This window comes from Modestobacter sp. KNN46-3 (assembly GCF_011039295.1).
In genome coordinates this window covers 1-42,211 of sequence record NZ_JAAKGN010000028.1, presented here as the reverse complement: position 1 = coordinate 42,211, position 42,211 = coordinate 1, and the positions used below count along the sequence as shown (strand labels likewise).

Here is a 42,211-nt window from a genome sequence, read left to right as displayed (position 1 = left end):
CCCGGCCAGCCCGTTGGCGCCGTACTCGCCCTCGAAGTAGATGTGGCCGACGGTGTCGCCCTCCTTCAGCAGGCCCTCCTGGAACAGGTAGTCGTAGCCGTTGGCGATCTCGACGTCGTACGTGGCACCGACGACGCCGGTGCCGGGGATCTCGGTGAGGGTCTTGGACCAGGCGGAGGGGAAGTTGACGATCTGGTCGGACTCGTACTCCGGCGCCAGTGCGGTGTTGATCGGCGACCCGATCGTCTGCTGCATCGCCAGGATGCTGTCCTGCATGCCGCTGTACAGCTGGACGCCCTGCTGCGGGACGTAGCCGGTGTCCTGGACGTCGAGCTCGACGTCGTAGGTGTCGCAGACCTGGTTGTTCTCCCAGAACAGCGAGTTGGCGTTGGTGATGTCCTGGCCGAGCGCGGCGAAGACGCCGGTCAGGTCGGTGAGGACGCCGAGGGTGATGGTGTTCCCCTCGATGCCGACGTCGGTGATGACGTCACTGGCCGCCGCCCCGCCTTCGCCGCTCCCGCCGCCACCGGAGCTCTCCGGGGCCTTGGTGCTGCAGCCGCTGGCCGCCACCGCCAGGGCGGCGGCGAGCATCGTGGCACCGGTCGAACGATTGCTCAGTCTCACGTCGTGCTCCCTTGGGCTGGTTTCTCTGACGGGACAGGGCTGGTGGAACGGCTGGAGGTGTCGGGCGCGCTCTCGGTGACGCGGCCGCCGGGACGGCGACGGCCACGGCCGGTCACGCGTCTGGCGATCCCGGCGAGGCCGGCGGGTTCGAAGAGGATGACCAGGACGATCGCCGTGCCGAAGAGGAAGCGCGCTGCCTCGCCGGCGGCGAGCCCGCCCTCGCCTCGCCCGCCCACGAACGGGATGACGTCGGCGTAGCGCTGGAAGACCAGCGGCAGCGCGCTGACGAACAGCGCCCCGAGTACCGCGCCGTTCACCGAGCCCAGCCCGCCGAGCACGATCATGGCGAGGTAGAGGATCGACACCTCGAGGCCGAAGGACTCCGGTGCGATGCTGCCGATGGACAACGCGTACATCACGCCCGCCAGCCCGGCGTACATCGAGCTGACCAGGAAGATGCGCGCCTTGTAGCCCTGGACGTTGACGCCCATCACCGAGGCCGCCACCTCGCTGTCCCGCAGGGTCTGCAGTGCTCGGCCGGGCCGGCTGCGCAGCAGGTTGCGGGCGAAGAGGTAGGCGGCGATGGCCAGCACGAGCCCGAGGTACCACAGCCGCTCGGACTCCCGGAACGGGACACCGAGGACGTAGAGCTCCGGGTCCCGGCTCGCGAACGTGAAGCCGAACAGGGCGAACTCCGGCGCCGCACGGCCGTTGAAGCCGCCCGTGACCGAGGTCCACGCGTTCAGGACGTGGACGCCGATGAACACCAGGGCCAGCGATGCGACACCGAGGTAGATGCCGCGCAGCCGGGCCGCGAGCGGGCTGAAGACCAGCCCGGCGAGTCCGGCCAGGAGGACCCCCACGATCATCCCGACGACCGGCGGCAGCCCGAGCCCGCTCAACTCCGCGACCCCGAGCCCACCCGGTTCGCCGGACACGTAGACGTAGCTGACCGCACCGACGGCGAGGAAGAAGGCATGGGCCAGCGAGAGCTGACCGGTGTTCCCGACCAGCAGGTTCAGGCCGATGGCACCGACGATCGCGCCGAACGCCGCGAACCCGGTCCGCAGCCAGAACTCCTCGACGTACAGCGGGAGCAGCAGCAGCACGACCAGCAGCGCGACCAGCAGCAGCGGCCGCAGCAGCCTGCGGCCCTGCGACGGCCCCGCCGCAGCAGGCCTGGCCGTGCTGGCGGTCGATCCGCGCGCGGCCGTGGCGGTCGATTCAGACACGGGTCAGCTCCCTGGTCCCGAAGAGCCCGGACGGCCGGAAGAGCAGCACCGCGATCATCACGATGAAGGGGACGACGGCGCTGAAGCCGCGGCCGAGGAACAGCAGCTGGTCCTGGTACCCGGCGGCCAGCGCCTCGGCGATCCCGATCAGCAGCCCGCCGACCAGCGCACCGCCGACGGAGTCCAGCCCGCCGAGGATGGCAGCCGGGAAGGCCCGCAGCGCCACCGCGTACGCCGCGGGGGTGACGCCGGGGGTGGGTGATCCGACGAGGAACAACGCCGCGACGGCGGCCAGCACACCGGCGACGACCCACGCCAGCGCGGACACCTGACCCTGCCGGATCCCCATCAGCGCCGCGGTCTCGCCGTCCTCCGCCGACGCGCGCATCGCGATGCCCCAGTTGGAGTACTTGAAGGCCGCGAAGAACAGTGCGATGAGCACCGCCGCGACGAGGATCGCGATCAGCCGGTTCTGACTGAGGCCGACGTTGCCGATCCGGAAGGACTCCCCGCCCCACGGGTGCGGGACGTTGAGGATGTCCGAGCCCAGCCGCCGGATCAGCTCGGTGAGCAGGATGATGTCGACGCCGATGGTGACGATGGCCAGGCTGATCACCGGCGCTCCCCGCAACCGGTTGATGATCAGCCGCTCCACGATGAACGCCGCGGTCGCGGTGATCAGCATCCCGACGAGGATGGCGGGGAAGAAGCCGAGCGGCCCGGACAGCCTCGCGATGGAGTAGGCCCCCAGGAGCAGCAGGGAGCCGTGCATGAAGCTCACGACCTCGCTGGCCTTGAAGATGATCACGAACCCCATGGCGATGAGGGCGTACAGCACGCCCAACGAGATGCCGTTGAGCAGCAGCGACAGGAATTGGGTCACGAGCGGGTCCCTGACGTGTCGGAGGGGTGGCTGCTGGCACCGTGGGCGGCAGCGGCGTCGGAGGGGTCGATCTCGTCGCCGGAGCCCAGGTACGCCCGGATGACCTCCGGGTTGGCCTGTACCTCGGCCGGTGTGCCGTCGGCGATCCGGCGGCCGAAGTCGAGCACGGTGATCCGGTCGGCCAAGGACATGACCATGCCCATGTCGTGTTCGACGAGGATGATCGAGATGCCCAGCGCTGTCCGGATCTCGCGGATCGACTCGGCCATGCGGCCGGTCTCCTCCGCGTTCATGCCGGCCACCGGCTCGTCGAGCAGCAGCAACCGCGGCTCGGTGCACAGCGCCCGGGCCACCTCCACCCGCTTCTGGTCGCCGTAGGACAGCACCCCGACCGGCGTGTGCAGCTTGTCGCCCAGCTCGAGGAACTCGGCGATCTCCGCCACCCGCTCACCGTGTCGCTTCCCCTCCCGGGTGGCTCGCGGCAGCCGCAGGCCGGCGGCGATGAACCCGGCCTTGGTCAGGTGGTGCCGGCCGAGCATCAGGTTCTCCGCGACCGACTGCGTGGCGGACAGGGCGATGTTCTGGAACGCCCGGGCGACGCCGATGCCGGCGATCCGGAACGGCCGCATCTGGTCCAGCCGGTGCTCGCCGAACCGGACCTGGCCCTCATCTGCCTGGTACACCCCGGACAGGACGTTGAACATCGTCGACTTGCCTGCACCGTTGGGCCCGATGACGGCGTGGATGGTGCCGGGGGCGACGGTGAAGGAGACGTCGGACAGCGCGGTGATGGCCCCGAACCGGACGGTGACGTTCTCCACCTCCACCGGCGGGACGTCGGTCGAGGTGCCCCGCCCGGCGTCGGCCGGCGCGGTCACGCGGTCCACCGGGAGAGGGTGCGGCGCGGAGCCGAGGCGGTGACGGCGGCCGTCTCGTCGCTGCCGTGCCCGAGGTAGAGCCGCTGCACCTCGTCGGAGCGGGACAGCTCCGCGGCCGGGCCGGACAGCGACACCTCGCCCACATCGAGGACGTAGGCCCGATCGGCGACCCCCAGCGCCATCGTGGCGTTCTGCTCGACGAGCAGCACCGAGGTGCCCTGCCGGTTGATCTCGGCGATGACCTCGCCGATCTGCCCGATGATGCGCGGGGCCAGCCCCAGCGACGGCTCGTCGAGCAGGAGCACCTTCGGGCTGGCCATCAGTGCCCGGCCGATGGCGAGCATCTGCTGCTCGCCGCCGGACAGCAGGGCGCCGCGCTGGCCGCTGCGCTCCTGCAGCACCGGGAACAGCTCGTACACCCGGTCCCGCGCCCGGGCCTTGGCCGCCTTGTCCCGGTTGCCCATCCCGCCGGCCCGGAGGTTCTCCTCGACGGTCAGCCGGCCGAAGATGCGCCGCCCCTCCGGCACCTGGACCAGCCCCATCCGCACCGTCTGCGCCGGGTCGCGACCGCTCAGCTGGTCGTCACCGAAGCGGACCGACCCGGAGTCGACCCGGCCCCGGTGCAGGCGCAGGGTGCCCGAGATGGCGCGGAGCAACGTGCTCTTGCCGGCCCCGTTGCTGCCCAGGACGGCAACGACCTCGCCGTCGGGGATCTCCATCGACACACCGCGGAGGGCCTGCACGGCACCGCCATAGGTCACGTGGAGAGCGTCGATGCTCAGCACGGACAGCTCCTCTCTGGGTGGGCCGACCGGAGCCCGTGACCGAGGTCGGGCGTCGGGTCGTGCCGGTCGGCGACAGGGCACTTCACCGGGCGCTGCGCAGTCGACGGCGGACTGTGATCCATGTCGCGGCGTGCCATGGGTCCACGACGGAACCGTGACCACCACGACCCGTGGTGGGAGCACGTGGTCGGCACGCCTGCCCCGCGCACGGCGGGCGCCGCCACCAGCGGTGGAGCGGACATGTGGACTCCTCGGTCGACGCCGACGGTCAGCGGGCGCAGTGGACGCTAGGGCCGGCTCCCGATGCCCACCATGTGCTCAGCACCGAAGAAAGTGACCTGGCTCATGTGGGCGGCCGACATAACCGCACCCGTCCAGGACCACAGAGGACAGGGACGTCTCATGTACCGCCACACCACGCCCTGGGAGTCGACTGTGTGCCGGGCGGCCATGGGCGCGCACCGGTCGGCGTCCTAGCCTCGCCGCCATGGCCTCCTCCGAGCCCCTGTCCGGACGTCGCGCGATGGTCACCGGGGGCGCCTCGGGGATCGGGCGGGCGTGTGCCGTGCGACTGTCCGCAGCGGGCGCGGACGTCGTCGTCGTCGACCGCGACGGGGAGCCGGCACAGCAGGTGGCCGACGAGGTCGGCGGCACCGCCGTCGCCGTCGATCTCTCCGACCTGACGGCGATCGACCGACTGGACCTGGCCGTCGACGTGCTGGTGAACAACGCCGGCATGCAGCACGTCGCTCCGCTGCACGAGTTCCCGGTCGACCAGTTCAGCTACATCCTGCGGCTGATGGTCGAGGCCCCCTTCCGGCTGGTCCGGGGTGCGCTGCCGTCGATGTACGAGCGGGGCTGGGGCCGGGTGGTCAACATCAGTTCCGTGCACGGGCTGCGGGCCTCGCCGTTCAAGTCGGCCTATGTGACCGCCAAGCACGGGCTCGAGGGGTTGTCCAAGGTCATCGCCCTGGAGGGCGCCGAGCACGGGGTCACCTCGAACTGCGTCAACCCGGCCTACGTACGGACGCCGCTGGTGGAGGGGCAGATCGCCGACCAGGCCCGGGCCCACGGGCTCACCGAGGCCGACGTGGTCGAGCAGGTGATGCTCGCCCCGGCCGCCCTGAAGCGGCTGATCGAGCCCGAGGAGGTGGCCGACGCGGTGGCCTGGCTCTGCTCACCGGCCGCGACGTCGGTGACCGGCAGCTCCCTGGTGATGGACGGCGGGTGGACCGCCCACTGACCGTCCGACCGGCGAGAATGCCGGTCGTGACGACGTCGCCCGACTCCCCGTCGGTCATCCCCGGCCCGGCTCTCGGCGGCACCGCCGAGTTCCTGGAGCTGCTCCTCGGCGACGCGGCGGCCATCGAGTACGAGCGACCACTGGTGCAGGCCCGGGCCGCCGGAGCCCAGCCCGCCGAGATCGCCGAGCTGGAGCGGGCCAAGGTGCTGGCCCTGCAGGTGCGGGAGGCATTCCAGGCGCGCCGTCGCCGAGAGGCGGAGCTGTCGGCGCTGTTCGACACCGCCGGCGACCTGGCCCGGCTGCGCAGCGTCGACTCGGTGCTGACCGCGATCGTCCACCGGGCGCGCCAGCTGCTGGGCACCGACACCGCGTACCTGACGCTGAACGACGACGCCCACGGGGACACCTACATGAGGGTCACCGACGGGACGGTCTCGGCCTGGTTCCAGGGGCTGCGGCTGCCGATGGGCGCAGGACTCGGCGGCCTGGTCGCCCAGACCGCCGCCCCGTACGCGACGGCCAGCTACTTCACCGACACCCGTTTCCGGCACACCGAGGACATCAACGGCGGGGTCGCCGAGGAGGGACTGGTCGCGATCCTGGGGGTGCCGCTGCTCCGCGGGTCGCAGGTCATCGGGGTGCTGTACGCCGCCGACCGCACCGAGCGCACCTTCGAGCGCTCCGAGGTCGCACTGCTGGGCTCGCTCGCCGCGCACGCGGCCATCGCCCTGGACAACGCCCGGCTGCTGGAGGAGACGCGGGCGGCGCTCGAGGAGCTCTCGGTCACCAGTCGCGAGCTGCGGGCGCACAGCGCCTCGGTCGAGCGCGCCGCCGGCGCGCACGACCGGTTCATCGACCTGGTGCTGCGGGGCGGCGGCGTGGAGGAGGTCGCCGTGGCGGTCACCGAGGTGCTCGGCGGGCGGCTGACCGTGCTGGACCAGGACGGCCGGGCGACCCCCAGCGGGGGCGATCCGGGGCCACCCGACCCCGCCGGCGCGCTCAGCCTGGCCCGCGCCACCGGCCGCACCGTGCGGGACAGCGACTGGTGGACCGCCGCCGTCACGGTCGACAACGAGCTGATCGGCGGCCTCGTGCTGTGCCGCGAGGAAGAGCTCTCGGACTCCGACCAGCGCATCCTCGAGCGCGCCGCGCTGGTCACCGCGCTGCTGCTGCTGATCCGGCGCTCCGCGGGCGAGGCCGAGCACCGGGTGCGCGGCGAGCTGCTCGGCGAGTTGCTGACCACGCCGGGCCGTGACCCCGACGGCCTGCGCGAGCGGGCCCGGCGACTCGGCGCCGACCTGGACCGGCCGCACGCCGTGGTGGTCGTCCAGGTCGCTGACGGCGCGCGGACCCGGGCCGCCGCCGCCGCCGGGCACCTGGCCGCCGTCCGCGGCGGGCTCGCCGGTCTGCACGACGGCCGGGTCGTCGTCTGCCTGCCCGACATCGCCGCCGGCGTGGCAGCGGAGGCGGTGCGCGTCGAGCTGCGCTCGGCGGCCGGGGTGGTGACCGCAGGTGGTGCGGGGCCGGCGACCGGACCCGAGGCGCTGGCCGCCGCCGCCACCGAGGCGGGCCGCTGCGTGAGCACGCTGATCGCGCTCGGACGCAGCGGCCAGTCGGCCGGCGCCGAGGAGCTCGGCTTCTTCGGGCTGTTGGTCGGCGACCAACGGGACGTCGGGGCCTTCGTCCGCGCGACGCTGGCACCCCTGCTCGACTACGACGCCCGGCGCGGGACCGACCTGATCGCCACCCTGCGGGCCTGGTTCGACGCCGGCGGCAGCCACGCGCGCGCCGCGGAGGCGCTCCGGGTCCACGTCAACACGGTCACCCAGCGGCTGGACAGGGTCGCCCGGTTGCTCGGCAAGGACTGGGCGGCCCCCGATCGGGCCCTGGAGGTGCAGCTCGCACTGCGCCTGCTCCGGCTCGCCGACGGCGACACCGTCGGCACGGGCGGCCAGGCAGGGCACTGACCTGGGCGGTGGCGCTGCTCGAGCTCGCGGGCGGTGGGGCGGCGCCGGGGTCAGATCCAGCCGTGCCGGCGCGCCGTGTCCACCGCGGCGTGCCGGTTCGGCGCACCCAACTTGGCCGACGCCGCGGACAGGTGGTTGCGGACCGTCCCCGGCGACAGGTGCGCCCGCGCGGCGATCTCCTCCACGGGGGCACCTCCGGCGGCCAGCTCCAGGACGTCGGCCTCGCGCGGCGTCAGCGGGCTGTCCCCGGCGCTGATCGCCTCGGCGGCCAGCTCCGGGTCGACGTAGCGCCCGCCCCGGTGCACCGTGCGCACGACGTCGCTGAGCACGGCGGCGCTGACCGTCTTGGGGAGGAACCCCCGGACCCCGGCCTCCAGGGCACGCTTGAGGTGGCCCGGCCGCCCGTGCCCGGTGACGATGACCAGCCCGCAGCCGGGCAGCAGCGTGCTGAGCTCGCCGGCCACGCTGATCCCGTCCCGGTCGGGCATCTGCAGGTCCAGGACGGCGACGTCCGGGGCGTGCGCCCGGGCCATCGCCAGGGCCTCCGCCCCCGACGACGCCTGGGCGACCACCTCGAGGTCGTCCTCCAGGCCCAGCAGCGCGGCGAAGGCGGAGCGGACCAGGTTCTCGTCGTCGGCGAGCAGCACCCGGATCATGCCGCGCCCCCGGTGGGCAGCGTGGCGGTGACGGTGAACCGGTCGCCGTCCCGGCCGGCGTGCAGGGTCCCGCCGGCACCGGCCAGTCGCTCCCGCAGCCCGGTCAGGCCGTTGCCCTCACCCGGCTCGGCGGAGACGCCGTCGTTGCTCACGGTCAGCCGCACCTCTCCACTCCCTCGCTCCAGCGTGATCGTGCACTCGGCGGCCTCGCTGTGCCGCAGCACGTTGGTGACCGCCTCCAGCACCACCCAGCCCAGCGCGGCCTGCACGGGCTCGGGCAGGGTGCCGGCGCCGTCCTCACCCTGCACCGTGCAGCCCACGCCGGCCGCGCGCAGCACGGAGCGGGCTCCGGCGAGCTCGCCGGTGAGGTCGGTCCGGCGGTAGCCACGGACCACCTCCCGGACCTCCTTCAGCGACTCCTCGGCGATCCGGCTGATGTCGGCCACCTCCGCGGCCGCCTCCGGCCGGGAGCGGCGGACCAACTCCCCGGCCAGCTGGCTCTTCACCGCGATCGCGGAGAGGTTCCGGCCCATGACGTCGTGCAGGTCGCGGGCGAACCGCAGCCGCTCCTCGGCCACCGCCAGCTGCAACTGCACGCCGCGGGTGCGGTCCATCTCCAGCACCACGTCGAGCACCCAGACCGAGAACCGCCAGGCCAGGACGACGGCGCAGACAGTGACGCCGAGGAGGGCGGCCAGTGCGGCCGACGGACCCCGCGGCGCCCCCTCGACGAAGGCGGCGACCCCGCCGCCCAGCACCCCGATCACCGCGGCCGGGGGTACCAGCCGGCGAGTGGCCCAGACCGTCGAGCAGGCGGTGAGCACCATGCCGAGGGGCAGCGCCAGCGCCCACGGCGCCCCCTCGGTGTACTCCCCGTCTCCCGCGGACGCCCAGAGCCCGGCCGCCCCGGTGGCCAGGGCGGCCGCGAAGGCAGCCACGACGAGGATCGGCGAGACTCCCCGACCGACCCGGTGTGCCTCCAGTCCGCGTGCGGCCAGCACGACCGCGAGGACGGTGGTGACCGAAGTGCCGACGAGGAAGGCGACGACCGCGGCCCGGGAGACCACCTCGGTCACCGAGCCCAGGACGCCGAAGGTGAACAGCGGCAGCCCGCCGCCGATCCACCCGTAGAAGGACCAGCGCGTGTACAGGTCGATCCGCTGGGGCGCCGTCCGGCTGCTCCACCAGCGCGAGACGGTCGGCACGGCGGTGATGCTGCCGTACCGGCCGATCCGCGCAGCGCTCACCGGCCCACTGCTCACCGGCGCGGCGCCCACCGGAACCCCCGGGTGGCGGCCACCGTCCCGATCAGCAGCCAGCCGGCCAGCACGGCCAGCGGCAGCGGCGCGGCCGCCCAGGCGCCCGCGGCGTCCACGCGGTCGCCGTCCCAGGTGACGCCGGCCAGCCCGAGCTGCAGCAGTTCGACCACGGGGGTGACCGGCATCAGCCGGGCCACCAGGGCGACCGGCTCGGGGAAGACGCTGAGCGGGGTGATCAGACCGGACAGCGCCGAGGTGACGACGACCAGCGGCAGGGTGGTGACCTGGGCGCTCTCGGCCGAACGGGTGAAGCTCGTGCTCGCCGCCGCGAGCACGGTCATCAGCAGCGCACCGCCGAGCAGCGCGATCACGGGGAGCAGGAACTCGACCGGCGCGCTCCACTCCCCCAGCACCACCACGCCCACGGCGACCAGCGCGACCTGGCCGAGCGTGACCAGCAGGGTGCGGACGGCGGTGCCGACGAGCACCTCCAGCCCGGTCAGCTCCCCGGTGCGCATGCGCTGCAGCACCAGCTCCTCGCGCCGGGCGACGTAGGTGATCACCAGGTTGTAGTAGGTGACGAAGACCAGGGTCACGCCGACGGCGGCGACCAGCAGCCGAGGCCCCAGTGGGAGGTCGCCGTCGATGCCGAGCGCCGGGACAGCGGCCACCAGGAGCAACGGCAGCAGGCCCGAGTTGACGACGGCGGTCCGGTTGCGCAGGAACAGCCGCAGCTCGCCACCGGCCAGGGCGGCGACGCGACGCAGCCGGCTCGGGGCCGTCGCGGTGGGTGGGGCAGGGGCGTGGGTGGTGGTCATGGCAGGGGTCCTCTCGGCTGGGTGGGTCACGCGGACGGGGTGCGGGCCTCGGCGGCCACGGCGAGGAAGGCCTGCTCCAGCGAGGCGGACCGGGCCTCCAGCGCCCTGAGGACGACGTGGTGCTCCGCCGCCCAGGCGAGCAGCTCGGCCAGCACCGGCTGGAGCGCGCGGGTGTGCCACTCGACCCGTGGCCGCTGCGAGACCACCTGCACGCCCGCCGGCCGCGGCAGCTCGGGCGCGTCCTCGTCGAGGGTGAAGCGGAGGGTGGCCGGCTGGGTCTCGGCGATCTCCTCCTGCGTGCCGGAGAGCACGATCTGCCCGTCCCGCAGCACCGCCACCCGGTCGGCCAGCTCCTCGGCCTCCTCCAGGTGGTGGGTGGTGAGCACCACGGCAGCCCCGTCGGCGACCAGATCGCGGACCAGCCCCCAGACCTGTCGCCTGCTCTCCGGGTCCAGGCCGGTGGTCGGCTCGTCCAGCACGACGACCCGCGGCCGGCCGAGCAGGGCCAGCGCGAGGCCCAGCCGCCGACGCTCGCCGCCGGAGAGGCTGCGCACCCGGACGTCGGCCCGGTGGGCCAGCTGCACCTGCGCCAGCGCCTCGGGCACCGGCCGTGGGTCGGTGAGCGTGCCGGCCCAGGCCTGCAGGGTCTCGGCCACGGTGAGGTCGCCGGGCAGGCCGCTGGCCTGCAGCAGCACGCCCAGGTGTGGCCGCACCCGGGCCCGCTCGCGCACCGGGTCGGCGCCGAGCACCCGCACGGTGCCGCCGCCGGCCGGCGCCAGCCCCTCGAGCACCTCCAGCGCCGAGGTCTTGCCGGCCCCGTTGACGCCGAGCAGGGCGAAGACCTCCCCCGGCCGGACCTCGAAGGAGATGCCCCGCACCGCCTCGAAGTCGCCGTAGCTGCGCCGCAGGTCCCGCACCTCGATCGCGGGAGCGGCCTCGACGGGCGCGGACACTGGTGGGGCGCTGGGGCGCACGGTCGACCTCCTCGATGCGCCGCCGGCCGCCGTCGGGCCGGTCTGTCGGACGCATCCCCCACGTTGCTGCCACTCCGCGGCCGGCACAGGTGCCTGGGCGCACGACTTCTGCCCGCCGGTGCACGGACGGGCGGTGACACGTGTCATGGGTGTGGGTGCGCGCCTACCCTGGGCCGGTGCTCCCCGTGCTCGCCCCCGCGCCGACGGTGCTGCCCGAGCCGAGGTGGACGGCCCGGGCCGGAGCCCACCGGCAGCGGATGGACACCTGGCTGACCCCGTACCAGGAGCGGCGTCGCACCGGGGTCGCCCACCCGGTGCTGGACTTCCTCTTCACCTACTACTCCGAGACGCCGGCCCGGCTGCGCCGGTGGCACCCCGGGGTCGGGGTCGTGCTCACCGGCGAGGCCGCCACCGAGCGCCTGGGCTGGCCGTTCTACGCGGAGGTCGACGCCCGGGACGCCGCGGGGGAGCCGGTGCGCGGGGTCGGGCTCGACGTCCCGGCGTTCCTGGCCAAGCGGCGGGCGTCGGTCGGCTGGGTGGAGGGCCTGCTGGCCGGGACGGCCAGCAGGCCGGGCCAGTTCGGCTGCTTCGGGATGCACGAGTGGGCGATGCTCTACCGCCCCGGCGAGGGCGAGGTGCGGCACGAGCAGCTGCCGCTGCGGCTGGGGCAGGCCGGCACCGACGCCGTCGTCGAGTCCCACCGGGTGCAGTGCAGCCACATCGACGCGTTCCGGTTCTTCACCCGCGCCGCCGAGCCGCGCAACACGCTCCGGCCCACCCGGGACACCCAGCAGCAGCTGGAGCAGCCCGGCTGCCTGCACGCCACGATGGACCTCTACAAGTGGGCGTACAAGCTCGGCCCGGCGGTGCCCGGTGAGCTGCTGGCCGACTGCTTCGCGCTGGCCGCCGACGTCCGCGAGCTGGACATGCGCGCCTCCCCCTACGACCTCACGAGCCACGGGTACGCACCCGTCGCCGTGGAGACGCCGGAGGGCAAGGCCGAGTACGGCGCCGCCCAGCGCGCCTTCGCCGACCGCGGCGCGGGGCTGCGGCAGCGACTGCTCGCGGTGTGCCGGGAGCTGCTGGCGCTCGGCTGACGTCGTACGGTCGGGGGCGTGACCTCCACCCGCACCGACCGCTGGCTGCACCTGGACGGGACGACGAACACCCGTGACCTGGGCGGGCTGCCCACCACCGACGGCGGGACGACGCAGTTCGGTCGGATCCTGCGCAGCGACAACCTGCAGACCCTCAGCGCAGCTGACGTCGCCGCGCTCGTCGAGGAGGTGGGGCTGACCGAGGTCGTCGACCTGCGCACCACCGCCGAGATCCTGCTCGAGGGGCGCAGCCCGCTGCGCGACGTGGACACGGTCACCCACCGGCACTTCACCCTGCTGCCCGAGCGGGGGATGCGCACCGACGTCTTCGCCGCCGAGGAGAGCGACGAGGAGATCCGGGCGCAGCTGCCGGCCGACTGGGCGGAGTCGCTCCTCCCCCGCCAGGTCGCGCCCGGGGACGAGGGGGAGCCGCCCGCCGTCCGCTCCTACCTCGGGTACCTGTCCGACGGCACGGAGAACGTGCTTGCCGCGGTCCGGTCACTGGCCGCCGGCGGCCCCGGCGCTGCAGTGGTGCACTGCGCCGCCGGCAAGGACCGAACCGGCGTGGTCTGCGCGCTGGCGCTCGCGGTGGCCGGGGTGACGCCGGAGGCGATCATCGCCGACTACGCGCAGACCGCCGAGATCATCGACGCGCTCGTCGCCAAGCTGGCCAGCAGCCCCACCTACGCCGAGGACATGACCCGGCGCGACGTCGCCAGCCACACCCCGCGGGCGGAATCGATGCGCCGGGTGCTGGAGGTGCTCGACGAGCGCTGGGGTGGCCCGGTCGGCTGGCTGGAGCAGCACGGCTTCGGCGCCGAGGAGCAGGCCGCCCTGCGGTCCCGCCTCCGCGACTAGGCGGGCCGGCGCGGCTCTTGCGCAGCTGCGCGCGCTCTCGGGGTCGCGCACGACCGAGAGAGCACGCACAAGTGCGCAAGAGCATCCCCACACAGCAGAGGACCCCGGCTCCCAGGGGGAGTCGGGGTCACGGTGCGTGCCTGCGTCCGCCCTCTTCGTCGAGAGCGGGGGGTGTTCAGCGCAGGACGTTGTTGAACTGGCTGCTGTTGGCCAGGGTCAGCAGCTCGTCGCGCATCGCGGGGCTGCTGGTGCGGGCGACGGCGGCATCCACTGCCCGCCGCGTACGCGACGCCTGCCGACGCTGACGCCAGCTGGAGGTCACGCTGCTCATGTCACTGCCTTCTTTCGGTGGTCCTGAGTGGGTGTTACGTGTGTATTAAATCAGGCGTAGCGGCTGGTATTCCAACGGATCTAAGGCCGTGTCGCTAAAGCTTCCGATGGAATCTTCACCCGAAGGGGGTGGCGGCCATAGATCCGTCATCTTCGCGCCACTTGTCCAGCACCTACGGAGTGCAGTCGGTCACCTCTGCAGGGTGAAGGACGATGCCTGGAGACGTCAGCGCCCCGTCGGTCACCTTCGACCGACGGGGCGCGGGCGCTCTCCCCCTCTGCACGGGCCCGTCACGGGCCGGCGAGCACGGGGGACCTCAGTCGGCGGCGAGCAGCACCTCACGCACGGCGGCGCGGGCGGAGGCGGGGTCGGCTGCGGCGAGTGCCGCCTCCGCAGCGCGCTGACAGGTGGCCAGGTCCACCGTCGCCAGCCGCGCACCCACCCCGGCCACCGACGAGGCGGCGCAGGACAGCGAGCTGATCCCCATGCCCACCAGCACGCAGGCGAGCATCGGGTCGGCAGCCGCCTCGCCGCAGACCCCCACCGGCTTCCCCGCCCGCTGACCGGCAGCCGCCGTCGCCTGCACCAGCGCCAGCAACGCCGGCTGCCACGGGTCGGTCAGGTCGGCCAGGTCGGCAGAGAGCCGGTCGGCGGCGAGCGTGTACTGCGACAGGTCGTTGGTGCCGATCGACAGGAAGTCCAGGTGTTCCAGGAACCGGTCGGCGAGCACGGCGACCGAGGGCACCTCCACCATGACGCCCGGCACCATGCCCCGCTCCCGCACCTGGGCGGCGAACTCCGCGGCCTCGGCCACGGTGGCCACCATCGGGGCCATCACCCAGGGCTCGGCACCGGTACGGCTCGCCGCCTGGGCGACCGCGTCCAGCTGGTGGGTGAGCAAGCCGGGGTCACGGCGGGCGGTGCGCAGCCCACGGACGCCGAGGGCCGGGTTGGCCTCGTTCGGCGGCGTGGCGAACGGCAGCGGCTTGTCCGAGCCGGCGTCCAGCGTGCGGAGCACGACCTTGCCCTCGGGGAAGGCCGCGAAGACGCCCGCGTAGATCTCCGCCTGCTCCTCGATCGACGGCTCCTCGGTGCGGCCGAAGAAGGCGAGCTCGGTGCGGAGCAGGCCGACCCCCTCGGCGTGCGCCGCCGCCGCGGCCCGCGCCCCGGCGCCGTCCTGCACGTTGGCCAGCACCTGGACGGGGTGTCCGTCGCGGGTCGTACCCGGCCCGCGGTACCCGGCGAGCGCCGCAGCGGCCTCCTGCGCGGCGGCCACCCGGGTGCGGGCCTCCTCCGGGTCGGGGTCGACGGTGACGGTGCCCTGCTCGCCGTCGACCAGCACCATCGCGCCCTCGGGGACGTCGGAGAGCCCGCCGACGCCCACCACGCAGGGCAGCCCGAGCTGCCGGGCGATGATCGCGGTGTGGCTCGTGGCCCCACCCAGCCGGGTGGCCAGCGCGATGATCCGGGACGGGTCCAGGCCGGCGGTGTCGGCCGGCGCGAGGTCGTCGGCGAGCAGCACCGACGGCGTCTCCGGCGCCGGCACCCCCGGCTCGCCCTGGCCGGTGAGCTCGGCGACGATCCGGTCGCGGACGTCGCGGACGTCGGTGGCCCGCTCGGCCATCACCCCGCCGAGGCTGACGAAGAGGTCGACGAACTGCGCCGCGGCGCCCACCGTGGCGGCCTCCGCCGAGGCGCCGTCGCCGATGCGCTGCTCCACGGCCGACAGCAGCCCACGGTCCCGGGCCAGCTGCGCCGTGGTGTTCAGCACCTCGGCGCTCACGCCGGTCGCCGCCGCAGCCCGGCCGGCCAGCCGCGCGGCCACCGCGTCGGCGGCCGAGGTGAACCGTTCCTTCTCGGCCGCGCGCTGCTGCTCCGGGACGACCGGCCCCTCCGCCGGCGGCAGCTCGATGGTCCCGACCGGGCGCACCACCGGGCCGGCGGCCACACCTGGGACCACCGGGGTCCCGGTGAAGACGGTCGCTCCGGTCAGGGCGTCCGGGGAGATCCGGGTCCCGGTCGGCGTGCTGGACATCGGGGGCCTCACTGTCTGCTCGGGCCGGGCGGGTGTCCGGTCGGACGAGCTCCGTCGTAGATGACTGGGGGCGGCGCAACGACAATGGTGCATCCGGTGACCAGGGTCACCAGCAACCCTTGACTTGTCAACTGATCCCACGTAGAACAACATGAAAGCAGGACGATACCCACATGTCCGGGCATCGGCCCGTCGTGTCAGTACAGCAGGGCCCGGGGGTGAGCATGTACGCGGAAGAACGCCAGCAGGCGCTCGCCGGCCTGGTCACCCAGCGCGGCCGGGTCGCCGTCACCGCCGTCGCCGAGCACTTCGGGGTGACCACCGAGACCGTCCGCCGCGACCTCGCCGTGCTCGAGCGTGCCGGGATGCTGCGCCGGGTGCACGGCGGTGCCGTCCCCGTCGGGACGCTGACCGTGGTGGAGCCCGCGCTCGGGGAGCGGCGCGGCACGCGCATCGAGGCCAAGCGCCGCATCGCCACCGCGGCGCTCACCCTCCTGCCGCCTGCCAACGGCAGCCTGATCCTGGACGGCGGCAGCTCGACCGCGGCGCTGGCCGAACTGCTCCCCGGCGACCGGCCGCTGGTGACCGCCACCAACTCGGTGCCGATCGCCGCCCGGCTCTCCGGCTCCCCGGGCATCACCCTGCACGTGCTCGGCGGGCGGGTCCGCGGGATCACCCAGTCCGCCGTCGGGGAGTCCACCCTCACAGCGCTCACCGACCTCCGGGCCGACGTCGTCTTCCTGGGCACCAACGGGATCAGCGCGGGCTTCGGCTTCACCACGCCCGACGAAGCCGAGGCGGCGGTCAAGCGGGCCATGGCGCGAGCCGGGCAGCGGGTCGTCGTGCTCGGCGACAGCAGCAAGCTCGGCCGCGAGCACCTGGTGCGCTTCGCGGCCATCGAGGACGTCGACGTCCTGGTCACCGACGAGGAGGCCGACCCGGCCGTCGTCGCCGAGCTCGAGCAACAGGGGATCGAGGTGCTCGTCGCATGAGGACGGACTCCGCACCGGGCGGGCGGGTGGTCACGCTGACCGCCAACCCGAGCCTGGACCGGACGCTGGACCTGCCCGGCCCGCTGGACCGCGGCGCGGTGACCCGGCTGGGCGGCAGCCACACCGAGCCCGGCGGCAAGGGCGTCAACGTCTCCCGGGCCGTGGCGGCGGCAGGGGCCGAGGTCGTCTCGGTGCTCCCGGCCGCCGACGACGACCCGATCGTCCGCGCCCTGCACGCGCTCGGCCTGCACCTGGCCAGCGTGCCCATCGACACCCCGGTGCGCACCAACTACACGCTCACCGAGCCCGACGGGACGACGAGCAAGCTCAACGAGCCCGGCGCCCGGCTGGACGAGCCGGCGCTCGCAGCGCTGCAGCACGCCCTGCTGGGGCACGCCGCCACCGCCAGCTGGGTCGTGCTGTCCGGATCGCTCCCCCCGGGGGCGCCGCGCGACTGGTACGCCACGCTCGTCCGCGCGCTCCGCAGCACCGGAGCCCGCATCGCCGTCGACACCTCCGAGGCGCCCCTGCTGGCGCTGCTGGCCGCCGGCCCGGAGTCGGCTCCCGACCTGCTCAAGCCCAACACCGAGGAGCTGGCCCAGCTGGCCGGCGTGCCCGAGGAGGTCGTGACCGGCGACCCCGAGGCGGCACTGGCCGCGGTCGCCACCCTGCACCAGCGGGGCGTGGCCGAGGTGCTGCTGACCCTCGGTGCCGACGGCGCGGTCCTCTCCACCGCCGACGGTGAGGTCTGGTCGGCCCGCCCGCCGCGGGTCACCGTCCGCAGCACGGTCGGCGCCGGCGACTGCAGCCTCGCCGGGTACCTGCTGGCCGACCTCGCCGGTGCCGCGCCGGCCGACCGGTTGCGGTCGGCGGTGGCCTACGGCGCGGCCAGCGCTGCGCTGCCCGGCTCCGCCGTGCCGACGCCCGCACAGGTGGACCCCGCCGGGGTCACCGTCACCGCCGGTCTGCCCGGCCACCCGACTCCCGCCGAGGCCGTCCCGGCCACCGGCGCCCGCTGAAGAACCCCGGGGGAACCACCATGTCCGCACTCATCACGACCGAGTTGGTGGCGCTCGACGCCGACCTCGGTCACGACAAGGACGCCGTCGTCCGCCGGCTGGCCGGCCTGGTCGCCGCCAGCGGCCGGGCCACCGGAGCCGACGACCTGCACGCCGACGCGATGGCCCGGGAGGCGAAGGCCGCCACCGGCCTGCCCGGTGGCATCGCCATCCCGCACTGCCGCTCCGCCGCGGTGACCCAGGCGTCGCTCGCCTTCGCCCGGCTCGACCCGAAGGTCGACTTCGGTGCACCCGACGGCCCGGCTGACCTCGCCTTCCTCATCGCCGCCCCCGAGCACGGCGACGCCGACCACCTCACCCTGCTCACCGCCCTGGCCCGGGCGCTCGTGCGCCCGGAGTTCGTCGCCTCGCTGCGCGCCGCCGGCTCCGCCGAGGAGATCGTCACGCTGGTGCAGGACGTCGTCTCCCCGCCGGAGGCACCGGCCGCCGCGGCCCCGCAGACCACCGGCGGTGCCACCGCCGCCGGCGCGACGGCCCCCACCCCGGCAGCCGAGCCCACCCCGACGACGGCCGGCCGCAGCATCGTCGCGGTCAGCGCCTGCCCCACCGGGATCGCGCACACCTACATGGCCGCCGACAAGCTCACCGCCGCGGCCAAGGAGATGGGCGTCGAGCTGCACGTGGAGACCCAGGGCTCCTCGGGCTCGACCCCGCTGGACCCGTCGGTGATCAGCCAGGCCGCCGCCGTCATCTTCGCCGTCGACGTCGGGGTCAAGGACCGGGACCGCTTCGCCGGCAAGCCGCTGGTGCAGTCCGGCACGAAGCGGGCGATGAACGAGCCCGAGGTGATGATCCGGGAGGCGCTGGCCGTCGCCGACGACCCGAACGGCCGCCGGGTGCCCGGCACGGCCGGGGCGGGGGCGGCGCCCGCGGTGAGCGGTGACCGGCCCAGCACCGGGTCGGAGATCCGCCGCTGGCTGCTCACCGGCGTGAGCTACATGATCCCGTTCGTCGCCGCAGGCGGCCTGCTCATCGCGCTGGGCTTCCTCTTCGCTGGTTACCCGATCGTCAACGCCGACCCGACCACGGACGGCGCGCAGAGCTACGCGCTGAACTGGGCGCTGAACAACGACTTCACCGATCTGCCCGGCGACCCAGGGGTCGACTATCTCCGTGGTGGCCTGCTCGGCTACCTGGGCGCGCTGTGCACCGTGCTCGGCCAGGCTGCGTTCGGCTTCCTGGTCCCCGCGCTGGCCGGGTACATCGCCTACGCCATCGCCGACCGGCCGGGCATCGTCCCCGGCTTCGTCGTCGGCGCGGTCTCGCTGACCGTCGGCGCCGGCTTCCTCGGCGGCCTGGTGGGCGGCATCATCGCCGGCTTCGCGGCGCTGTGGATCAGCCGCTGGAAGCTGCCGGCCTTCGCCCGCGGCCTGCAGCCCGTCGTGATCATCCCGCTGCTCGCCACGCTGATCTCCAGCGGCATCATGGTGGTCCTGCTGGGCCGCCCGCTGGCCGCCGCACTCGAGGGCCTCGGCGACTTCCTCAACGGGCTGACCGGCACCTCGGCGGTCCTGCTCGGGGTCATCCTGGGGCTGATGATGTGCTTCGACCTGGGCGGTCCGGTCAACAAGGCGGCCTACGTCTTCGCCACCACCGGCCTCACCGCCGCCGCCACCAGCGGTCCGCTGGTGATCATGGCCACCGTGATGGCGGCCGGCATGGTGCCGCCGCTGGCGATGGCGCTGTCCAGCACCCTCCTCCGGCCCAGGCTCTACACCCCGGCCGAACGCGACAACGGCAAGGCCGCCTGGCTGCTGGGCGCCTCGTTCATCTCCGAGGGCGCCATCCCGTTCGCCGCTGCCGACCCGCTGCGGGTCATCCCCTCGATGATGCTCGGCGGAGCGACCACCGGGGCGATCGTCGCCGGGCTGGGGCTGGAGCTCCGCGCCCCGCACGGTGGCGTGTTCGTGTTCTTCGCGATGAGCAACGCCGTCCTGTTCATCCTGGCCGTGCTCATCGGTGCGGCCGTCGGCGGCATCGCGGTGACCCTGGCCAAGAGCATCGGCCGGAAGCCCGCCGTCCCGGCCGAGGACGCCGACCTGACCACCGACCTGGCCGACGACCCTCGCCCGGCCACTGCCGGGCCAGGAGCTCCCGCCGGCCGTCCGGCACACTGACCACCAGCACGCCGACCAGAAAGAAGGCACCGATGCCCTCCAAGACCGTGACCGTCGGCTCCGCCGTCGGCCTGCACGCCCGTCCGGCCGCCCTCATCGCCGAGGCCGTCTCGAAGTCCGGGGTGCCGGTCACGCTGGCCACTCCCGGGGGGAACCCGATCGACGCCGGCTCGCCGTTGATGATCATGACGCTCGGCGCCAAGCAGGGCACCGAGGTCGTCGTCGACAGTGCGGACGAGGCGGTGCTCGACCGGATCGCCGACATGGTCGCCAGCGACCTCGACGCGGAGTAGGACCTCGCGGCCCCCTCCGAGGGGCCTGAGACGACGACGGCGCCCGTCCCCGGCAGGGGGCGGGCGCCGTCGTCAGGTCGCCGGGGGGTCAGCCCTCGCGCGGCACGTCCCCGCGCCAGGCACCGGTCTCGGTGCCACGGCTCTCGATGAACTCCTTGAACTTCTTCACGTCGGCGGTGATCTGCCGGTCGTCGACACCGACCGCGGCGCCGACCTTCTCCACGACGCCCTGGGGCTCCCAGTCCAGCTGGACCATCACCCGGGTCGTGGTGTCACTGATCTTGTGGAAGGTGACGACGCCGGCGTGCGGGGTGTCGCCGTCGGTGCTCTTCCAGGCCACCCGCTCGTCGGGGTGCTGCTCGGTGATCTCGGCGTCGAACTCGCGCTCGACCCCGCCGATCTTGGTCACCCAGTGGGTGCGCCGCTCGTCGAGCTGGGTGATCCGCTCGACCCCGTTCATGAACTCCGGGAACGTCTCGAACTGGGTCCACTGGTCGTAGACCTGCCGGATCGGCACGTCCACGTCGATCGACTTCTCCACGTTCGCCATGGGGAGCCTCCTTCGCTCAGGGGTCTCGTACGTCCAGTCGCCCCCTACCCGGACGTGCGCGACCGACAAACAAGATCCGCAATCGCCTCGACGAACCCGTCAGAGCGGTCGCACCCTCAGCGTGCGGGGCGCCAGCGGGCCGTGAGCACGAGCATCCCCGCGAAGGCGAGCACGGCGAAGGCGCCCAGGGCCAGCACCAGCCAGCGGAGCCATTCGAACGACTCGGGCAGGACCCGGACCGCGAGACCGGGCACGATCGCGAGGAGCCAGGAGGTCGAGGCGATGCCCGCCCAGCGCCCGGCCCGGACGACCTGCGGGTCGTCGGCGACCTCGGGATCGGCCCAGGCACGCCGCAGGAAGCTCAGCGCAGCGAGCGCACAGACGAGGGCGGCCACCAGGACGAGCGCGCCCGGCAGGCCGCCGACGCCGTCCTGCACCACCGCGACGGCCAGGAAGCCGAGGACGGCGAGCACCGCCACCGTGCCCGCCGCGAGGCCGATGCGGCGCCAGCGGAGCAGGGTCGGCATCCCCAGCGGCTCCCGCAGCTGCTCGTGCCGAGCGGTGCGGCCGCTCCCTGCTCCGCTCATGGTCCAGCTCCTCCTCGACGGCCACCCGACGCCGGACGGCGCCGTGATCTTGGTGCACCGTAGCGGGATCCCGCCCGGGATCAGCGCGACGCGAGGACGGCGGCGGCGACGCTGCCCCGCACCGGGCGTCCGGGCAGCAGCAGCATCTGCGCCAGGTGGTACGCGTCCGGCTTCCCCGCCCAGGTGCCGCTGCCCACCGCGCCCTCCGGGGTGAGCTCGTGGTGCCAGCTGCCCACCGCGGGGTCCAGGAACAGCCGGTCACCCAGCTCCTCCCAGCGCTGCTGCAGCGCCAGAGACTGCGGATCGCCGAGCACGGCGTGGCGGACGGCCGCGGCTGCGATCGCCTCGGTGACCACCCAGTGCATCCGGGCGGCGACCACCGGGCGGTCGTCCCAGTCCAGCGTGTACGGGAAGCCCTCGTGCCCGTCGGCCGCCCAGCCCCGCTCGGCGGCGGCCAGGAACAGTCCGTCGGCGTCGGTGTGCAGCCAGCCGGGCGCGTCCTCGCCCAGCGCCGCAGCCAGGTGCAGGCACAGCCGGGCCCACTCGAACTGGTGCCCGACGGTGACCCCGTACGGGCGGAACGGGTCGGCCGGCCGGTCCCGGTTGAACTCCGGCAACGGCTCCCAGGACGGCGTGAAGTGCTCGGGCAGCCGCCAGTCCCGCTCCCGGGTCCACTGGTGCACGATCCGCTCCGTCGCCCGCAGCGCGCGGGTGCGCAGCCGGGCCGCCGTACCGGGGTCGGTGGGGGCCAGCGCGTCGGCCGCCGCCAGGGTCGACTCGACCCCGTGCATGTTGGCGTTCGCGCCGCGGTAGGCCTCGCTGGTGGCCCAGGTGCGGTCGAACGACTCGACCGCCAGGCCCTCGTCGTCGTCCCAGAACCGCTGCTCCCAGACCTCCAGCGCCTCCTCCAGCAGCGCACGGCCACCCGCGATGCCGGCCACGGTGGCGGTCGAGCCGGCGAGCACCACGAAGGCGTGCACGTAGGCGGCCTTGGTGTCGTCGTCGGCACCGGCACCCACCGCCGAGCGCCAGCCGCCGTGCTCGGCGTCGTGCAGCGTGCCCTCGCGCAGCGCGGCCACGCCGTGGGCGGCGAGCTCCTCGGCGCCCGGCTCGCCGACGAGCGCGCCGAGGCCGAAGACGTGCGTCATCCGGGCGCTGATCCAGGTCTCCACCGGCTTGTCGGCGAGCACCTGCCCGTCGTCACCGAGGTAACCGAAACCCTCGGGGACCCGGGAGGCGGCGGCGAAGGACAGCAGGGGACCGAGCTGGGTGCGCACGGTCAGAACGTAAGTGCGGTGCCGGGGTCGTGCAGCAGCGCCCCCACGTCGGCCAGGAAGCGGGAGCCCAGCTCGCCGTCGACGATGCGGTGGTCGAAGGAGAGCGCCAGCTGGGTGACCTGCCGGGGCACGACCTTGCCCTTGTGCACCCACGGCATCTCCCGGACCGCGCCGAAGGCCAGGATCGCCGACTCGCCGGGGTTCAGGATCGGCGTGCCGGTGTCGACGCCGAAGACACCCACGTTGGTGATCGTGATCGTGCCGCCGGTCATGTCCGTGGGCTGCGTCCTGCCGGCCCGGGCGGTCTCGGTGAGCTCGCTGAGCGCACCGGCCAGCTCGGCCAGCGACAGCCGGCCGGCGTCCTTGACGTTCGGCACGATCAGGCCCCGCGGCGTGGCGGCGGCGATGCCCAGGTTCACCGCGCCGTGGACGACGATCTCCTGGGCCGCCTCGTCCCAGGAGCTGTTGACCATCGGGTGCCGCTTCGCCGCCAACAACAGCGCCTTGGCCACGAACAGCAGCGGGCTGACCTTCACCCCGGCCAGCTCCGGCCGGGCGGCCAGGCGCTCACGCAGCTTCATCGTGCGCGTGATGTCGACGGTGAGGAACTCGGTGACGTGCGGGGCGGTGAACGCGCTGGCCACCATCGCGGCGGCGGTGTGCTTCCGAACCCCCTTGATCGGGATCCGGGTGTCGCCGGCCGCAGCCTCCCGCGACAGGGCGGCCGCGGCCTCCGGCGACGACGGGCCCGCGACGGCCGCGTCGACGTCGGCGCGGGTGATGACGCCGCCGGCGCCGCTGCCGCGGACCGTGGTGAGGTCGACGCCCAGCTCCTTGGCGTACTTGCGCACCGGCGGCTTGGCCAGCGGGCGCAGCGCACCGCGGCCGGCGGTCGCCGACGGCGCCGACGCGGTGGGCTCGGCGGGACGGCGGGCCGCCGCCGCCTCGGCCGCCCGGGCGGCCTCCAGCCCACCGTGCCGGACCGGCTTCACCGTGGCGTCCGGTGCGGTGGCCAGCAGCGGCGGCCGGTCGCTGCCCGAGCCGTAGTCGGCCTCGGGGAGCACCTGCGGCGCCGTGGCGCGGGCGGCTGCGGCCTCGACCGGCTGCCCCCGGCGGGGACGGCGCTTGGCCTCGGTGCTGCGCGGGCCGTAGCCGACCAGCACCGCCGTCCGGCCGTTGGCGTTCGTCTCCCCGATCAACCCGGAGCCGGTGCCCTCGGCCGCCGGTGCGTCCGCGGCCGGGGCTGCGCCACCACCGACGTCGATGGTGATGATCGGTGCGCCGACGTCGACCGTCGTCCCGGCGTCGTACAGCAGCTCGGTCACCGTGCCGGAGAACGGGCTGGGCAGCTCGACCGCGGCCTTCGCCGTCTCCACCTCGCACAGCGGCTGGTTGACGGCGACCGTGTCGCCCACGGCGACCAGCCAGGACAGGATCTCGCCCTCGGTCAGCCCCTCCCCGACGTCCGGCAGCTTGAACTGGCGCAGCTCGGCCATCAGAACCCCATCGCTCGGTCGACGGCGTCGAGCACGCGGTCGAGGTCGGGGAGGTAGTCCTCTTCCAGCTTCGACGGCGGGTAGGGGGTGTCGTACCCGCCCACCCGCAGCACCGGCGCCTCCAGCGAGTGGAAGCAGTTCTCGGTGACCCGGGCGGCGATCTCAGCGCCCAGGCCGAGGGTCACCGGCGCCTCGTGCACGACCACGCAGTGACCGGTGCGGCGCACCGACTCGTAGACCGGCCCGAGGTCCAGCGGGGAGAGGGTGCGCAGGTCGACGACCTCCAGCGAGCGGCCCTCCTCGGCGGCGGCGTCGGCGGCCTGCAGCGCCGTCTTCACCATCGGCCCGTAGGCGAGCACCGTGACGTCGTCGCCGCCGCGGACCACCCGGGAGCCGAACAGCGGGTCAGGGGCGCCGTCCGGGTCGACCTCGCCCTTCTCCCAGTACCGGCGCTTGGGCTCGAAGAAGACGACCGGGTCGGGCGAGGCGATCGCCTGCTGGATGCCCCAGTAGGCGTCGGCCGGGCTGCTGACGGCGACCACCTTCAGGCCGGCGGTGTGCGCGAAGTAGGCCTCAGGGCTCTCGCTGTGGTGCTCGACCGCGCCGATGCCGCCTCCGAAGGGGATGCGGATGACGATCGGCATCGGCATCTTGCCCCGGGAGCGGGCGTGGATCTTGGCGACCTGGGTGACGATCTGGTTGTAGGCGGGGTAGACGAACCCGTCGAACTGGATCTCACAGACCGGCCGGTAGCCGCGCATCGCCAGCCCGACCGCGGTGCCGAGGATCCCGGCCTCGGCCAGCGGGGTGTCGACGACGCGGGCCTCGCCGAAGTCCTTCTGCAGGCCGTCGGTGATCCGGAAGACCCCGCCCAGCTTGCCGATGTCCTCGCCCATGAGCACGACCTTGCCGTCGTCCTCCATGGCCTTTCGCAGGCCGAGGTTGAGCGCCTTGCCGATGGTCAGCGTCTCGGTCACTGCTCCCCCTCGAACGAGGCGTGGTACGCCACGAACTCCTCGCGCTGCTGCGCCAGCTCCGGGGTCTGCTCGGCGAAGACGTGGTCGAACATCTCCGTCCCGGCCGGGTCGGGCATCTCCAGCGTGCCCTTCCGGATCCGGGCGGCGAGCTCGTCGCCCTCGGCGTCGACCCCGGTGAAGAAGTCGGCGTCGGCGATGCCGGCGCGGGACAGGTGCGCCTTGAGCCGGGCGATCGGGTCGCGCAGCTTCCACGCCTCCAGCTCGCTGGCCAGCCGGTAGCGGGTCGGGTCGTCGGAGGTGGTGTGCGCGCCCATCCGGTAGGTGAACGCCTCGATGAAGGTGGGGCCGGAGCCCTCGCGGGCAGCGGCGAGGGCCGCACGCGTCACGGCCAGGACGGCGAGGACGTCGTTGCCGTCGACCCGCACCCCGGGGAACCCGAACCCGGCGGCGCGCTGGTACAGCGGGACCCGGGACTGCCGCTCGATCGGCGCGCTGATCGCGTACTGGTTGTTCTGGCAGAAGAAGACGACGGGGGCGGCGAACGACGACGCCCAGATCATCGCCTCGTTGACCTCGCCCTGGCTGGTCGCCCCGTCGCCGAGGAAGGCCAGCACCGCGCTCTCCGCGCCGTCGCGCTGCACGCCCATGGCGTAGCCGGTGGCGTGCAGGGTCTGCGCGCCGATGACGACGGTGTAGAGGTTGAAGCTGTGGGCGACCGGGTCCCAGCCGCCCTGGTCGACGCCGCGGAACAGGCTCATCACGTGCAGCGGGTCGACGCCCCGGGTCCAGGCGACGCCGTGCTCCCGGTAGGTCGGGAAGGCCATGTCGCCCTCGGCGAGCGCCCGGCCGGCGCCCACCTGGGCCGCCTCCTGACCGAGCAGCGAGGCCCAGATGCCGAGCTCCCCCTGGCGCTGCAGGGCGGTCGCCTCGACGTCCCACCGGCGGACCAGGGCGAGGTCGCGGTAGAGGGCGCGCAGCTCCTCGTCCGAGATGTCCAGGCCGTAGTCGGGGTGCTCGACCCGCTCGCCCTCGGGGGTCAGCAGCTGGACCAGGTCCGGCTGGCCCGGCAGGTGTGGCGCTCCGGCGCCCGGTACGGGATCGACCACCTCGGTGGTCTTCTGCTGCAACGCAGTCACGCCACTCTCCTCGCCGTCTGGCCTTGCCGCCTCGACGGAGCCCGGGGTCACCGGAGCGCCCGTCGCTGGACGTCCATGCGGCGCCGGAGTGTGGCGCCACTCACACATGGTGGCACGCCGGACCGCGTGTGCAGAAGATCACTCGCCTGCCGATCTGCGCAACCACCTCTGCTGCCATTGCGCAGAAAGGGCACTGCCGGACCGCACTCCCATGTCAGACTGAGCAACGTGCCCGCCCTGGACGCCACCGACGCGCGGCTGCTGCTCGCCCTGTCCGAGGACCCCCGGGCCACCGTCCTCGCGCTCTCCCAGCAGCTGGGCCTGGCCCGCAACACGGTGCAGGCGCGGCTGGCCCGGCTCGAGTCCAACGGCGTCCTGGACCCCTTCGAGCGCCGGGTGCGGCCCGAGGCGCTGGGCTACCGGCTGGGCGCCTACGTCACCGTGCAGGTCGTCCAGCGCAGCCTGGCCGACGTCGGGGAGGCGCTGGCCGCGATCCCCGAGGTGCTGGAGGTCATCGGGCTCTCCGGGGTCGCCGACCTGCTGGTCCAGGTGGTCGCGGTCGACGCCGACGACCTGTGGCGGATCACCGAGCAGGTGCTCGCGATCCCCGGCGTCCAGCGCACGGACACGAACCTGGCGCTGCGCCGGTTCGTCGACCACCGGATGACCCCGCTGCTGGAACGCGCCGCCGGGTCCCTCCCGGTCACGGACGCGGACTGACGTCCGGCCCGGCCGTCGGCGAGACCTGATCGAGATCCTGCCCGAGCAGGCTCTCGGCCATGGCACGGACGACGACACCGATCGCGGTGCTCGTGGCCGCTCTGGCCATGGTGGTCACCGGCTGGGTCCTGGCGACCCCGACCGCGGCGCACGCCCGGCAGGGCGTCGTCTCGGCCGCCTCGGGCGCCAGTTGTGGCATCGAGCTGTCGGGTGACGGACCGTTCCTGGTCTTCGCCGGCGGGCAGGACGGCGGCCCCCACCGCGCCGGCCTCTGTGGTGGCACCGCGCCGGCCGCACCGCAGCTGGTCGCCGAGGTCCGGGCGCTGAGCGCGGCGGAGGGCGCCGCCGTCGCAGTCGACCCGCTGCCCGGCGCCGCCGGCACAGAGCTGCGGTCCGCGCCGCAGCCCTGGGCCGGCGTGCTCGTCGCCGCGGGCGCAGGCCTCGTCCTCCTCACCGCCCTGCTGGTGCGCCGGTCCCGGCGCCGCGGCGCCTGATCGGCGCACCTCAGCCCGGGGCGCTGCCGAGGAGGGTGCGGGTCATCGCGTTGCGGGTGTCGAGCAGCTCGTCCAGCGCGCCGGACAGGTCGGCGGCGGACACGCTCAGCGGCCCGCTGCCGGTCCGCTGGGCCGCCAGCAACGCCGCCCGGCGCAGCAGCTCCTTGAGGAACGACGCGGTCACGCCCTCGGTCCGGGCCAGGACGTCGTCCAGCCCGCTGGTGTCCACCTCCAGTCCGCGCCGGTAGAGCTCGAACAGCGCCCGGCGGGCCTCGGCGTCGGGCAGCCGCAGCTCCACCGCCTGGTCAACCCGCCCCGGCCGCGCCGCCAGCGCCGGCTCGAGCAGGTCGGCCCGGTTGGTGGTCAGCACGAAGACGACGTCGGCGTCCTCGGCCAGCCCGTCCATCTCGTTGAGCAGCTGGAACAGCAGCGGGTGCTGACCGGGGTGCATGCCGCGGTCCTCGGCGATCAGGTCGACGTCCTCGATGACCAGCATCGCCGGCGCCAGCGCGCGGGCGACCGAGCAGGCCTCGGCGATCAGGTGCAGGGCGTTGCCGGTGAGCTGGAGGACCGTCGTCCCGGTCAGCCTGCTGGTCAGGTACCGCACCGTGTGCGTCTTGCCGACGCCGGGCGGCCCGTACAGCAACACGCCGCGCTTGAGGTGCTGCCCGGCGGCGAGCAGCTGCTCCTTGTGCCGCGCCACCTCCACGACCTGGCGCTGCACCTCCGCGAGCGTGTCCGCGGCGAGCACCAGCTGGTCGGCGGCGAGGGTGGGCCGACGGTGGAACTGCAGCAGCGTCTGGCCGTGGCCGAACACCTCGGCGCCGAAGGACAGCACCTGCCCGCGGAACACGTTCTGCGCCATCGCCGCGGCGCGGATCTCCGTCGCGGCCCGCGCAGCCAGCTCCGGGTCGGTGCTGACCACCTGCACCGTGGTGTTCGGCAGCCCTGACTCAGGCTCCGGGCCGCGCACCAGCACCGCGGTCCGGGCCGCCCCCTCGGTCACCAGGTAGACACCGCAGCGCACGCACGGCCGGGACTCCCCGTCCGGCCCGGCCGCCCGGTTGACCCGCGAGGCGTTCCCCGGCCGGGGCCCGTACGGGTCCTGCGCCTCCGGCCCCGCCGACAGCAGCTCCCCCAGCCCGAACGGCCGGTGCTGGAAGCCCACGACGCCGACCAGCTGCCAGGCGCGGTCCGCGCCGGCCAGCCAGGTGTCCAGCCCGGCCTGGACGTTCACGTGCTCGTAGCCCGGCCACGCCTCCTCGACGACGTCGAGCTCGGCACCCGCCGGACCGAGATGGGCCAGCAGCAGGCCGGACAGCGTCGTCCGGTCCTCGGCGCGGGCCGCCCCGACGACTGCCCGCACCCCGCGGCGCACCAGTTTGCCGACGTCGGCCAGCTCCGGCCGGGGTGCCGCGGTGGGCGGCGGGTCGAACTCCAGCCTCAGCTCGGACCGGTACGCCTGTCCGTCGACCGCCACGCTGCCCCGCTTCCCGTACGCCGGTGGAGATCGCACGGTAGCGACGCACCGACCCGTGGGGACACCCGTTTCAGCAGGGCCGGCGGACCCGCACCGGCCCCGCGCGCGGTGGCGACGTCGACCACCGCGCCGGACTGGGTGACCTCGACCGTGCCGGCCGCGGCCAGCCGTCCGGCCGCCGAGCGGGCGGCGGGCATCAGGTCCCGCCAGCCGTCGGGGTCGACCGCCCGGGCCGCCTCCGACGGGCAGATGGACGCGCCGGGACGGCGCTGGTCCAGCAGGGCGTCGATGGTCTGCTCGAGCAGCCGGTCGACGTCGTCCACCCGGCCAGGATGCCCCGGCCGCCGTCCGGGTGCTGGGATGGGCACGTGCCCCACGACTCCGTTGCCCAGCTGGGTGTCGGCCTGGCCGCCGTCGGCCGGCCGGCCTACCTGACCCTCGGCCGGGACGCCGACCTGCCCGCCGACCGGGCCCCCGCCGTCCTCCAGGCCCGCACCTCCGAGCTGCTCGACGCCGCGACCGCACTGGGCATCCAGTACGTGGACACCGCGCGGTCCTACGGCCGCGCCGAGGAGTTCCTCGCCTCGTGGCTGCGCGCCACCGACGCCGCCCCGTTCGTGGCCAGCAAGTGGGGCTACCGCTACACCGCCGACTGGCGCCCGGACGCCACGGTGCACGAGGTCAAGGAGCACACGGAGCCCGCCTTCGAGCGGCAGCTGGCCGAGACGACGGCGCTGCTCGGCCCGTGGCTGAAGCTGTACCAGGTGCACTCGCTGACCGCCGACAGCCCGCTGTGGACCGACCGGCCGCTGCAGCACCGGCTGGCCCAGCTGCGCGCCGACGGCGTCGAGCTGGGCTTCTCCACCTCGGGGCCGACCCAGGCCGATGCGGTCCGGCGCGGGCTGGAGCTGACCGTGGACGGCGCACCGCTGTTCACCAGCGTGCAGTCGACCTGGAACCTACTGGAGCCCTCGGCCGGGCCGGCGCTGGCCGAGGCGTCGGCCGCCGGCGCCCGGGTGGTCGTCAAGGAGGGTGTCGCCAACGGCCGGCTGACCGACCGGGGCAGCGCGGCGGACTCCCTGCTGGCCGCTGCTGCACGGGAGCGCGGCGTCGGGGTCGACGCCCTCGCCCTGGCCGCAGCCCTGGCCCAGCCGTGGTGCGACGTCGTGCTGTCCGGCGCGGTGACCGTGGCGCAGCTGGAGAGCAACGCCGCCGCCCGCACCCTGGACCTGACCGCCGCGGATCCGACGGCGGCGGGCTGGGTGCAGCCCGAGGAGCCGGCGGAGTACTGGTCCGCCCGCAGCCGGCTCAGCTGGCGCTGACGGTCGTTTCGCCCGCCCGGCGGCCCGGGTATGCCGCGACCATGGCCAAGCACACTTCGTTCGGGACGATCGGCAAGGGCAAGCGCGGGATCAGCACGCTGGGCTGGGTGCTCCGCGGGGCCGCCGCCGGCGCAGCGGGGACGACCGCGCTCAACGCCGTCACCTACCTGGACATGGTCGGCCGGGGCCGGGGCACCAGCTCCACCCCCGAGCAGACGGTCGAGGTGCTCGCGGAGAAGGCCCACGTGTCGATCCCGGGCGACGAGGAGACCCGGCAGAACCGGGTCCAGGGCCTCGGCCCGCTCACCGGGCTGGCGGCCGGGGTGGGGGTCGGGGTGCTCGCCGGGCTCGCCCGCGCGGCCGGCTTCCGCTCCCAGCCCCTCGTCGGGACGGCGCTGACCACGATCGGCGTGCTCATCGGCACCAACGGCCCGATGACCGCGCTCGGGATCACCGACCCGCGAACCTGGCCGCTGTCCTCGTGGATCACCGACGTCGTCCCGCACCTGGCCTACGGCGTCGTCGTGAAGACGACGATGGACGCGTTCGACCTCCCCTGAGGGCGGACCCGCCCAGTCCGGGGTCAGCCTCGGGACGGGGCCGGTGGGCCAGACTGGCCCCGTGGACGAGATCACCACCGAGGCGGAGCTGCGCGAGCTGCTGGGTGAGCCGGCGCCCCGCGCCGCGACCAAGGACCGCCCCTCCCTGGACGCCATCGACCGGGACTGGCTGGCCGCCTCACCGTTCTGCCTGGTGGCGACCTCCGCGGCCGACGGCAGCTGCGACGTCTCCCCGAAGGGCGACCCGCCCGGGTTCACCGTCGTCCTGGACGACTGGACGATCGCGCTGCCCGAGCGCGCCGGCAACCGCCGTGCCGACGGGTTCCGCAACATCCTGACCAACCCGCACGTCGGGCTGATCTACCTGGTGCCCGGCCGCAGCGGCACCTTCCGGGTGCAGGGCCGGGCCCGCCTGGTGCGCGACGAGGACCTGCTGGACCGGATGCTCATCCGCGGACACCGGCCACTGCTGGCCATGGTCGTGGAGATCGAGTCGGTCTTCTACCACTGCGCCAAGGCGTTCCTGCGGTCGCAGCTGTGGGACCCGGCGACCTGGGATCCCGGGGCGTTGCCCTCCCGGGCCCGGATCGCGCACGCCCAGGAGGCTGCCGCCACGCCACTGGCCGAGCTGGTGCAGTACTACGGCGAGCAGTACGCCGCCGGCCTGTACCCCAGCGCCCGACCGCCCGGCGCCTGATGCCTAGGGCGCCGTCCAGCCGCGTTCGTCGACCCCGCCGGGCACGGGTGCCTCGGGGTCGTAGGGCGTACGGGTGAGCACGAACGTCGCCAGATCCAGGTGGTCGGGGGCGATGCGCAGCGTCTCGCCGGCGTAGTAGCCGTCCAGCCCGACCCACGTGCCGTCCGCGCGGGGAGCGAACCGGCTCGCCCGGCCGGGCCGGCCGGGCAGCGGCCCCAGGTGCAGCAGGCCACCGGACTGGGCGCGCAGCACCAGCGGGGCCGGGCCCCAGAACCAGACGCCGAGCAGGTCCAGCGGCAGCGGCGGCGGGGACGGCACCCAGGCGTCGACGATCCGGGGCTCGGCGGCCCGGAGATCGGCCAGCAGCCCGGGCACCAGCGGGTCGAGCCCACTGGTCGTGTTGGCCAGCATCACCGCTCCGGCCTGCTCGGACCGGTCGACGAAGACCCCGGCCAGGAAGCCCGGCATCGAGCCGCCGTGGCCGATGAGGGTGTGCCCGTCGACCCGCAGCACCTGCACCCCCAGCCCGTAGGCCGACCACCCGGGGGACGACGAGTCGATCCCGGCCGGCACGGTCATCTCCTCCAGCGTCGCCGGGGAGAGCACGTCGCCGGTGTCGCCGAGCAGGAAGGCGGCGAACCGGCCGAGGTCGGCCAGCGTCGCCCACAGCTGGCCGGCCGCGGCCATGATGCCGGCGTCGTGCTCGGGCTCGGGCAGGACGACGTCCGCCCACGGGTGCACGGCCGCACCCTGTGCCGCCCGACCGGTGGGCCGCGGAGTGGTGCGCGCCATGCCCAGCGGCAGCAGCACCTCGTCCCGGACGACCTCGGCCCAGGAGCGCCCACGATGCCGGGTGACCAGCTCACCGAGCAGCCCGAACCCGAGGTTCGAGTAGTGGAAGCGGCGTGCGCTGCCCAGGACGACGTCGTCGTCGGTCAGCCGCAGCTCGGCCAGCGTCCCGCCGGGGACGCGCTCCCACCAGCCGCCGGGGCTCTCCGAGCTCGCGCCGGCGAGGTGGGCGAGCAGCTGGCCCACGGTGCGCTCCCCGAAGGGGGTGCCGGGGACGTGCTCCTCGAGCAGGTCGTCCAGCCCCAGGCGACCCTCGTCGCGGAGCCGGAGCACGACCAGGGCCGTCACCGTCTTGCTGATCGAGCCCAGCCGGTACTGCACGTCGGTGTGCGGCTCGGCGACGTCGCCGCGACCGGCCGACCAGGCCAGCCCGCCGTCCCTGACCACGCCCGCGACCAGGCTGGGTGCCCGGCCGTCGCGCTGGACCCGGGCGGTCCGGGCCAGCAGGGCGCGGGCGGTGGCGGGCAGGACGGGGGTGACCATCGTGCGCTCAGCCGACCCGGACCGGCCTGGTGGCGTCGACCGGCAGCCGGCCGGTCCGCCGGGCCCAGCGCTCGAACCAGATGGTCACCAGCGGCGGGATGGAGGCGGCCAGCGCCAGCAGCCCGGTGGCCGGCGTCCAGCGGAGCACCCGCCACGCCAGCAGGGTGACGACGACGTAGACCACGAACACCGCACCGTGGACCGGGCCGAACACCTGCACGCCCAGCTCCGAGGCCTCCAGCACCCGCTTGACGAACATGCCGGCCAGCAGGAGCACCCAGGAGACGGCCTCGGCGATGGCGACGACGCGGAAGACGCGGGCGACCCTCGTGGGGTCGGTCAGTGCGGCGGGCACGGTGCTCCTCGGGGTGGGCGTGGGTGGACTGCTCCTCATCGTGCCCGGCGGGACGGGGCGCCGGTGCGCGGACCCGGGTGATCGTCGCCACCGGCGATCAGCCGCACCGGACCCCGACGCACCGGGCCCGGACGCACCGGTGCCCCGGCCGCCGTCAGGCGACCGGGGCACCGGCGGGTGTCGCGGGGTGGTCAGCTGTCAGCCGGCGACCCGACGCATGGCGGTGATGGGGCCCATGGCGTCGATGCTGGCGACCTTGACCACGTCACCCGACGTCGGCGCGTGGACCATCTGGCCGTTGCCGATGTAGATGCCGATGTGGCTGACCGGGCTGTAGTAGGCGATCAGGTCGCCCGGCTGCAGCTCGCCGCGGGAGACCGCCCGACCCGACGCCGCCTGCTGGCTGCTGCTGCGGGGCAGGTTGACGCCGGCCGAGGCGTAGGAGTACTTCACCAGCCCGGAGCAGTCGTAGGAGTTCGGGCCGGTGGCGCCCCACACGTAGGGCTTGCCGCGCTGGGCCATCGCGGTGTTCACCGCGGTGGCGGCAGCGCCGCTGCTGGCCACGACCGGCGCGGCCGGTGCCGGCGCCGGTGCGGCGACGGCGGCGGAGCGGGACACGGACGGAGCGGCGGCGGCGGGGGCCGTGCGCTCGTCTCGCGAGGCGGTCTGGGCGTTGTTGCGCTCGGCCGCCGCGGCGGCCTGGGCCTCGCGCTCGGCTGCGGCCTGAGCCGCTTCTGCGGCCGCGTGCTGCTCGGCCAGGATGCGGGCGCGCTCGCGCTCCTCGGCGGAGAGCCGGTCGTACTCGGCCTGGTACTCGGCGATCTGCTCGTTCAGGTCGGCCTGCTGGGCAGCGACCTCAGCGACCTGGGCCTCCGCGTCGGTGGCGGCCTTCTCGGCCGCGGCCTTCGCCTCGTCGGCGCTGACGGTGGCCTGCTGCGCGACCCCGAGCACCTCGTTGTTGTGCCCGGCGATGCTGTCCAGCGTGCCCATCCGGTCGAGCATCTCGTCGGCGGAGGAGCTGGTGAGCATGGCCTGCAGCGAGGAGAGCTGCTCACCGGTGAAGGCGCTGCGGGCGACCTGGCGCACGTGGTCACGGGCCTCGACCACGGCCGCCTCGGCGGCGACGAGCTCGGCGGCGGCAGCGTCCGAGGCGGCCTTCATGCTGGTCAGCACGTCGGTCGCCTCGTGCATCTTCTCGGTGACGACCTCGAGGTCGTGACCGCGGGCGGCGATGAGCTCGGCCGCCTCCTGCGAGGTGGTGGGTGTTTCAGGAGCCGCCAGGGCGGGCACCGGAGCGAGGGCGACGCCACCCGCGACAAACAGAGTGAGCAGGGCCCGTCGGCCGTTGCGGCCACGACGGACAGAGGTGTGCGAACTCGCCATGTTCGGCGGGTGTGTCCTTTCTTCCACCTGCCGCCTACCGAGTTAGCTGACGGGTTCGGGCGGGAAGTCGCCCGGCTCCGCGAGGCCCGCGAACGGGCCGTGCAGAGCTTCACCCCAGTGCTGCGGTGGGTCCCCGGTCCACGAGCCCGCGAGTGTTGCGGCGAGCCGTGTGGTTCGGCGGCGGTCCTGTCGGTGGTCACCCGGGTGGGCGACTGCGCTGCCCGTCAGGACCGCTGGTGACCGTACGTGCGTTATGTGCTCGTGACAAACGACTGGGGTGAATTTGTGGAAATCCCCGGGCGTGTGCTCCAACACGCTCACCGAGCGTGACAGGCTCGCCGGGTGGAGGGGCTGGCACGGCGGGAGTTCTGCCTCGTGCTGCTCCGTCGCATGGCCGACACGCGACCCGACCTGGTCGCCGAGGCGTTGCCCGTGCTCGGCGCCGACCGGGCCGAAGCGCGTGCCGCGCACCGCCGTTGGCGCGCGCTCCATCACACAGAGCGAGCACCGCACGGGCTCGCGCTGCGCGCTGCCGTGCTGGGTCCACCCGCCGAGCAGGAGGACCGCAAGTTCGGTGACGTCGACCTCGTCGTCCGGCGGTGGCCGCTGCCGTTGTGGCCGCACCTGCGGTGGGAGGTGCTGGGCGGCCCGGACGGCGCGGTGCTCCACGAGCAGTTGGTCCGCGCGCCCGGTTCCGCGGTGTCGGCCGCCGCACCGGGAGCCCTGCGCGTCTGGGGGCACGTGGTGGACGACGTCGTGACCCTGCCCGGCGCGGCCGCGGTGGACCCCGGCGTCCCGAGTCGTCTCGAGGTGCACCTCCCCGGCCGGGTGCGGGCGAGGTTCGTCTGGGGGCTGCAGCAGGTGGACGACGACGCGCCAGGATGACCTCGTGCCGAACCTCTCCGCCGCCTCGTGGGACGACCCGGACGTCGCCGCGCTGACCGCCGCCCAGCAGGTCGAGCTGCGGGCCCGCTACGGCGGTGCGAGCGAGCCGGGGGTGCCGCCGTCCGCCGCCGACGTCGCCGTCGTCCTCCTCGCCCGGGACGACGACGGCACGCCGATCGGCTGCGGCGCACTGCGGCCCCTCGGGGACGGCACCGCCGAGCTCAAGCGGATGTACGTCGTCCCGGCGGCGCGTGGTCGCGGCGTCTCCCGGCTGCTGCTCACCGGGCTGGAGGCCGAGGCGGTGGGGCGGGGCTGGACCACCGTGCTGCTGGAGACCGGACCGCGCCAGCCCGAGGCGATCGGGCTGTACACCGCGGCCGGCTACCGGCCGGTCCCGGCGTTCGGGCACTACGTGGACGACCCGTTCTCGCTCTGCTTCGCCCGGGAGCTGGCGTGAGCACCGCAGCCCGGTACGACGCCATCGTGGTGGGCGGCGGCCACAACGGGCTGGTCGCCGCCGCCTACCTGGCCCGCGCGGGCTGGTCGGTGCTCGTGCTGGAGCGACGGCCCGTGCTCGGCGGCGCCGCGGTCAGCGAGCAGGTCTTCCCGGGCGTCGACGTCCGGCTGTCGGCGTACTCCTACCTGGTCAGCCTGTTGCCCGACCGGGTCGTCACCGACCTGGCGTTGCCGATCACCCTGCTGGACCGGGCGGTCGCCTCCTACACCCCGCTGCGCCGCGGCGGTGCGGCCACCGGACTGCTGGTCGAGCGGGACGAGGGGCCGGAGACGGCTGCCTCCTTCCGCGCCCTCACCGGCTCGGACGCGGAGTTCGCCGGCTGGCAGCGCTTCTACGGCCGGCTGACCACCCTCGCCGAGGACCTGGCCCCCACCCTGACCGGACCGCTGCCCAGCGAGGCGGCGCTCCTCGCGCGCCTGCGGGACCCGGACCTCTGGCGCGACCTGCGGGAACGGCCGCTGGCCGACGTCGTCGCCGACCACCTGGCCGACGACGAGGTCCGGGGCATCGCGCTCACGGACGGGCTGATCGGCACCTTCGCCGACGTGCACGCCGCGGACGGGCTGGCCGGCCGGTGCTTCCTGTACCACCTCGTCGGCAACGGCACCGGCCGCTGGCGGGTGTCGGTCGGTGGGATGGGCGCGGTCAGCGGCGCGCTCGCCGACGCAGCCCGGGCGCGCGGGGCCGCACTGCTCACCCGCGCCGAGGTCACCGCGGTCGAGACCCGGGCCGACGGCGTCACCGTGCACTGGACCGACGCCGACGGGACGGCGCACGCGGCCAACGCCGGGCACCTGGTCAGCGGTGCGGCCCCGGCCGTGCTCGACGAGCTGCTGGGCACCGCCCCGGCGCCGCGGCCGTCGGGGTCGCAGCTGAAGGTGAACATGGTGCTGCGCCGGTTGCCCGGGCTGCGGTCGGGCGCCGACCCCCGCCGGGTGTTCAGCGGCACCGTGCACGTCGACGAGGCGGCCGGCCAACTCGACGCCGCGTACGCGCAGGCCGCGGCCGGGCAGCTGCCCGAGGTGGTCCCCTTCGAGGTGTACTGCCACTCGCTCACCGACCCGTCGATCGTCGGCGACACCGGGCTGCACACCCTGACCCTGTTCGGGCTGCACACGCCGGCCGAGCTCTACGCGGCCGACCCCGTCGGCACCCGGGCGGAGGCGGTGCGGCGGGTGCTGGCGCAGCTGGACGCCCACCTGACCGAGCCGCTGGCCGACTGCCTGGCCACCGACGGCGACGGGCGTCCGTGCCTGCAGGCGTCCTCGCCGCTGGACGTGGAGGCGTCGCTGGCGATGCCGGGCGGGCACATCTTCCACGGTGACCTGTCGTGGCCGGTCGCACCCGACCCCGCCGCCGTCGGCACCTGGGGCGTGGCGACGGCACACCCGCGGGTGGTCGCCGCCTCCTCGGGCGGCACGGTGCGCGGCGGTGCGGTCAGCGGCCTCGGCGGATTCGCCGCGGCGCAGCACCTGCTCGGCGGCCACTGAGCGGAGTGGGCCACGTCTCAGGCGTGAGGGTCCGCGGAAGTGGGCAGGCACCGGGCACCACCGCCTGCTCGACCGAGCAGGCGCCGCCCCGGGGGCACCACGGTGTCGGAGCGGGGCGCGTACCGACTCCAGGAGGACCGATGAGCGAGCGACCCGATGGCCGCCCGGACCGCACCGGGCAGGGCAAGATGCCGAAGAACCGGGCGCGCCTGCTGATCGTCGGCACGTTCGTGCTGATCCTGGTGGTCATCTTCTCGTACATGCTGCTCGTGGGCTCGAGCGGCTCGACCGGCTGACCGAGGTGCGGGCGCGCCGCCGAGCGGGACCGCGCCGGACCTGATCACATGGCCCGGTGCAGGTGGCGGAGGAGGCGCGCGGCCTGCTGAGGGCGATACGGGCCCGGCTGCGCAACCGGGACACCGCACTGATCGCCGCCGGGCTCACCTTCTATGCCGGGATCGCCGTCGTCCCGGCGCTGGTGCTCTCCCTGGGGCTGACCAGCTGGGTGGCCGGGGCCGACGAGGTGCGCGAGCTCGCCACCCGGCTGTCCGAGGTGCTGCCCGACGCGCTGGGCGCCCCGGCAGCGGTGCAGCGGCTGGCCGAGGCGGGCACGGGCCTCAGCGTCGTCGGCGCCCTGCTGACCCTGCTGCCGATCTCGCTGTACGGCGAGGGCCTGCGCCGGGCGCTGCTGCGGTTCAGTCCCGCCCACGACCGGTTCACCGCCTGGCGGGGCCGGGCGCTGGCCCTGCCCCTGCTGGTGCTGGCACCGCTGCTGCTGTACCCGTTGCTGCTGGTCGCCGGGGTGCTCGCGCACCTGGCCGAGACGCCCGGCTTCGGCGCCGTGGTCGGTGGGTTCGCCACCGGCTACTACTCGGTGTTGTTCGCGCTCACCCTGCCGTTGGTGTGGATCTTCCGGGTCGTCGCGGCCAGTCGGCTGGGCTGGCGGGCCGTGGTGTCCGGGGCGCTGTTCACCGCCGCCTGCCTGTCCGGCTTCCTGCAGGGGTTCGTGCTCTTCCTGGCCCTGCCGCTGGATCTCGGCGCCCCGTTCGGCGGCCTCACCGTGGTCGGCGGCGTGATCGCCATCGGGTTCTGGCTGTTCCTGCTCCAGTTCGTGCTCATCGGCGGCTGGCTGTTCACCCAGGCCCTGGACGAGCGCCTCGACCGCGGGACCCCGGTTCAGAGCTGACGGACGGCGATGCCCGGGTAGTCGAGCACCAGCCCGGACGGGTCGAACACCAGCTGGCAGCTGAAGTCGAAGGCCGGGGACTTGTAGTGGAACTGCCGGTTGGGCCCGTCGTCGTGCAGCCGCGTGTAGGACTGCTCCAGCCGGTCGACGCCCAGGCCCACGGCCTGCACGTAGGCGGCTGGCGCGGATGCCCGCCGCCCCACCGCCAGGTCGAGCCGGTGCACGGGCAGTGCGTTGGTCATGGCCGAGGACTCCAGGTCGACGTCCTGGCAGCCGTCCAGGTCCGGCGCCCGGAGCCCGTCGACGTGCCAGCGGCCGTCGCCGATCGAGTCCAGCGTGGTCCTGCGGGCACCCATCGACGACCGTCCGGTGACCACCGCCCGGCGAGTGGCCCAGGTGGCGTCGAGATCGAGGGTGTAGTCGACGGTCCAGGCCACGCCGGCCTCGACCGCCGTGGTGCAGCCGACCACCTGCCAGCCCCCGCCGGACCGCCGGAAGTGCACCACCTCGAAACCGGTGCGGACCTGCTGGTGGCGCCATGCGGCGACGGCCGGCGGGTCGACGAAGCTCACGTCGGCATCCCGCTCCTCGGCCCGGCCGGCGCGCGCTCCACCGGGTCGCCCAAGCTACCCGGGCACCCCGTGCTCCACCAGCACTCAGCCGGCGATCGGGTGCTCCTCGATCAGCCGGTCGCGCTGCTCGTCGACGTCCCAGGCCGGCTCCGGCAGCCGGGGCTGCAGCTCGGTCAGCGTCTCCAGCAGCAGCCGGCCGACCGCCCAGTTCCGGTACCACTTCCGGTCGGCCGGGACGACGTACCACGGTGCGGTGTCGGTGTCGGTGCGCTCCAGGGCGGTGGCGTGGGCCTGCTGGTACTGCGGCCACAGGGCCCGCTCGTCGATGTCCGCGGGGTCGAACTTCCAGCGCTTGCTCGAGTCGTCGAGCCGGGCCAGCAGGCGCTGTTTCTGCTCCCACGGCGACAGGTGCAGCAGCACCTTGACCACGGTGACGTCGTCGGCGACGAGCTGGCGCTCGAACCGCACGATCTCCCGGTAGCGCCGCTCGATCACCTCCGGGGTCGCCAGCTCGCGCACCCGTCCGATCAGCACGTCCTCGTAGTGCGAACGGTCGAAGACACCGACCTTGCCGGGGCCCGGCAGGGCGCGGCGCACCCGCCAGAGGAAGGAGTGCCGCAGCTCCTCCGGCGTCGGCTTCCCGAAGCTCGCCACCGCCACGCCGTGCGGCTCCATCGCGCCGACGACGTGCTTGACCACGCCGCCCTTCCCGCTGGTGTCCATGCCCTGCAGCACCAGCAGGACCCGCCGTCGGCTGCCGCCACTGCCCTCCGCGTAGAGCCGCTGCTGCAGCTCGGCCAGGTGGGTGGCGTCCAGCCGCGTCGACTCCCGGGTGCGCTCCTTGTCGCCGGGGGCCAGCGGCGTCGACCGCGGGTCGATCTCGCGCAGCTCGATCGGGGCGGCGGGGACGCGCAGCGCGCGGCGCAGGGAGTCGGGCATGCCCGGGAGCCTAGGGACGTCGGTCAGCAGCACCGGACCGCGGTGATCAGTCGACCAGCAGACCGGGCAGGTCGGCGTGGTGGAGCACGACCAGGCTGCTCACCGCCCGGGTGAGGACGACGTAGAGCCGGTGCAGCCCGCGCGGCTCCGCGGCGACGATCGCGGCCGGCTCCACCACCACGACGTGGTCGAACTCCAGCCCCTTCACCAGCCCGGCCGGGACGACGGACACCCGGGCCGGCGCGGAACCGTCGTCGGTCAGCGGCGCCACGTCCAGCCCGGCCGCGGTGAGCACCCCGACCACCTCGGCGACCGACGCGTCGGCGCAGACCACCCCGGTCGACCCGGGTCGGGCCGCCAGCTCGCCGACCACCTCGGCCAGCGGCCCGGCCAGCGTGCCCACCGGCCGCAGCTGCAGCGCCCCCGGTTCCCGGCGGGCCGCGGTGGCCGCGGCCAGCCCGGGGGCGATCGCGGGCAGCAGCCGGTTGGCGAAGTCCAGCACCTCGCCCGGCACCCGGTAGCCCCGGGTGAGCGGCCGCACGGCCGTGGCCGGCCGGCCGAGCGCCGTCAGCGTCTGCGACCAGTCCGCCACCGACCAGGGGCTGGTGGCCTGGGCCAGGTCGCCGAGCACGGTCAGCGAACCCGCGCCCAGCCGGCGGGCGACGGCGCGGCACTCCATCGGGGAGAGGTCCTGCGCCTCGTCCACCACCACGTGCCCGTAGCCCGGCGTCCGCTCCAGCATCCCGGCCACCTCGTCGACCAGCACCGCGTCCGCGGCGGTCCACCGGGCGGCGCGCACCGACCGCGGCGGCTTCGGCCAGTGCAGCAGCGCCTGCTCCTCCTCGGTCAGCACGCCCCGGGCCGCCCGGGCCAGCCGCTCGGGGTCGGTGAACAGGTCGTGCACGAGCCCGCCGGCGTCCACCGCCGGCCAGACGGCGTCGCAGAACGCCCGCACCTCGGCGCTGCGGGCGGTCCGCCGGGTCTCCGCGTCGGTCGGGCTGCCCCCACCGGCCTCCTTGAGCCGCCGGGCGTACTCGGCCAGCCCCATGGCCAGCCGCTCCCGGCCGGCGGCGTAGTGGACCAGCTGCTGCTCGTCGACCCCGGAGGTCCCGGCCCGGCGCAGGTCGTCGACGAAGCGCTTGAGCCGGTCCTCACCGATCCGGTACTTCCGCCCGGACAGCGTCACCTGCACCGAGTCCATCGGCTTGCGGATGCCGCCCCACAGCGCCCGGCGCAGCACCTCGGCCATCCGCGGATCGCCCTTGAGGACGGCGACCGCCCGCTCGTCCTGGGCGCGCACGGTCACCCGGGCGGTGAGGCTCGCGACCGTCGCCTGGTCGACCTCCACCTCGCCCAGCGCGGGCAGCACCTGCTCGATGTACCGCAGGAAGGCCCGGTTCGGCCCGACCACCAGCACGCCCGTGCGGGCCAGCTGGTCGCCGTGCGTGTAGAGCAGGTAGGCCGCCCGGTGCAGCCCGACCGCCGTCTTCCCGGTGCCGGGGGCGCCCTGCACGCAGATCGACTCGGCCAGCGGCGCCCGGACGATGTCGTCCTGGTCGGGCTGGATGGTGGCCACGATGTCGCGCATCGGGCCGCTGCGCGGGCGCTCGATCTCCTGGCGGAGCAGCTCACCGGTCCCGCCGTCGTCCTGGCCGTCGGCGAGCAGTTCGTCCTCGTAGCTGGTCAGCTCGCCGTCGGCGAAGCCGAAGCGGCGACGGCGCAGCAGGCCCTGCGGTTCGGTGGCGCTGGCCTGGTAGAACGGCCGGCTCATCGGTGCCCGCCAGTCGATGACGACCGGGTCGCCGGCCGCGTCGCGCACGTGGCGGCGGCCGATGTGGAAGGTCTCCGGGTCGGTGGCACCGGCAGCGTCGGTGCGGCCGAAGAAGGCCGGGACGCCCGGGTCGGCGGCCAGCGCGAGCAGTCGCTCGGCGCGGGCGGCGCCGAGTCGCTCGGAGGCCCAGGCGTCGACGCCGGCATCGGCGACCGCGACGGCGGCGGCACGCATGGAGGTCAGGCACTCGGCGGCCTGGGCCAGGTGGTCGCGTTCGGCGGCGAGGACGGGGTCGGTCGGGTCGGCGGCGGCTGGCGCTGATACACATCTCCGAGGCCACGCGACTGAGGCGAGTGTCGTATGC

43 protein-coding genes and 1 riboswitch are annotated in these 42,211 nt (G+C 74.5%); of the genes, 18 read left to right on the top strand and 25 right to left on the bottom strand.

Going from position 1 to position 42,211, the window contains the following annotated elements:
• From G5C62_RS08985 to G5C62_RS08965, 5 genes are all read right to left on the bottom strand, one after another.
• On the bottom strand, positions 1-624 hold a 624-nt coding region (locus G5C62_RS08985), incomplete at its 3' end, for an ABC transporter substrate-binding protein (RefSeq protein ID WP_164700714.1).
• Positions 621-1,856, bottom strand: a complete 1,236-nt coding sequence (locus tag G5C62_RS08980; RefSeq protein WP_052091222.1) for a branched-chain amino acid ABC transporter permease — start codon at positions 1,854-1,856, stop codon at positions 621-623. The genes G5C62_RS08980 and G5C62_RS08985, both read right to left, overlap by 4 nt.
• Positions 1,849-2,739 (bottom strand): branched-chain amino acid ABC transporter permease, encoded by an 891-nt coding sequence (locus tag G5C62_RS08975; protein ID WP_036336314.1) that lies wholly within the window; start codon positions 2,737-2,739, stop codon positions 1,849-1,851. The genes G5C62_RS08980 and G5C62_RS08975 overlap by 8 nt, the downstream gene beginning before the upstream one ends.
• Positions 2,736-3,626 carry an ABC transporter ATP-binding protein gene (locus tag G5C62_RS08970; RefSeq protein ID WP_241175795.1) on the bottom strand — a complete coding sequence of 297 codons (891 nt, stop codon included), beginning with the start codon at positions 3,624-3,626 and terminating at the stop codon, positions 2,736-2,738. Before G5C62_RS08970 ends, G5C62_RS08975 begins: the two co-directional genes overlap by 4 nt.
• Positions 3,614-4,402, bottom strand: coding sequence for an ABC transporter ATP-binding protein (locus G5C62_RS08965; protein ID WP_036336312.1), 789 nt, complete (start codon positions 4,400-4,402; stop codon positions 3,614-3,616). The genes G5C62_RS08970 and G5C62_RS08965 overlap by 13 nt, the downstream gene beginning before the upstream one ends.
• Positions 4,403-4,889: 487 nt before the next feature.
• Here G5C62_RS08965 and G5C62_RS08960 point away from each other — a divergent pair, with 487 nt between their 5' ends.
• Together G5C62_RS08960 and G5C62_RS08955 are read left to right on the top strand one after the other, a co-directional pair.
• Positions 4,890-5,645 (top strand): 3-hydroxybutyrate dehydrogenase, encoded by a 756-nt coding sequence (locus G5C62_RS08960; protein WP_036336311.1) that lies wholly within the window; start codon positions 4,890-4,892, stop codon positions 5,643-5,645.
• Positions 5,646-5,662: 17 nt separating this feature from the next.
• Positions 5,663-7,612: a helix-turn-helix domain-containing protein gene (locus tag G5C62_RS08955; protein ID WP_206330540.1), complete on the top strand. Its 1,950-nt coding sequence runs from the start codon at positions 5,663-5,665 to the stop codon at positions 7,610-7,612.
• Between the two features lie 50 nt (positions 7,613-7,662).
• Here the strand turns inward: G5C62_RS08955 and G5C62_RS08950 are convergent, their stop codons facing one another.
• The 4 genes from G5C62_RS08950 to G5C62_RS08935 are packed head-to-tail and all read right to left on the bottom strand — an operon-like array spanning position 7,663 to position 11,298.
• Entirely contained in the window at positions 7,663-8,268 is a 606-nt protein-coding gene (locus G5C62_RS08950) for a response regulator transcription factor (RefSeq protein WP_036336310.1), read from the bottom strand.
• Positions 8,265-9,515, bottom strand: coding sequence for a sensor histidine kinase (locus G5C62_RS08945; protein ID WP_164700713.1), 1,251 nt, complete (start codon positions 9,513-9,515; stop codon positions 8,265-8,267). The genes G5C62_RS08950 and G5C62_RS08945 overlap by 4 nt, the downstream gene beginning before the upstream one ends.
• Positions 9,516-9,526: 11 nt before the next feature.
• Positions 9,527-10,345: an ABC transporter permease gene (locus G5C62_RS08940; RefSeq protein WP_164700712.1), complete on the bottom strand. Its 819-nt coding sequence runs from the start codon at positions 10,343-10,345 to the stop codon at positions 9,527-9,529.
• Positions 10,346-10,371: 26 nt separating this feature from the next.
• Positions 10,372-11,298, bottom strand: a complete 927-nt coding sequence (locus G5C62_RS08935; protein WP_241175794.1) for an ABC transporter ATP-binding protein — start codon at positions 11,296-11,298, stop codon at positions 10,372-10,374.
• A 197-nt stretch (positions 11,299-11,495) separates the two neighbouring features.
• Here G5C62_RS08935 and G5C62_RS08930 point away from each other — a divergent pair, with 197 nt between their 5' ends.
• Complete coding sequence (locus G5C62_RS08930) at positions 11,496-12,416, top strand: 3-methyladenine DNA glycosylase (RefSeq protein ID WP_241175793.1); 921 nt, start codon at positions 11,496-11,498, stop codon at positions 12,414-12,416.
• Positions 12,417-12,434: 18 nt separating this feature from the next.
• Positions 12,435-13,274, top strand: a complete 840-nt coding sequence (locus G5C62_RS08925; RefSeq protein ID WP_164700710.1) for a tyrosine-protein phosphatase — start codon at positions 12,435-12,437, stop codon at positions 13,272-13,274.
• A gap of 175 nt (positions 13,275-13,449) precedes the next feature.
• Here G5C62_RS08925 and G5C62_RS08920 read toward each other — a convergent pair whose 3' ends face one another.
• Positions 13,450-13,605 carry a hypothetical protein gene (locus G5C62_RS08920; RefSeq protein WP_156119173.1) on the bottom strand — a complete coding sequence of 52 codons (156 nt, stop codon included), beginning with the start codon at positions 13,603-13,605 and terminating at the stop codon, positions 13,450-13,452.
• Between the two features lie 316 nt (positions 13,606-13,921).
• Positions 13,922-15,640: a phosphoenolpyruvate--protein phosphotransferase gene (locus G5C62_RS08915; RefSeq protein ID WP_164700709.1), complete on the bottom strand. Its 1,719-nt coding sequence runs from the start codon at positions 15,638-15,640 to the stop codon at positions 13,922-13,924.
• Positions 15,641-15,864: 224 nt separating this feature from the next.
• On the opposite strand from G5C62_RS08915, the gene G5C62_RS08910 reads away from it, so the two are divergent.
• Genes G5C62_RS08910 through G5C62_RS08895 form a run of 4 tightly spaced genes read left to right on the top strand, consistent with a single transcriptional unit; the run spans position 15,865 to position 20,121 of the window.
• On the top strand, positions 15,865-16,632 hold the full coding sequence (locus tag G5C62_RS08910) for a DeoR/GlpR family DNA-binding transcription regulator (RefSeq protein ID WP_164700717.1): 768 nt from the start codon (positions 15,865-15,867) through the stop codon (positions 16,630-16,632).
• Entirely contained in the window at positions 16,629-17,651 is a 1,023-nt protein-coding gene (locus G5C62_RS08905; protein WP_164700708.1) for a 1-phosphofructokinase family hexose kinase, read from the top strand. Before G5C62_RS08910 ends, G5C62_RS08905 begins: the two co-directional genes overlap by 4 nt.
• 20 nt (positions 17,652-17,671) lie before the next feature.
• On the top strand, positions 17,672-19,828 hold the full coding sequence (locus tag G5C62_RS08900) for a fructose-specific PTS transporter subunit EIIC (RefSeq protein WP_164700707.1): 2,157 nt from the start codon (positions 17,672-17,674) through the stop codon (positions 19,826-19,828).
• A gap of 32 nt (positions 19,829-19,860) precedes the next feature.
• Positions 19,861-20,121, top strand: coding sequence for an HPr family phosphocarrier protein (locus G5C62_RS08895; protein WP_036336301.1), 261 nt, complete (start codon positions 19,861-19,863; stop codon positions 20,119-20,121).
• Positions 20,122-20,209: 88 nt separating this feature from the next.
• Here G5C62_RS08895 and G5C62_RS08890 read toward each other — a convergent pair whose 3' ends face one another.
• From G5C62_RS08890 to pdhA, 6 genes are all read right to left on the bottom strand, one after another.
• A complete protein-coding gene (locus tag G5C62_RS08890) occupies positions 20,210-20,671 on the bottom strand; it encodes an SRPBCC family protein (protein WP_036336300.1) in 462 nt (153 codons plus the stop codon).
• Positions 20,672-20,787: 116 nt separating this feature from the next.
• Positions 20,788-21,258 (bottom strand): hypothetical protein, encoded by a 471-nt coding sequence (locus tag G5C62_RS08885; RefSeq protein WP_036336299.1) that lies wholly within the window; start codon positions 21,256-21,258, stop codon positions 20,788-20,790.
• Positions 21,259-21,338: 80 nt separating this feature from the next.
• The gene (locus G5C62_RS08880) at positions 21,339-22,535 is read right to left on the bottom strand and encodes an AGE family epimerase/isomerase (RefSeq protein WP_164700706.1); all 1,197 of its coding nucleotides are present in this window, start codon (positions 22,533-22,535) and stop codon (positions 21,339-21,341) included.
• A gap of 2 nt (positions 22,536-22,537) precedes the next feature.
• Positions 22,538-24,031 carry a dihydrolipoamide acetyltransferase family protein gene (locus tag G5C62_RS08875; protein ID WP_164700705.1) on the bottom strand — a complete coding sequence of 498 codons (1,494 nt, stop codon included), beginning with the start codon at positions 24,029-24,031 and terminating at the stop codon, positions 22,538-22,540.
• Positions 24,031-25,008, bottom strand: coding sequence for an alpha-ketoacid dehydrogenase subunit beta (locus G5C62_RS08870; protein ID WP_164700704.1), 978 nt, complete (start codon positions 25,006-25,008; stop codon positions 24,031-24,033). The genes G5C62_RS08875 and G5C62_RS08870 overlap by 1 nt, the downstream gene beginning before the upstream one ends.
• Positions 25,005-26,114, bottom strand: coding sequence for a pyruvate dehydrogenase (acetyl-transferring) E1 component subunit alpha (gene pdhA / locus G5C62_RS08865; protein ID WP_331437128.1), 1,110 nt, complete (start codon positions 26,112-26,114; stop codon positions 25,005-25,007). Before pdhA ends, G5C62_RS08870 begins: the two co-directional genes overlap by 4 nt.
• Positions 26,115-26,372: 258 nt before the next feature.
• On the opposite strand from pdhA, the gene G5C62_RS08860 reads away from it, so the two are divergent.
• Both G5C62_RS08860 and G5C62_RS08855 read left to right on the top strand, forming a co-directional pair.
• On the top strand, positions 26,373-26,864 hold the full coding sequence (locus tag G5C62_RS08860; RefSeq protein WP_206330539.1) for an Lrp/AsnC family transcriptional regulator: 492 nt from the start codon (positions 26,373-26,375) through the stop codon (positions 26,862-26,864).
• Positions 26,865-26,923: 59 nt separating this feature from the next.
• Positions 26,924-27,358, top strand: a complete 435-nt coding sequence (locus tag G5C62_RS08855; protein ID WP_164700703.1) for a hypothetical protein — start codon at positions 26,924-26,926, stop codon at positions 27,356-27,358.
• 10 nt (positions 27,359-27,368) lie between these two features.
• Here G5C62_RS08855 and G5C62_RS08850 read toward each other — a convergent pair whose 3' ends face one another.
• On the bottom strand, positions 27,369-28,838 hold the full coding sequence (locus tag G5C62_RS08850; protein ID WP_164700702.1) for an ATP-binding protein: 1,470 nt from the start codon (positions 28,836-28,838) through the stop codon (positions 27,369-27,371).
• Positions 28,802-29,161 (bottom strand): DUF3253 domain-containing protein, encoded by a 360-nt coding sequence (locus tag G5C62_RS08845; RefSeq protein WP_164700701.1) that lies wholly within the window; start codon positions 29,159-29,161, stop codon positions 28,802-28,804. The genes G5C62_RS08850 and G5C62_RS08845 overlap by 37 nt, the downstream gene beginning before the upstream one ends.
• Before the next feature lie 45 nt (positions 29,162-29,206).
• Between G5C62_RS08845 and G5C62_RS08840 the strand changes: the two genes are divergently transcribed.
• The 3 genes from G5C62_RS08840 to G5C62_RS08830 all read left to right on the top strand — a co-directional run bounded on the left by G5C62_RS08840 (position 29,207) and on the right by G5C62_RS08830 (position 31,417).
• Positions 29,207-30,160, top strand: a complete 954-nt coding sequence (locus G5C62_RS08840) for an aldo/keto reductase (protein ID WP_241175792.1) — start codon at positions 29,207-29,209, stop codon at positions 30,158-30,160.
• A gap of 41 nt (positions 30,161-30,201) precedes the next feature.
• The gene (locus G5C62_RS08835; RefSeq protein ID WP_164700699.1) at positions 30,202-30,720 is read left to right on the top strand and encodes a hypothetical protein; all 519 of its coding nucleotides are present in this window, start codon (positions 30,202-30,204) and stop codon (positions 30,718-30,720) included.
• 61 nt (positions 30,721-30,781) lie between these two features.
• A complete protein-coding gene (locus G5C62_RS08830; protein WP_164700698.1) occupies positions 30,782-31,417 on the top strand; it encodes a pyridoxamine 5'-phosphate oxidase family protein in 636 nt (211 codons plus the stop codon).
• A 3-nt stretch (positions 31,418-31,420) separates the two neighbouring features.
• Here the strand turns inward: G5C62_RS08830 and G5C62_RS08825 are convergent, their stop codons facing one another.
• The 3 genes from G5C62_RS08825 to G5C62_RS08815 all read right to left on the bottom strand — a co-directional run bounded on the left by G5C62_RS08825 (position 31,421) and on the right by G5C62_RS08815 (position 34,394).
• The gene (locus G5C62_RS08825) at positions 31,421-32,749 is read right to left on the bottom strand and encodes a serine hydrolase (RefSeq protein WP_164700697.1); all 1,329 of its coding nucleotides are present in this window, start codon (positions 32,747-32,749) and stop codon (positions 31,421-31,423) included.
• A gap of 7 nt (positions 32,750-32,756) precedes the next feature.
• Entirely contained in the window at positions 32,757-33,104 is a 348-nt protein-coding gene (locus G5C62_RS08820) for a DUF3817 domain-containing protein (RefSeq protein WP_052091139.1), read from the bottom strand.
• Positions 33,105-33,302: 198 nt separating this feature from the next.
• Positions 33,303-34,394, bottom strand: a complete 1,092-nt coding sequence (locus G5C62_RS08815; protein WP_241175791.1) for a C40 family peptidase — start codon at positions 34,392-34,394, stop codon at positions 33,303-33,305.
• A gap of 109 nt (positions 34,395-34,503) precedes the next feature.
• A riboswitch (cyclic di-AMP (ydaO/yuaA leader) is annotated at positions 34,504-34,660 on the bottom strand.
• A gap of 169 nt (positions 34,661-34,829) precedes the next feature.
• Here G5C62_RS08815 and G5C62_RS08810 point away from each other — a divergent pair.
• From G5C62_RS08810 to G5C62_RS08790, 5 genes are all read left to right on the top strand, one after another.
• The gene (locus G5C62_RS08810) at positions 34,830-35,372 is read left to right on the top strand and encodes a hypothetical protein (RefSeq protein WP_164700695.1); all 543 of its coding nucleotides are present in this window, start codon (positions 34,830-34,832) and stop codon (positions 35,370-35,372) included.
• A gap of 4 nt (positions 35,373-35,376) precedes the next feature.
• Positions 35,377-35,829, top strand: coding sequence for a GNAT family N-acetyltransferase (locus G5C62_RS08805; protein ID WP_036335830.1), 453 nt, complete (start codon positions 35,377-35,379; stop codon positions 35,827-35,829).
• On the top strand, positions 35,826-37,379 hold the full coding sequence (locus tag G5C62_RS08800; RefSeq protein WP_164700694.1) for an NAD(P)/FAD-dependent oxidoreductase: 1,554 nt from the start codon (positions 35,826-35,828) through the stop codon (positions 37,377-37,379). The genes G5C62_RS08805 and G5C62_RS08800 overlap by 4 nt, the downstream gene beginning before the upstream one ends.
• A gap of 140 nt (positions 37,380-37,519) precedes the next feature.
• A complete protein-coding gene (locus G5C62_RS08795; RefSeq protein WP_164700693.1) occupies positions 37,520-37,675 on the top strand; it encodes a hypothetical protein in 156 nt (51 codons plus the stop codon).
• A 56-nt stretch (positions 37,676-37,731) separates the two neighbouring features.
• Complete coding sequence (locus tag G5C62_RS08790; protein ID WP_164700692.1) at positions 37,732-38,565, top strand: YihY/virulence factor BrkB family protein; 834 nt, start codon at positions 37,732-37,734, stop codon at positions 38,563-38,565.
• On the opposite strand, the gene G5C62_RS08785 is transcribed toward G5C62_RS08790, so the two are convergent.
• The 3 genes from G5C62_RS08785 to G5C62_RS08775 form a co-directional block, all read right to left on the bottom strand.
• The gene (locus G5C62_RS08785) at positions 38,556-39,137 is read right to left on the bottom strand and encodes a putative glycolipid-binding domain-containing protein (protein ID WP_164700691.1); all 582 of its coding nucleotides are present in this window, start codon (positions 39,135-39,137) and stop codon (positions 38,556-38,558) included. The genes G5C62_RS08790 and G5C62_RS08785 overlap by 10 nt on opposite strands.
• Positions 39,138-39,221: 84 nt before the next feature.
• Complete coding sequence (locus tag G5C62_RS08780; RefSeq protein ID WP_164700690.1) at positions 39,222-40,076, bottom strand: PPK2 family polyphosphate kinase; 855 nt, start codon at positions 40,074-40,076, stop codon at positions 39,222-39,224.
• A gap of 46 nt (positions 40,077-40,122) precedes the next feature.
• Positions 40,123-42,081 carry a UvrD-helicase domain-containing protein gene (locus G5C62_RS08775; RefSeq protein ID WP_241175790.1) on the bottom strand — a complete coding sequence of 653 codons (1,959 nt, stop codon included), beginning with the start codon at positions 42,079-42,081 and terminating at the stop codon, positions 40,123-40,125.
• Between the last annotated feature and the right edge of the window lie 130 nt (positions 42,082-42,211).

Bases quoted from the DNA above. Each gene is read 5' to 3' on its own strand.
- G5C62_RS08775 (WP_241175790.1), bottom strand. From the start codon at position 42,081: ATGCGTGCCGCCGCCGTCGCGGTCGCCGATGCCGGCGTCGACGCCTGG.
- G5C62_RS08900 (WP_164700707.1), top strand. From the start codon at position 17,672: ATGTCCGCACTCATCACGACCGAGTTGGTGGCGCTCGACGCCGACCTC.
- G5C62_RS08875 (WP_164700705.1), bottom strand. From the start codon at position 24,031: ATGGCCGAGCTGCGCCAGTTCAAGCTGCCGGACGTCGGGGAGGGGCTG.
- G5C62_RS08910 (WP_164700717.1), top strand. From the start codon at position 15,865: ATGTACGCGGAAGAACGCCAGCAGGCGCTCGCCGGCCTGGTCACCCAG.
- G5C62_RS08895 (WP_036336301.1), top strand. From the start codon at position 19,861: ATGCCCTCCAAGACCGTGACCGTCGGCTCCGCCGTCGGCCTGCACGCC.
- G5C62_RS08825 (WP_164700697.1), bottom strand. From the start codon at position 32,749: ATGGTCACCCCCGTCCTGCCCGCCACCGCCCGCGCCCTGCTGGCCCGG.
- G5C62_RS08960 (WP_036336311.1), top strand. From the start codon at position 4,890: ATGGCCTCCTCCGAGCCCCTGTCCGGACGTCGCGCGATGGTCACCGGG.
- G5C62_RS08920 (WP_156119173.1), bottom strand. From the start codon at position 13,605: ATGAGCAGCGTGACCTCCAGCTGGCGTCAGCGTCGGCAGGCGTCGCGT.
- G5C62_RS08950 (WP_036336310.1), bottom strand. From the start codon at position 8,268: ATGATCCGGGTGCTGCTCGCCGACGACGAGAACCTGGTCCGCTCCGCC.
- G5C62_RS08835 (WP_164700699.1), top strand. From the start codon at position 30,202: ATGGCCAAGCACACTTCGTTCGGGACGATCGGCAAGGGCAAGCGCGGG.
- G5C62_RS08915 (WP_164700709.1), bottom strand. From the start codon at position 15,640: ATGTCCAGCACGCCGACCGGGACCCGGATCTCCCCGGACGCCCTGACC.
- G5C62_RS08780 (WP_164700690.1), bottom strand. From the start codon at position 40,076: ATGCCCGACTCCCTGCGCCGCGCGCTGCGCGTCCCCGCCGCCCCGATC.
- G5C62_RS08890 (WP_036336300.1), bottom strand. From the start codon at position 20,671: ATGGCGAACGTGGAGAAGTCGATCGACGTGGACGTGCCGATCCGGCAG.
- G5C62_RS08885 (WP_036336299.1), bottom strand. From the start codon at position 21,258: ATGAGCGGAGCAGGGAGCGGCCGCACCGCTCGGCACGAGCAGCTGCGG.
- G5C62_RS08855 (WP_164700703.1), top strand. From the start codon at position 26,924: ATGGCACGGACGACGACACCGATCGCGGTGCTCGTGGCCGCTCTGGCC.
- G5C62_RS08905 (WP_164700708.1), top strand. From the start codon at position 16,629: ATGAGGACGGACTCCGCACCGGGCGGGCGGGTGGTCACGCTGACCGCC.
- G5C62_RS08940 (WP_164700712.1), bottom strand. From the start codon at position 10,345: ATGACCACCACCCACGCCCCTGCCCCACCCACCGCGACGGCCCCGAGC.
- G5C62_RS08795 (WP_164700693.1), top strand. From the start codon at position 37,520: ATGAGCGAGCGACCCGATGGCCGCCCGGACCGCACCGGGCAGGGCAAG.
- G5C62_RS08955 (WP_206330540.1), top strand. From the start codon at position 5,663: ATGCCGGTCGTGACGACGTCGCCCGACTCCCCGTCGGTCATCCCCGGC.